The organism is Prevotellamassilia timonensis, assembly GCF_900106785.1.
Taxonomy (GTDB): Bacteria; Bacteroidota; Bacteroidia; order Bacteroidales; family Bacteroidaceae; genus Alloprevotella; species Alloprevotella timonensis.
Map to the genome: position 1 here is coordinate 187,228 of NZ_LT629844.1, position 57,671 is coordinate 244,898.

A 57,671-nucleotide genomic window follows, 5' to 3' on the forward strand; every position below is an offset into this window, starting at 1 on the left:
GGCGCACCCGACAAACCCTGTGGAGGGCTGTGCAGATGCTAACCCAAAAACTGAGTTGCCAAACGATACATGATTGCCCAAAAGTAGTACCTTTGCACTATGAATCAGAATGGCAATAAAAATATGTATGAGGGCCTCGCCTCATATTTCCTCCCCGAAGGAGTTCTTAAATATTTCGAGGTGACAGACTTTGCAACACAGCGTACTCTGGACAAGGATGTTCTTTACACAACAGAGCTTCACATCTATCTGGATGAGCGCGACAATCGCACACCAGACATGAAGGATTCCGTGAGCAATGGTTTTGGGGAAGAATCATGTTTACTTGACTATCCAGCCCGAGACAAGAAGGCGGTACTTCACATACGAAGAAGGCGTTGGACAATGCCGGATGGCACAACAAGAAGTGTTGACCTTGACAAGGAGTTTGAACTGAAGCATAAGGGCACTCGATACGCGAAGGACTTCGCGCTTTTTTTAAAGAGGGCGAATGGACTCTGAGACGATAACCGCTCGTCAGATTGGTTATACGTACATGATTAACAGCTCCACGTTTGCCAAAAGATACAAGGACGCCCTGAGTAACTTCGAGACGTGGGAGCAGAAGGATCACGCATCCAAGTGGATTCTTATTCCGCAAAACGTAGGTAAGGAGCAAGGCATAGACGAGACCTCCCTCCAGGGCGAACTGTACACTATCGTTCACAACAAGGATGCCCATGGTCGCAAGGGTGCAATCATAGCAGTAGTCAAGGGAACGAATCCTGCTGACGTACTGAAGGTTCTCATGCAACTACCTGCAGATAAGCGTGAAATGGTTGAGAATATCACGATGGATCTCTCAGATTGCATGCGTGTCATAGCCCGAGAGGCATTCCCTAAAGCCACAGTCATACGTGACTGCTTCCATGTCGTAAAACGCGGTGGAGAGGGCTGCGAAGAGATACGCCTGCGCCTGAAACGAAAAGCCGTAAAGGAGGCGAACAGACAGAAGGCAGAGTTTCGCAAATACCTCGAAAATCTGGCAGCGCAGAGAAAGGCTTACCGCGAGCGAATGAGGAAAAGGCATGGGAAGAACTGGAAGAAGAGCAAGCGCGGAAGAAAGCCTATGAGGCTGAACACTCGCTTTGAACCCAAAAGGCTTGAAAATGGCGAGACTCTTGTAGAGGCACAGACACGATGTCGCAAGCAATTGTCCATGAGCCGAGAGAAGTGGAGCGCAACGCAGAAAAAGCGTGCGAAGATACTTTTCGCACTCTACCCAAAACTTGAAGAAGCATACAATCTGATCAACTCCCTTAGAGCCATATTCAGAAACAAGAAACTCACAAAGGAGACTGCCAAACAGAATTTCAAGGGGTGGTATGAGAAAGTGGCTTCCTGCACTCTGCGTGAAATCAAGTCCGTACGCGATACCATCAGATTCTATGAGGATGAAATCCTGAACTACTTTGACGGACGTAAGACTAACGCTTCAGCTGAATCGTTGAACTCAAAGATCAAATGCTTTCGTGCACAAGTAAAAGGAGTCATAGACATACCATTCTTCATGTATCGTTTAGCAACAGTTTTGGGTTAGCATCTGCACGGCCTACTCCACAGGGTTTGTCGGGTGCGCCATGATTTCGTGTAAGAAGGTCCATACACAAATCGGCATACGTCCGGTTGCTCCATTTCGGGGTCAACATTGAGTCTAATGTCAGAACTTGCAACGTATGTCTGACCAGAGTTGAGCGTAAATGATTTGAAATAGTTGGCAGTTCTCTTTGTAAATGAATATGCGCTACCCACCATATTCCCCAAACTGTTTTTGGCAGAGATGGTAAATGTAAATGCTTGTCCGGGATCGAGTCCTGCGTGCACGTAGCGTCCGTTCTCATCTGCTTCAATTTCTGTATTACCAATTTTAACGCAAGGGTATGTGTTGGCAGGCAGGTCGTCAAGTCCTGAGAGTTCTTCGTTCTTTATGAGTTTGAACACGATTGAACGTGAGCCTATTGTGATGTCAGATGGCACATAGATGGCGTTAAGTGGTATTAAAGTGCTCGATGTCAATTTCCTTATTATACTGAGGTCAGAGACTGGTGCATATATTGTTTCGATAGAATTGTCCTTCAGCAAATAGTATTCATAGAAACTTTTGGGGTGGGTTGTAGTTATAACCAACTTTTTGATGTGGGCTTTATAAAAGGCCTCGTATTTTGCTTCTTTAATGCCTGATGTAATAACCAACTTGTTAATATTCTTACAATATTTGAAGGCATATTCTCCTATAACAAGGTCAGAGACACCGTCTTCAAACATAATGTTTTGCAGACTGTCGCAGTTGCAGAAAGCTTTTACACCGATAGTCTTGACTGATTGCGGAACAACAAAGCTTGTTACGCCGCCAGGAAAGCATATTAAAGTGTCCTTTGCCTTATTATACAAGGCAGTGCCATCTGATTCGAAATACTTGTTGTTTGCTTCAACCAAAATAGATTTTAAGGCACTACAGCCTGAAAAAATGCTAATATCATTATTCGACGGAATTTCAAATGTGTTGAGTGATGCTGGCAATGTGATAGTCTTTAAGGCTTTGCAGTCATTGAAAGCAGCTTTTTTAATCGTCGTAACGGTTGAGGGTATCTGTATGTCAGAAAGTTGCTTGCACCCATCAAACAGTTCATCATTTAATAAGGTAAGTCCTTCGGGCAATTTGATTGATTGCAAGGACTCACAATTACGAAAAGCCTTCTCGCCAATGTAGTTTACTGAGGATGGAATGTCTAATGTCTTGATGCCAGTGTATGCCAATACCTCATAAGCCAGACTTTTAATGCCTTGCGGAATATTTATCTGTTGGAGTGCAGAGCAACCATAAAAGGCTTCGTCGCCAATGCTGTCAACGGTTGACGGAATAACCAAATGCTCTAACTTGCTACAATAACGAAATGCGGAAGAACTAATATTTACAAGTCCTTCGGGTAGGGTTATTGATGTCATGCTTTCTTGCTCGCTAAAGGCATGATCTCTCAATTCACGCACTGTTGAGGGAACGTTGTAACTCGTAACAGGTATGGCAGTGTACAATACAGTTTTGTCTTTATTGAAAATGGCTTTGCCGTCTGTTGCTAAATATGTATTAGCTGGGTTGACTTTGATTGTGCTTAATTTATAGCAACCATAAAAGCAGAGAGTGCCAATAGTTTGTAAGGACTCAGGTAGTTCAATATTTGAAAGAGATTCGCAGCCAGAAAACGCACCATCTCCCAAACTGTCAAGTGCTTTGGGTAGTTGTAATGCTTTGAGGCTTTTGCAAACACCAAAAGCATGGCGGCCAATGTTTTGCAATGAGTTTGGCAATGAAACATACTTGAGGGCTGTGCAGTTGTAGAACATTTCTTCACTTACATAGCTGATGCCTTCACCAAGCTTGACTGTCTGCAGGTTATTGCAGTTCATGAATGTCCGATCGGCTATCTTTTTGATGGTGCCAGGAAGCGAAATCTCTTTGATGTCTTTATTCCCCAAGTAATCAATGCCCGTAACTTTGTAGGTGGTTGAGCCGTACTGTACCTCCTCGGGCACATAGACAATACCATTCAGGTTGTTGTCAGCAGCCAGATTATTTACAGCTACGCCTGTGTTTGTAATGCGGTAAACCACACCATTCACAGTAAAAGCTTCGGCTGATGCTTGCGTAATGACGCCAACAAACAGCAACGCGAATACTAATAGTTTGTGTAAAAACTTCATATCATGTGTGTGTTAGTGAGTATAAACAATGTTCTCTTTTCTTTGACATATTGTAATGCAAAGTTAAAAAGAAAACCTTCGTCTCGCAAGTGTGTACAATTCGCAATACCCTCAAAACAAAGGTGCTTCAATACTAAAATGTAATGTATACCCGTTATCTTGCCACTTATGCACGAAATTGAACCACTTATGCCGATTATTAATTTTTTATAAAGTTGTAAAGTGAGTCCATGCCGCAGTGTGATGGTTGCAGCTCAACTAGCTAAATGCTTCTGTATTTCGTCGATAATATAAGCTAAACCTTTACGCGGGCGATGGGGCCTAAATTTATGGGGCGAGCAATGGGGCGAGGCATATCGGCTGAGACTGGACATGGTAAGAAGAACTCATATTGAATGCCTGCTTGTCATATTATTGACGGAAGTCGTCAATAATACGAAAGATTTCGGTAATTTTGTCTTTGGTAACCATAAAGATGCCAAGTATTACAGAGCGTGCTGCTCTTTGCAGGACATTAATTCTCCCTCGGTGTTCAATACCTCATTCTAACATGCCAAATATTCACAACCACAAAGGCATCAATTCCATTGTATTTGCGGCGATGACCTTCTTGTTGATGCTCCCCGAACTGTTTATGCTTCGGGGGCAAATATGGTGGGAGGCGGTAGTTGCAACCTTGTTCAATGTCTGCTTTTATGCAGCCTTGTCGTATCTCATCTGCATCTTGTTCTCAATACCAAGCTCGGCGCAAGCGACTTTTACAGATAAAGAAATGGTATGAGTGAACAATTCAATAGAACACAAATATAATATTTATGGACATAGACATAACCGTTTACAAACAAGAGTTTTTGGACCTGTTGCGCAGTTGCAAGCGCGACGGCATTGACGATGTGATTAACGACCTTGAGGAATGGGGCTTTTTCGATGCGCCCGCATCGGCCGGACACCACCTCAATGTCAAGGGCGGACTGGTGTTGCACTCACTCAACACCTGCAAGGCAGCCCTCAAGGTGTGGGAGGGCATGAAACAGCTCGAACCCACCCTCGAGCGTGAGGTGCCGCGCGACAGCGTCATCTTGGCCAGTTTGTTGCACGATGTGTGCAAAACCGACATCTACCAGCCTACCACCAAGCGCAAGCGCAATGCCATGGGTGTGTACGAGGACGTGCCGGGTTACAATGTGAGCTACAAGAATTTTCCGATGGGACACGGCGAGAAGTCGTTGGTGCTGCTCCTTTGTAGCGGTCTTGAGCTGACCGATGCCGAAATGCTGGCCATACGTTGGCACATGGGCCCGTGGGGTGTGAACATGAACTCTTACGAGGACCAGCGCAACTACGACACCGCGCACTCCCTCTATCCTCTGGTTATGATTATACATACCGCCGACTGCCTGGCAGCCAGCATCATGGAGCGCACCGAGGAGGACCAGTGATGCTGCACTGATGTGCAAATATTGTTGTCCGGTAAAACATAAACATGCGAACGGACTCAAGCACCAAACGCTACCTCTAATGGGGGCGACGCGTCCCGCGTCGGGAAAATTCAATGTTCATACACTAACTAAAGGCTTACAGACAGCACTAATTACATGGCTGTTTGTGAGCCTTTGCCTTAATTTCCGACGCGGGACGCGTCGCCCCCATTAGAGGTAGCGTTTGGTGCTTGAGTCTGTTTCATGTTTATGTTTTACCGGACAACAATAATATGCAGATGTGCGGAAATATGCAGATGTGCAAATGAGCTGACGCCGTAGCGTTACAACTTGTAACACTACGGCGTCAGCCATTTTATTCTTCTGTTATCCGCGTCAGCGGCCATAGCGCGCACCCCTCGCTACTTATCCAGCATAAGAATGCATTCCCCCCAGTACAAAGTTTACGCCGAAGTAAGTCATCAGCACGGTCAGGAAAGCCAGGGTGCAGAACCAGTGAAAGTGGCGCGGCTTACTGAGCCAAGGCAATGAGTGGTTGTGAAAGGCAATGGCGTAAGTCATAAAAGTAATGAGCGCCCACGTTTCCTTGGGGTCCCAGCTCCAGTAAGCGCCCCACGACTGGTTGGCCCACACGGCACCAAGAAATATGCCTATGCCCAGACAGAACACGGCGGGGTAGAGCAGCAACCGCCCAAGCAGCATGAGTTGTGTGGCCTGGCGCGGCAGGCAAAGCCCCATGATGCCCGTGAGCATCGTAAAGGCCAGCAGCGCATACCCCATCATGACCACCGACACGTGCAGACTGAGCCACGGCGACGCCAGCACCGGCATGAGGTTGGTGACCTGCGGGTTGCTCTGTCCCAGGAACGATACCAACAGGGCAAAGCCCGACAGAATGAGGCCGAAAGGCAGCATCACCCCAAAACGGCGGTGGGTAAGACACGACACTACCAGTGTGGCAAGTGCCATGAACTGCATGGTTTCAAACCCATTGCTCATGGGCACATGGCCGGCCACATACCAGCGCAACCCAAAGGCAAACAGCAGCGCAAGGGTGACGGCATAAAGCAAACCGCTCCACACCGCGTGCTCATGCTTGAGCGCCGGACGGCCAGACAAATTGCGGTAAACCAGGCGGCCAAATGCCACCAGCCCCAGTGTGAGACACACCATAAACAGCACCTTGGCAAAAGGCACACGGTTGTAAAGCAGCTCCGCCTTGACGCGAGTGGACGAGAGCGGTTGCACACTGCCGTCCTTGGGCAGCGGCGTGATGAGCGTGCCCTTTTGCAGCATCATGACAAGGCCCAGTTTCTCGTCCACCTCGGCAATGGCCTTTTGCAGCGGGTCGTTGGGCGTGGCAACTTGGTCGCCGTGCCAGTAGCGTTGCAGAATGTAGCCATTGTTGTCGAACAGGTCGGTCAGCCGTGCATATTTCGTGTCGAGATGCAGAATGCGGCGCAGCTCGGCGTTTTTAACCAATATCATAGGCTCGTTTTGCCACACATCGGGGCGCAGTAGCCAGCCGCTCACCACCTGTTCGGGCGTCAAGTCATGGTACGAAGCACTGCCGTAGAGTTTCAGCACAAAGTCGCGTGCCAGCGTGTTGAAGGGTGCCACGCGGTCGTTGTACACCACCTGCTTCACGGCCAGCGAGTCGGCCTTGGCGCGGTTAAAGGCCGGCAGCGTGCGGTTGGCCAAGGCCGGCATGGTGCCAAGCATTATGCCAAGCATCAGCAGGCCGCCCTTGCGCAGCAGCGGGTGACTGAGCAGGCGTCGCACCTCCTCGCGGCGGTCGGCCACCACCATGAGCATTGACACCACAAGCAGCAGATAGCCCAGATAGGTGATGCCCGTGCCATAAGGGTCGTAGTTCACGCTGAGCCAGCTGCCCTGTCCGTCCTCGTCGTACGACGATTGGTAAAAGCGGTAGCCGCTGTGCTTCACAATGTTGTTCATCGATATGTCGGCGTGCACCGTTTCGCCCGTGTCGGGGGTAATGCTCACGGCACTGGTATAGTTGGCGGCAGCCATGGTGCCAGGGTAGTGTTGCACGCTGAAACTGTCGAGCACCAGTGTGAATGGCAGTGGATAGCTCTGGCTCATGTCCTCGCTCTGAAATGTGTGTACAGGCACACTGTTCACCAAATGCACCACTCCCTTTTTAGAGGTGACGAAAGTGGTGAATGCCCCCGTCAATATCACCACAAACGACAGGTGGAGCATCATGACCGAGAACCGGTGCCACAGTTGCCACTTGACAATGGCTGCCACCATGCCGGCTGCCAGCACCCCCCACAGGGCAATAAACCACGGGGCGCCATATATGTAGTCGGTGGCAAAACTCGTGCCTTTGCTGTCCTCAACCAGAGTGGCAGCACCCAGCACAATGAGCATTAAGGTGTAAAGTATGATGAATATGCGTTTCATAATGGTCGGTATCTTTTTATAAGTAACGCAAACATATAAATGGGGGCAACGCGTCCCGAGGCTGCTGAAAAACCGACGCGGGACGCGTCGCCCCCATTAGAGGTAGCGTCTGGTGCATAAAAGATATTTGCTACAGCTTTGCGTCTATTGCGGGGCAAGGCCATAGCAAGCATGTATCATAAATTCTCAAATTCGGTGTTAATAACGGCCTTGGTGGCCATACACTCCATTTCGATGAGCCAACCCGGACGGCACACTGGTGCGTGCACAATCACTTTGGGCACATCGGGAAAGCGCTCCTCAAACATTTGGTTCACCACGGCATAATCGGCCGTGTCGCGCAAGTACACTATCATGTGCCCCACATCTTCAAATCCGCATTCGGCCTCATTGAGCAGTGCCTCCACATTCTCCCACATACGTTCGGTTTGCTTGCGAATGTTGCCAGGGTACAGAATGTTGCCCTTGTTGTCGATACTTGCCGTGCCCGAAATGAACACCTGGCGGCGGTCGCCATAATCCATGCGTGTGCCGCGCTCAAAGCTCACCCCATACTCGTAGGTAGGGTTAAGGTGAGTGGGCGCATACAAGTACTGCATCTGTTCGGGCTTGATGCCGAGCACTGCATACGTGTCAAGCTGCACCAGCGCATCGGGGTTGGCATTGCGGCCGTTGATGCCCGTGCTCGAAATAAAATGCGTCTTGCTCGTAAGGTTCTGTGTGTAAAACTCCTCGTTGCGTGCTTTCACCACACCAGCATAGTTCACATCAACATTCTGCACAAAGAACCATGTGCGCACACAGTTCTCTGCCAGGTGGCCGCCATTGGCCAGCAGTTGCACCACATAGTCTTTGAGCAACAGGCTTGTCTGCTCCTCAGAGTCTGGTGCCTGAGCCACGGCGCTGCCTCCCCATAAGTGGGTATAAGCACCATGCTGCACACGGTACAACCCATTGCTGAAGGTGCCGCAGCCAATGCCCGTTTGCAAATAAGCCCACAGTGCCACCTTGGTGCCGTTGAGCGGTGCTTGCTCTATTACCGAGCAGGCACAAGCCGGTGCTTCGGGCACCGAGGCTATCAAGGTTTCATACTGGTTGGCGGCATCGCTCAAAAAGTAGCGTTTGATAACCGATGAGGCACCTTTTAACTCCGTTTCGAGCAAATTATAATACGTGTTGAGCACTGCGTCAAGCTGCTCCTGAAATGTTTGTTCGGGACGTGTGGCGTGTATCATGACGTGAAATTCCGTCACGCCGTTTTCAACTTCAAACTTTGAAATTTCGGCCAATGCGTTCTCCAACTTTATGGCCGACCTTTGCTGTACGTTAGTCATACTGTTTGTTATTCTTTATTCTACGTGCAAAGGTACTAAAAAAGGTGCAGCTATCCTTGTCCCGATGGCGTTTCGGGGACAAAATCACCATGTTTGGGTATGCGTGTTACAGGCTCACCGTCACGCGCAGTTGTCCGAGCCATTGCTTGTGTCCGCTGGTAGAATAATGGTGAATGGCGGGCTGCAGTGTGAAGTACTGTCCGAGCGGCATGGCAAAGGTCAGCTCGGTGTCGGTTTCGCGTGCATCGTTGTAGTAGGCACGGTTCAGCACCAGGGCCAGCGTGCCGCCACGGCGTGTAAGGTTGTTGGCCGCCAGTGTACCGTTCCAATAGCCCACGGCCACTTCGGGGTCCTTAAATTGGTGCGACACTGTGGCCGCTGCCGCCAACCCCACGCGTCCCACTTTGGCCAGGGGCTGCTCCACCGTGGCCCAAAAGCCCACCTGCGAGTGGCGGTGCTGCGTGCCCTCGCGGTAATGATTGCCAAAGTTCCAGCCCACAAGGTAGGTGGCACTGAAGTCATCGGCGTGCGCACCCTCACGGGTGTAGCTTACCGAGCCCAGGTTGATTATGCCGTCGGCATGTGGCCTGAAGCGGAATGAGCGGTCGAGCGTGTCGTAGGCGTTGCCATTATACAGGGTGGTTTGCACAAGCCATTGAGGGGTGGGGGTGTAGGTAATGTGCAAACCTAATGCGGTGAGCGGAAACACGTTGATGTGAAAATTGTCGTTCACCGTGGGCACACAACCACACGAAGCACCCGTTGACAGCCCGGCCATCGGGGTGTTGAAATAGTCCTCGTCGGCCTGTCGCAGACCGACAAACACTCCTAACTTGTTGTCAATAAAATGCTGCTGAAGTCCGAAATGCACCAACCGCAACGGACGGTTTGGCGCGTTGATGTTTGAAAAGTCCTGACACACCTCGGCAATGTAGTCGGTAGGTTGCCACGTGCTCAGAATGCCAGCTTCGAGGCGTGCCCCCCTCCACAGCCTGATGCCCAGCGAGGCATCAAGGCGGTTGGCCCATGCACCGCGTCCGGTGGTCATGTTCCATTGTCCTTCGGTAATGGCCGACAGACTGTAGTCAAAGCGTGCCGTTGGGGCATCGGTGCTGTCGGCACTGTTGGCCCCCGTATTGCTGGCATAGGTGCTGGTTGCGGCACTTATGGCAACCAGCAGTAAGGACGCCACCTTTGTGTGTGCGCCCTTGCAAAAAACATATTCCTTATTCACGGCTGCAAAGTTAGGCAAAAGTTTCGATATCGTTTTTGAGGCACAGCCTTATATTAACGCGTTGCAACTACGCGAAAGGGGAGTGTGTCTGATGAAGCCAACCGATTATTTCTCTAAAAACAGTCCATGATGTTGTGTGAAACGTGCAGAAGGTTATCTTACTACGTTCGTTCAACGTGCTTACTACGTCCGATGTAAAATGACTTGGACTTTGGTTCGTGCTCTTGTCACTCCCTAATGGTGTTTTACGGACAGCAATAATTTTGTATATCCCGCGAGACGAAGCTGCTGAAAAATGCCCCGACGCGAGACGCGTCGCCCCCATTAGTGCTTGCGTTTCTTCAAGCATCAAGAGCTACAATCAAATGCTACCACTAAACGCTACCACCCAACGCAAGCTCTAATGGGGGCGACGCGTCTCGCGTCGGGATAATGAAAGAAAAGAATACAGACTCTACTAAATAAAAGCAGTATATTTCCCCGACGCGAGACGCGTCGCCCCCATTAGTGCTTGCGCTTTTTCATAGTATCACTGGCTGCATATCAGCGCGGTGCATACAAAAAGTGCAGAGTGCAGACAAATAGCCACATAAAACGTGGCGTATTTGTCTGCACATCTGCACTTTTTGCACTGTGTCTGCACTTGTCAGCACAGGAGGCATTACTGCCCGCGGGCTTTACTCCTTGGCGCCGCTGTCAATCCAGTCCTTCAGCAGTTGCAGGCCGGTGCGGTCGGTTACCATGATGTTGGAGTGGTCGTGCTTCCAGTTACCTTCGTCGGGACTGCTCATGTTGGTGGCAAGCGCCTCGTAGAGCACACTGGCGTCGGCTTGGCCCGGCTGCACACGCATTTTGCCCTGTACCTTGGTCGAAGCCACATTGACCAGCTGCGCATAACTCTTGCCATCGTTAAGGTTGAGTGATGCCGCCCAAGCGCTGCCCGAGTGGCAGTGGGCGCACTGCTTGTCGAACAAGCTGGTCTGAATGGCCGCCAACATGCCGGCATTGATGGTCGCATCGGGTTTGATGCGAATGGTGTCGCCATTGTCGGCAGCAGTGGTGGTGTACAGCGTCACCACACGTTTGCGAATGCTGTTAATCACACACACCTCGAGTTTGGTCACCTCGTCGGGTATGCCCGGCAGTATCAGATTGACATGACCATTGGCGTCGGGCTTGATGTCCTTCGATATTTCGGCATACGTGCCATCGTCGGTAAATCCCGCCAGGGCCACGGTGTAGCCTTTGGCCCATGAGCCAGTGCCGGTAATGTCGGCATCGAGAGTGGCCACACGTCCCTTTTCGGTTATGTCGCGCACCTTTTCGGGTATGCGTCCGTCGTCGCACGCGGTGCAAAGCGTCAGGCTCGACAGGGCCATACACATTATATATATAATACGTTTCATTTGTAGCAGTGATAATTTTTTAGAAGTAGTACTGCAACTGTACGGTGGCCGAGTGAGTGGCCAGGCCCAGGTTGTCGTTGTCGCGGTCAAGCTGTGTGTCGTGTCCCTTGCGACCAGTGTACTGGTACATGGCCTGCAGCTTGAGGTTGCAACCCTTGAAGAAGTAGTTAAGTCCCACGGCCGGCATGTTGAGGAAACCGTCCTTGCCCGTGCTGTTGCGGTTCATAAAGTCGTAGCGTGCAGCCACCTGCAAGCGCGGTGCCACAAAGTAGCCGCCCTGCACATAACCGCCAAGGTAGTTGTAGTGCTCGTTGATTTTCTGACGTTTGGTAAAGCCCACATTCATCCAGTAAGCCTCACCGGCAAAGTACCAGCGGTTGTAGAGCAAGGCAAACTCCAATCCCATGCGTGCATCGTTGGTGCTTTCGTTCTCACTTTCCACATTCATTGAGCCTGACAGTCCGATGAGCATTTTGCGGTCGTTGAGTAGGTTGGGGTTACCCTGGGTTGACGGCATCACGCCCCAAGGCATGTAGGTGAGGCGTCCGGCATAGAGCAATGAGGGAATGTGCCAATCGTCGCTGATGGTTTTGTTAGCCGTGTTCACAGCCGAACCCGTGCCGTTGAACAGTCCCACCTCGTAGCCAAACTTGTTGTTGACCACACCGTGTAGTTCGACACCGAGGTCGAAGCCAGTGCTCATGCTCGGCGTAACGGCGTTAAGCACGTGGGGCATGATGGTGGCAGTGGTGAGCGATGTGGGGAGCTGCGGAAAGAGCGTCTCGCCAAGCGTAGTGAGGTAGGCGTGTGAGAAAGGTGTCTTGAATTTACCCACGCGCAGTTGCAGCGGTGTGTTGAATTTCACGTCGAACCATGCCTGCTGCAGCAGGTTGCCGCCCGACTTGGCAGCGTTGAGCGAGAGGTTGAACGATATTTTGTTGAAAGCACGGCCCGTAAAGCCCAATATGGCATTGGGAATGGCAAAGCCCGAGTTCTCAACATTGTCCTGGTTGTAAGCCTTGTCAAGTCCCTCATCGTCGTACCAGTTAAAGTTGGCACTGGTTTGTACCAACATGTAGGGCTTGAACACAAAGTCGCCCTTTTTGGTTTGTATGGTAAAGCCCTTGCTGCCAGCCAGTGACACCACGCCATTGTCGGTGTCGAGGTCGATGGGCGCATACTTCATGCGTGGCCCGTCGTGATGTTCGTTGGCAGTTTGTTCGGTGCTCACCGCCACCGAGTCGGTGCTTGCAGGGGTAGTGTTGTTAGCTGATGCTGTAAGTGTGCCGGCTGCCATGGCAGCGAGGCTGAGTATGTAATGTTTCATGAGTGAATAGCAGTGTTTGGTTTTATAATGATTCGAGGAATTTGACGAGCGCGTCGCGGTCCTTCTTTTGCATTTTCTTAAACAGATTCTTTGACGCTTCGCCCTCGCCGCCGTGCCACATGATGGCCTCGACAAAGTTGCGTGCGCGGCCGTCGTGCATAAAGTAAGTGTGGCCGTCCACCTTGCGTTGCAAGCCAATGCCCCAGAGCGGTGTGGTGCGCCACTCGTTGCCGCGGGCCAGTCCGCTGCAATAGTTGTCGTTGAGGCCCACGCCCATTATTTCAGAGCCCATGTCGTGCAGCAGGTAGTCGGAGTAGGGGTGAATGGTCAGTCCGCCGAGCCATGGTATGTGGGTGCCGTTGAGCAGCGTCGAACCCGTCTTCTTAGTGTGCAGCGTGGTCACGTGGCACAAGTGGCATTTGGCCTTGTAGAAGTTTTGCTCGCCAATGCTCACCATCTCGCGCTCGGTAATCATCTTGTCGCCGTACTGCACCATCTGTGTGGTGCTGCCCAGGCGTCGTGCCGGCACACCGAGGCACTGCATGTACAGGTCGACATTCTCCATAGCCTCAGTCGTCACATCGAGGCGGTTAGAGTAGCACAGGCCCATCATGCTGCCGTAAATTTGTTGCATTTGTCCTTCGCACACCTCCTCGGGGAAGCGGCTGTTGGTGGCACCCATGTCGCTCGAAAAGCCGAGCTCTACTGTGAGGTCGAGGTGCTGCGCCTTATTGCCCGACAGACCAACGCCCGTCACGCCCTTCTCAGTCACATAGTTGCAACGTCCGCTGATGCCGTATTCGGGATAGTTGCTCTTGGCAGCAAGTGCCTCAATCTCCACCGGGTCGAGCGCCATCATGGGGCCCATGCCCACATGGCGCAGCGGCTGGCGCACCGAAATGATGAGGTCCTCGGGCTTGACGGCATCGGCTATGGGCTGGCCATAGTTTTTCATGCCGTTGGTGTACCACTCGCTGATGCGGTATTCGGGGTAGGCCAGTTCGTATGTTTCGCCATCGGGAAAGGCAAACTGCTGCATGTGCCATTTCACCTTGAGCTTGCCCTCGGCCTTCATCTCAATTTTCTTGCCGTCCTTGTCGGTGTAGGTGCCTTGCACGCACTGGTCGTGCAGCACACGTCCGTAGTCGGGGAAGAAGGAGCCGTTTTTGCGCGTGATGTATATCAGGCCAGAGGTGAAGCCAGTGCCGCCCGACACCTGTACAAAGCCATCGGCGTCGGCTTTCGACACATCGTAGTTGGTCCAAGTTGATGGTGCGGTGCGGCCGGTGGTCATGTGGCAGCTGCGGCACGAAAATCCGGCATACAGCGGGCCGAGGCCGCCGGCGGCGTTGTCCTTGCCGCTCGGTATGGCGTTGTCGTAGAGCGTGTTGCCAGCGTTGAAGCGCGACATGTATTTGCCAGCCACCCAGTCGGCCTCAATGTCGTAGGCGGTAGACGAGTTTTTGAATATCGTTGATATGTCGGCCGACAAGGCATACCCTTCGGGCACCTTGATGTCGGCCACATCAATGCCATCGTCGTCGGTGCAGGCCGATAGCGACAGCAATCCGCTCATTATCAACGATAAACCTATGATATTTTTTGTCATGATAAACCGATTTATTTATAGTGCACAGAAGGAGTAAAGGCTTTTTACCAAACCTTTACTCCTGTGCGTAATGCGTATTGCGCGTGGTGCGCGTTGTTTATTTCACGGTGCGTGCCTTACCATCTTTGAAGATGAGGAACTCGAGAGTGTGGAAACCACGCACGTTTTGTGCAGACTCAGTTACATTGCCGTCGTCACCCTTCTGGGTGATGTCTGCCCACTTTTCAGACTTCAGGATATTCTTGATACCTTCAGCATCGAGAGGCCATGAGTCCATGTTGGGGTCGAGACCGAGTTCGTCAACCGGGCCAAAGAGGAAAGCCTCACTTGTTTCCCACGGTTGGCGAGCAGCAAGCCAAGCCTTGGCGCAAGCCTCAAATCCGTCGTTGCTGGGGTTGGCCTGGAATGCGAGCACGGTGTTGTAGAGGGCGGCATTCTTTTCAGCCAATTCGCGGTAGGTGGGCACTACGATGTTGTCGACAAAGTTGTTGATGATAGCCTGCTTTGTGGCATCGTCAAGTTTGATGGCCTCGTCCTTCAGGTTAGTGGCCTCGCCTCCCTTCTGTTCCTCGTCAGTTTCGATTTCGCCAAGAATTTTCTGCAACTTCTCGCAAGCCTCCATGGCAACAACTGTCTGGTCAGAACCGATGTGGCTGCGGAAGGGCTGCACAATGGCCTGAATGGCATCTTTAGCCTTCCAGATGCAGTCGCGCACCTTGCGGTCGAGGGCGGGGTTGGCCACCGACATGGCGTGAGCCAGTGAGTTGGGGGCTACCGAGTCGGCAGTGTACACATCGCGTGTGCCATAGTAGGCGTTGCGCACAGAGTTGATGTTGTTGGTATAGTCGTCGCGTGAGTGCCAACTGTACCACGACTCAACGGCCAACACGGCATTGTCCTCATCGCCGTCCTTCCACTTTTGGTAGGGGTCGCCAATCTTGGCCGAGCCAACCTCGTTGGCAATTTCACCCATCTTTTCAACCATCTCCTGAATGCAGTTGTCTACATCGCCATAGCCAGTGCGTGCATCGTGGTTTTTGAAGAAGGTGGCGTACGAACCGCCTTGTGCCACGTCCTGGCCATTCTCGTGCTTGGTGTACTGTGTGGCCCATTGGTTGTAGAGCGTTTCGGCATCATTCTTCAGCAGCAGTGCTGTGTGTGCCATGTAGTTGCCCCACTGTCTGGCGTTGCCTTCGTTGTACTCGAGTTTGACAGCGTCGCCTCCGAAGGGGTCGGGGTCATCGCTGCATGATGTGATGCCGCAAGCGGCTACGGCTAACAGTGAGCCGAAAAGAATTGTCTTTTTCATTGTTTGTGTAGTATATTGTATTTTGTTTGTGTTACGTATTGGGGAAATTAGTAAACGGTTTGACAAGTAAGTTTGCCGGCAGGCTTATCGCTTGGTGAACCAGCCCACGTAGGCCACGCCGATAGAGAACTCGTTCTCGCTGTTATACTTGCCCTTGCCAAACATCTTGCTGGTGCCAATCTGGCGGGTTGAGTAGTCGGCTTTTATTACGAGGTTGGGCAGTGCATACCAGTTGACACCGGCTGTCCATTTGCTCACCTCGCAGCGGTGGTCCTCAATGTACAGACCCTCGCATTGTTTCTGCGGGTTGTAGTAGTCGTAGCGTGCAAAGGGGTAGATGGCCGGCACGTTGGCACCGCGGAAAATGCCTGCCAGGTTGAGTCCCACCTCAGCACCATAGCTCACAGCCTTGTGTGCCACGGGCACCACGCGGGTGTAGGGCGACTGGTTGGACAGCTTGGTGTTGACAGAGCTCACGCGGTCGGAGTTGGTAAGGCTGCCCCACATAAAGTTGGCACGCGCTGTGACCACACTGTTTTTGTATTGTGCATCGACGGTGTAGATGCGCAGCGGGGCACGGAAACTGTATTCTACCAGTTTGTCGGAGTTGGCAGTCGTGTTGGCGCAGTAGTAAAACGATGCGCCCACGCGCAGGCCCGGCACACCATTGTAGTTGAGGCGGAGGGTGTAGGCGGGTGAGGTAAAGTTGTCTTCCTCAAATATGCCTTGCTTGCCGCCCTGCACCCAGTTGTTGCGGTCGAAACCGCAGGCGTTGAGGCCGGCCGACACAATGGCCTGGTAGTCGAAGTTGGCATAGCCTTGGCCAAATGAGCCGAAGAGCTCAAGACCATTCTCGTGCCAGGTTGAGGGTATGAGGGTTGTTTCGCCCTCAGGGCGTGTGGTGCCGAAAAAGTTGATGGGCTCGTGGTGCTCGTTGGTCAGGCCAATGGGCAGAATGAGGTGACCCGCACGCACGTGCAACCAGTCGAAGGCTTTGTAGGTGATGTGGAACTGCTCGAGGGCTACCTCGCCACCCTTTTCAACCTCGGTTTCGTATTCGCCATTCTCAGAGTTCTCAAGTTCGTAGGCTGTGCCCACACCGCCCGATTCGAACTCTATCTCGGTGCCGAGGGTCCAGCGGGGTGAGAATTTGTAGTCGAGTGCAAACACAAAACGCGGAATGGCAATGGTGTTGCGGTGGTCCTTTTTGTTGCCTGTGCTGCTGCCGCGGAAACGGTTGATGCCGTAGTCCTTGAAGGCTGCCACCATTTCGCCGTAGCCGCCAAAGCGCAGCTTTTGGTAGTCATCGTCGGCACTGACGGCCTTGAGTTTCTTGGTCTTGGTTTGTGATTGGCTCACCATCATCACGCTGTCGGCCTTGACGGGAGCAACCTCGTTGTCGGCCTGGGCGTTGGCTGCTGCCAGGGCAGCAAGGGTGAGCATGGCTAATTTAGTTTTCATTCTTTATTCTATTGTGTTATATTATGCGTTGGTGAGATTGGTTGACGAGTTGACGGGTTGACGAGAGTTAACGGGTATGTTTGCCCAGTCTGTTCAACTCCTTGCCATTCTGACATTAATATAATAAGTAGTGTATGGCACACTTACTTGTTAACCTGTTAATCGAAGCCATGGGAAGAACTGTTATGCCAGGGAATTGCGTTCTAATGGGGGCGACGCGTCTCGCGTCGGGCATTTTCCTGCAACCTCTATGAATGTGTATGTTTCAAAAAAACAGGCGCGGGCAACAGGGGCTAAAGTGTGAATAAAGAATGAATGGGTGCAAAGTGTGATCACCTGGCAGCTGGCTTTGGTGTGTAGCCTTGTATTTCCCAATCTCCAGTCGTAGTGTGCGTGATGAGTTGGTCAAGGTGTTGTGTGTGATAACGCCAAGTCATGCCAGACTGTGCGCTGTGTCCACATCGATGCGTTGCCCGCGGGCCTGTTATGGGGGTGTCAGGCGGCCTTCTGCTTGCTTGTGGCAGCTTGGCCGTTCTGCTTGTTGCCTTTATTCTTTTTGCTCTTGCCCTTTTTCTGCTTCTTGGTCTTCTCTTTCTTTTTGACCGGTTGGGCGGGCGGTGTGGCGCAGGTTACGCCGTCGACTGGTTGGCTGACCGTGCGGCCGGTGCCGGCAGCCAATGGGGCTGCGCCTGCCAACGTCAAGAGCAGTGCGCCGAGGAGCAATTTCTCTTGTAAATGTTTCATTACATTCGTTATTTAATTTTTCGAGTGCAAAGTTACGGTGTGCTGAAAGTGGGTACAATCACCCCGATATAGCAAAAATAGGTACCCTGTGGTTAAGCCTATTTGTACTATTCTAACCCATAGCAGCGTCAAAATACCCAAATATGGGTACTTCAGTACGCAGCGTTATGTGTAAATTTGCAGGCGTGTAATGAATGGGGCGTGGGCATGGCATCGATTGGTGATGCTGCCCCGCTTGTGACAACAAGCATTAACAATAAAAAAGATGGTATACAATAACTCCTATCGATATAAGGAAACCGATCACATGTGCGATGTGATTTGCGATGAGCCATCATTGCTGCAAATGATATCGCGTTTTGGCATTCCGCTTGGTGTGGGCGACCAAACTGTGCGGCAGGTGTGCGAGGCACATGGCGTTGACACGCTAACCTTCCTGTCTGTGGCCAACTTTATACGCCGTGGTGCGCGTGGTGCGGCCGACAGCATAGAGAATGTGTCGGTGGCCTGCTTGACCAGTTATCTTAAACAAGCCCACTCTTATTTCCTCGACTTTCAGTTGCCGGCCATTCGCCGCAAACTGCTCGAAGCACTCGACTGCTCGCAGCCGGGCGAGGTGTCGTACCTCATACTCAAGTTTTATGACGATTATATGAGCGAGGTGCGCAAGCACATGCAGCACGAGAACCGCAAGGTGTTTGGCTACGTTGAGCAACTGCTGCAGGGGCGTCGCATGGGCGACTACTCCATATCGCAGTTTGCGCGTGGGCACAACAGCATTGATGTGAAATTGCAGGAACTCAAGAATATCATCATCAAGTATTATGCGCCTACCGAACAGGCCGAATTGCTCAACAACGTGCTGTTCGACATCTTTACCTGCGAAACGGACTTGCGCATACACTGCCAGGTGGAGGACGACATATTTGTGCCAGCGGTTGAGATATTGGAGGAGAAGGTTGGCGTGCAGCAAAACGATGCACCTGCCGAGGAGGAGAAAAAGCGCCCAGAGGATACGCTGTCTGAGCGTGAACGCGAAATTGTGCATTGTGTGGTGTGCGGCCTGTCAAACAAACAGATTGCCGAGCAACTCTTTATTTCGCTCAACACGGTGCTGACGCATCGCAAAAACATTGCGCGCAAGCTTAATATTCACTCTGTGGCGGGACTCACCATTTATGCCATCGTTAATAAGATCGTGAATATTGACGAATTGCAGAATAAGTAGGCTGTGCGGTGGCGCAGTGTGGTAGTGCAAGGGCTGATACTGGTTGATGGCTTCAACATACTCCAGTGTCAGCCCTTGTCTTGATTTTGGCAAATGTATTTTACAAATTTAATGTGGCGGAATTTGTGGCGATGTCGGTGGAATTTCACTATATTTGCAATATGTTATGATGATTGGCTACCATCTGCGTGTATTGACGAGGGAATGTGTAAGCCAAACGCAAAACTTATTTAGTAGAATTACTAACCTTACAAAACCTTAGCCTTATGTTGAGAACTTTAATACTATCAGCTTTAATAACACTCGCACCGGCGTGTATGTCGGGGCAAAGTACTATTTCGCGTGCACGGAAAACGGTGACGAAAGCGGCACCCGTTAAGAAATCTACACCCACAAGGTATAGGCGTACAACTACAACGAGTAGCCGGCGACCTGCTGCATCAACAAACACAGATGAAGTAAGCAGCCGCGAATATATTCGTCGTACAATAAGTAAATGGGGGGCATGCCGCAACGTGGCGATAACAAGCTACGGTGGTGATATTGCACTAAATCAAGGCAACGCATATGCGTATAAAAACATACCTTCAGACCTTGCAGAGTCTATTGATGAATTGCACGACAAAGGTGAATATATAGATGATATACAGCTGACGGAAGAAGGGCGCTATCTGATATTGTACGGCAATAATGGCATGATATATAAGGGACTGCCCGATGAATTGGAAGAAAAGATGAAGGAGTATAACGAGAACAAAGAGGTTGTCACTTCAATAACCTTTAATGACGAAGGAGATTGGATAATCGTGTCGACAGAGCACATTTGTGCCTCATCAACAGACATACAAGATTTTATAAAAGAAAAGATGGATGAGTATGGGGGCTTGCTTGCAGCTCACTTGACAGATGATGGCCTTGTGTTGTGTTACGAGGGAGGGTATCGTTTCCTCGGCAATGTGCCCGAAAACTTGAAGCAGGCGTTAAGAGAAAGTAGCTATGACGTGTATCGTATCAAGTTTACGTCGCAAGGATCGTACTTCTTTGCTGATAAGAAGGGCCGCTATCAGTATAATATGTAATATATTGCTGTCCGGCAAAACGTAAATATGCTATCGGACGCAAGCAGCAAACTCAAGCACTAAACGCTACCTCTAATGGGGGCGACGCGTCCCGCGTCGGGCATTAAGGCAAAGACTCATACACTAATAATAAAGACTCACAAACAGCACTAATTACACGCCTGTCTGTGAGCCTTTTCCTTAATGCCCGACGCGGGACGCGTCGCCCCCATTAGTGCTTGCGTTTCTTCAAGCACAAAAAAGCACTGAAGAGAATGTTGTTTCTCTTCAGTGCTTTTTGCAAATTAAATGTATGTAAGCGGCTTATTGCGGCAGCGTCACAGTGTTAAACTCATTCACATCGGGGGTGGTGTGCTGCTCATGGATGATTTGTACCAGTTCTTTCACGATGTCGGGGTGTTGGGCAGCCACGTCGTGATCCTCGTGCACATCGGTGGCAAGGTTGAACAACTTGCAGTCGCCGCGCTCCACATAGAGTTTCCAGTCGCCCTTGCGCACAGCCATTTGGTTGGTTTCGTGGAACTCCCAATACAGGAAGTCGTGCTCCTTCTGCTTGGCGTCGTCGCCTAACAGGGTGGGGGCAAACGAAATGCCGTCGAAGTAGTCGTTGGCAAGGCGCTTGTTGCCAAAACGCTCGGTGTAGTTGTCCTGACCGATGAGGTCGCAGAAGGTAGGCATGATGTCGTAAAAGGCCATTATGTGGTCGTTCACCTTGCCAGCTGGCACATGGCCGGGCCAGCGCACAATGAACGGAATGCGTATGCCGCCCTCATGGCATGAGCGCTTTTTGCCTTGCAGCTTGCCGTCGCGTCCAAAGAAGTCGGGGTCGCCGCCACCCTCCTCGTGCGGGCCATTGTCTGATGAGAATATGACAATGGTGTTCTTGTCAAGCCCTTTGGCCTTGAGCTTGTCGAGAATTTCGCCTACATAGGCGTCGAGGCGTGTAATCATGGCCGCAAACTGGGCGTGCGTGTTGACGGTGGCATGGTAGCGGTCAGTGCCGGCAAAGGTCTTGTCGTTGCAGAACTTGCCGTAATAGGCTTGCAGTATCGAGTCGTTAGGCTGGTACAGCTCGGCGTGGGGCAGTGTGTAGGTAAATAAACCATAGAAAGGCTTGTCGGCCGATTGATGGTCAATCCATTCAAGTGCCTCCTGATGTATCATGTCGCCCGAGTACTGCTTGCGCTTTTCATAGTCGGGGTTGGTGCAGCCGTCGCTGTACTTCACATTCTCGTCCATGGTGATGCGCACCACGTCGGTATCGCCGCGGCGTGGACTGTAACGGTTCAGGAAGTTGGGGAAGTAGCGGTGCGCCATGTACTGGCAGATGTAGCCATAGTACTCGTCAATGCCACGTGTCTTTGGGGTAGACACCGAGCCTTCGTAGCCGCCGGCCCATTTGCCAAACATACCTGTGGTGTAGCCGTTGGCTTTCATTATTTCGGGCAGTATGACGTGTGCCGTGTCGTAAGGCTCCTGCCCTACGCGGTCTGGTTCTGAGGTCACGCCGTATTTCACTGCGGGACGTCCTTTCCAATACTCTTTGTTGCCACGCACATGGGTGTGTCCTGTGTGCTGGCCTGTCATAAGTGTGGCGCGCGATGGGGCACTCACCGGACTGCCGGCGTAGGCTTGTGTAAAGCGCATACCCTCGCTGGCCATGCGGTCGATGTTGGGAGTCGAGATGTAGGGCTGGCCATAGCAGGCCAAGTCGCCATAACCCATGTCGTCGCAAAGAATAAATATGATGTTAGGCTTGCTCGCCTGCTGTGCGTGCATACCCATGCCCAGCATGGCGGCACTGCCCAGAAGTAGTTGCTTGGTATAACTCATAGTATGTTGTAATATATGTATATAATAGGAGTGGTGTTGTTACTTAATCTTCTTCTGTCGGTTTTGAATGTAAGCCCCCTTATGTGTTTTGGGGTTGACACGGCGGCCGTCAATGCCGTAGGCCGCGCTGCTTGCCGTTGCGTCAGTGCCGTTGTTGGCCACGATATCGTTCACTTTGGTGACGGTAGGGTCGTTTGTTACAAATATCTGGAAATCGTAGGTAGCACCGTTCACATCGTCGTCGGCATCATCAAGGCCGTTGTCGTTGACGCGAATGCGCATGCGCGATTTGCCCTCGGCGGCCTCGGCAGGCACGGTAATTTCGGCAGAGCCGCTTTTGTTGTTAAGAAACTCGTGTTTAGATTCAAACACACCGTCCTTGTCCCAATCAAAGTATGCTGTTACGGTGTAGTCTGATGTCATGCCCTCAGCCTCGTATTTAAGGTTGAAGGTCTTGCCCTTTATTACCTCGGCAGAGTCGGTGCGCACCATGTTGTAATAGTTGCCGGGCTGTGCGCTGGCTGTATAGTTGAGGGCGTTGGCTACGTTGCCATTCTCGCCGGTAATGCTCAAACTCTTGAGGTAGGCCGCACCTTTGTCGCCACAGGGCAGTACGTAGATGCCCAGGCGTTTGCAGTATTCAGAGCGTTCGATGGGTGCCGGTGCCTCGTAGTCGTATGCAGACTCTTGAATGTCCCAATAGGAGTTGCCGCGGTTGTAGCGAATGTGGTATGCTACCACCTTGCCTTGGCCGCCTGCATAGTTGAGTCCGAGTGTGCCGTCCACCGTGTTGTCAATAGTCTGGTCGGTGCTGCACAGGTAATAGAATCCCTTAAATGCGCCAGCCCCATCGTTGGTGTTTGGTTTTATTTCAAACTCAACGGGGGTGTTGCCTACCTTGATTTGTTGGCTCTCACCTGGCGTTTTCGAACTTTGTACATAACGCTTCGACGTCACGTTCTGTATGTAGTAGCAGTTTGCCTTTTCGGTGGGAACGAATTGCCAATATTGTTTGTTCGTATTGGTTTTTGGGGCAGTGTTGAGTACGCTGCCATTCTCGTAGATGTACGAATTGTTGTCGTTGTTGCGGTGTATCACATACACCTTCCCCTTTTCGGGAAAAGTGTGCCCGTCATCTGCAAGGGCAGTTGTTGAGCAAGTGAAAACCATTGCGGCTGTCAGCAGCAGTGTCTTTTTCAGTTTCATAATTGTCAAAATGTTGTGTGGGTGGTATGTAAGTAGGTGCGCGTTTTCAGTGTAAAATAACTCTGCTCCACCTACTTAGTAATGCAAATATATCGCATTTAGTCTGATTGACCAAGCGTTGTGGGTGGCGTATGGCCGGTTGAGGTGTTCTAAAACATAAAATAGCCCGCAACGCAGCCGTTACCGACGGCATTATTGCGGGTTATAGTGTGTAATATACATGTTGGCAGAATTGGTAAACAAGTTGACAAGTAAACGGGTTGACGGGTAAGTTAGCATAGCCTTCTCAGGCTTTCTGCCATTCAGACTTAACACGATAAGCAGTGTATGGCATACCTGCCTGTTAATCCGTTAATCTGTTAAAACCGCGTGTTGCTAAAATGCTGCATAATATTACATCGTGTCTTAGAAAAACGTGCAAATGCTTGCATATATCAATTAAAATGCCGAATATTGCAGTCAATTTATTACAGATACAACCTTTTTAAGCACCAGCTTAAGGGTGGTTCTAATAATTCTGAAATAGGGATTTGTGCGCTATCGGAAGTGTATTTTTGAAAGTTTGTGAGGGAGTATAGCGGGCTATGTGACCGAACAAACTTTCAAAAAGACGCTTTCGAGAGCGTGCAAATCACATTTCAGAATAGCAGAACTCTAAAAACAGAATTTTTAGAACCACCCTTAATACAAAACGGCGCACCCGACAAACCCTGTGGAGGGCTGTGCAGATGCTAACCCAAAAACTGAGTTGCCAAACGATACATGATTGCCCAAAAGTAGTACCTTTGCACTATGAATCAGAATGGCAATAAAAATATGTATGAGGGCCTCGCCTCATATTTCCTCCCCGAAGGAGTTCTTAAATATTTCGAGGTGACAGACTTTGCAACACAGCGTACTCTGGACAAGGATGTTCTTTACACAACAGAGCTTCACATCTATCTGGATGAGCGCGACAATCGCACACCAGACATGAAGGATTCCGTGAGCAATGGTTTTGGGGAAGAATCATGTTTACTTGACTATCCAGCCCGAGACAAGAAGGCGGTACTTCACATACGAAGAAGGCGTTGGACAATGCCGGATGGCACAACAAGAAGTGTTGACCTTGACAAGGAGTTTGAACTGAAGCATAAGGGCACTCGATACGCGAAGGACTTCGCGCTTTTTTTAAAGAGGGCGAATGGACTCTGAGACGATAACCGCTCGTCAGATTGGTTATACGTACATGATTAACAGCTCCACGTTTGCCAAAAGATACAAGGACGCCCTGAGTAACTTCGAGACGTGGGAGCAGAAGGATCACGCATCCAAGTGGATTCTTATTCCGCAAAACGTAGGTAAGGAGCAAGGCATAGACGAGACCTCCCTCCAGGGCGAACTGTACACTATCGTTCACAACAAGGATGCCCATGGTCGCAAGGGTGCAATCATAGCAGTAGTCAAGGGAACGAATCCTGCTGACGTACTGAAGGTTCTCATGCAACTACCTGCAGATAAGCGTGAAATGGTTGAGAATATCACGATGGATCTCTCAGATTGCATGCGTGTCATAGCCCGAGAGGCATTCCCTAAAGCCACAGTCATACGTGACTGCTTCCATGTCGTAAAACGCGGTGGAGAGGGCTGCGAAGAGATACGCCTGCGCCTGAAACGAAAAGCCGTAAAGGAGGCGAACAGACAGAAGGCAGAGTTTCGCAAATACCTCGAAAATCTGGCAGCGCAGAGAAAGGCTTACCGCGAGCGAATGAGGAAAAGGCATGGGAAGAACTGGAAGAAGAGCAAGCGCGGAAGAAAGCCTATGAGGCTGAACACTCGCTTTGAACCCAAAAGGCTTGAAAATGGCGAGACTCTTGTAGAGGCACAGACACGATGTCGCAAGCAATTGTCCATGAGCCGAGAGAAGTGGAGCGCAACGCAGAAAAAGCGTGCGAAGATACTTTTCGCACTCTACCCAAAACTTGAAGAAGCATACAATCTGATCAACTCCCTTAGAGCCATATTCAGAAACAAGAAACTCACAAAGGAGACTGCCAAACAGAATTTCAAGGGGTGGTATGAGAAAGTGGCTTCCTGCACTCTGCGTGAAATCAAGTCCGTACGCGATACCATCAGATTCTATGAGGATGAAATCCTGAACTACTTTGACGGACGTAAGACTAACGCTTCAGCTGAATCGTTGAACTCAAAGATCAAATGCTTTCGTGCACAAGTAAAAGGAGTCATAGACATACCATTCTTCATGTATCGTTTAGCAACAGTTTTGGGTTAGCATCTGCACGGCCTACTCCACAGGGTTTGTCGGGTGCGCCTANNNGGCGCACCCGACAAACCCTGTGGAGGGCTGTGCAGATGCTAACCCAAAAACTGAGTTGCCAAACGATACATGATTGCCCAAAAGTAGTACCTTTGCACTATGAATCAGAATGGCAATAAAAATATGTATGAGGGCCTCGCCTCATATTTCCTCCCCGAAGGAGTTCTTAAATATTTCGAGGTGACAGACTTTGCAACACAGCGTACTCTGGACAAGGATGTTCTTTACACAACAGAGCTTCACATCTATCTGGATGAGCGCGACAATCGCACACCAGACATGAAGGATTCCGTGAGCAATGGTTTTGGGGAAGAATCATGTTTACTTGACTATCCAGCCCGAGACAAGAAGGCGGTACTTCACATACGAAGAAGGCGTTGGACAATGCCGGATGGCACAACAAGAAGTGTTGACCTTGACAAGGAGTTTGAACTGAAGCATAAGGGCACTCGATACGCGAAGGACTTCGCGCTTTTTTTAAAGAGGGCGAATGGACTCTGAGACGATAACCGCTCGTCAGATTGGTTATACGTACATGATTAACAGCTCCACGTTTGCCAAAAGATACAAGGACGCCCTGAGTAACTTCGAGACGTGGGAGCAGAAGGATCACGCATCCAAGTGGATTCTTATTCCGCAAAACGTAGGTAAGGAGCAAGGCATAGACGAGACCTCCCTCCAGGGCGAACTGTACACTATCGTTCACAACAAGGATGCCCATGGTCGCAAGGGTGCAATCATAGCAGTAGTCAAGGGAACGAATCCTGCTGACGTACTGAAGGTTCTCATGCAACTACCTGCAGATAAGCGTGAAATGGTTGAGAATATCACGATGGATCTCTCAGATTGCATGCGTGTCATAGCCCGAGAGGCATTCCCTAAAGCCACAGTCATACGTGACTGCTTCCATGTCGTAAAACGCGGTGGAGAGGGCTGCGAAGAGATACGCCTGCGCCTGAAACGAAAAGCCGTAAAGGAGGCGAACAGACAGAAGGCAGAGTTTCGCAAATACCTCGAAAATCTGGCAGCGCAGAGAAAGGCTTACCGCGAGCGAATGAGGAAAAGGCATGGGAAGAACTGGAAGAAGAGCAAGCGCGGAAGAAAGCCTATGAGGCTGAACACTCGCTTTGAACCCAAAAGGCTTGAAAATGGCGAGACTCTTGTAGAGGCACAGACACGATGTCGCAAGCAATTGTCCATGAGCCGAGAGAAGTGGAGCGCAACGCAGAAAAAGCGTGCGAAGATACTTTTCGCACTCTACCCAAAACTTGAAGAAGCATACAATCTGATCAACTCCCTTAGAGCCATATTCAGAAACAAGAAACTCACAAAGGAGACTGCCAAACAGAATTTCAAGGGGTGGTATGAGAAAGTGGCTTCCTGCACTCTGCGTGAAATCAAGTCCGTACGCGATACCATCAGATTCTATGAGGATGAAATCCTGAACTACTTTGACGGACGTAAGACTAACGCTTCAGCTGAATCGTTGAACTCAAAGATCAAATGCTTTCGTGCACAAGTAAAAGGAGTCATAGACATACCATTCTTCATGTATCGTTTAGCAACAGTTTTGGGTTAGCATCTGCACGGCCTACTCCACAGGGTTTGTCGGGTGCGCCTACAAAACCGAAAATACTAAACAGCCTATGCTACGTATAGCAATACAAGCCAAGGGACGGCTTAACGAAGACACAATGGCCCTGCTGGCCGATGCCGGCATTGATGTGGCACAAAGCAAACGCAAGTTGATAGCACGTGCCAAGGGCTTCCCCATCGAAGTACTTTATTTGCGCGACGACGACATACCCCAGGCCGTACACATGGGTGTGGCCGATGTGGGCATTGTAGGCCTTAACGAGGTAGCCGAGCGTGGCATGGCGGTTGACGAGGTGATGCGTCTCGGTTTCGGCGCTTGTCGCATATCACTGGCCGTTCCGCGTGAGGTGGACTATCCCGGTTTGCAATGGTTCGAAGACCGCACAGTGGCCACATCGTACCCCCATGTGTTGCGCCAGTTCTTTGCAGACAAGGGCATACATGCCGACATTCACGAAATAGCCGGTTCGGTAGAGATAGCCCCCGCAGTAGGCATGGCCGATGCCATATTCGACATCGTGTCGTCGGGCGGCACCCTGGTGCAGAATGGTTTGCGCGAGGTAGAGGAGGTGTTTTATAGCGAAGCCGCCCTCATAGCCCGTCAAGGACTGGACGATGACAAGCTGGCCGATATCGAAAAACTCAAGTTCCGTTTCAACTCCATAGTCAGCAGCCGCGGCTACAAATATGTGCTGATGAACATACCCACCGCGCTGGTAGACCGGGCTGTGCAGATAGTGCCCGCCATGCGTTCGCCCACCATATTGCCTTTGGCAGCCGAAGGGTGGTGCTCCATGCACGTGGTCATAGCCGAGGACGTGTTGTGGGAAAAGGTTGAACGCCTCAAGGAACTCGGTGCAGAGGGCATACTCGTGCTCAATCTCGAAAATATGATACCTTAAAAACGTTTGCCGAAAAACACTCACTCAACATGCAAATAATCATCAATCCAGATAAGTCCGTATGGGACAAAATGTGCGAGCGCAACGCCCCGAGTGACGACAAGGTAATAGAAAGTGTGCGCAGCATTGTGGCCGAGGTGCGCCACAGTGGCGATGAAGCCCTGCGCCGTTTTGCACACGACTTTGACCATGCCGACATAACCGACATCGAATTGTCGGCCGAGGAGCGCAAGCAGCTGGCGGCCAAGGTCACACCCCAAGTGCGACAGGCCATCGACGCAGCCCTTGTCAACATCAGTGTCTTTCACAAAGCGCAGATGCCCGAGCCTGTCGAGGTCGAAACCCAACCCGGTGTGCGCTGCCTGCAAAAGGCGGTACCCATTCAGCGTGTGGGACTTTACATACCTGGCGGCCGCGCCCCGCTCTTCAGCACCGTGCTCATGCTGGCCGCCCCGGCCCGCATAGCCGGTTGCAAGCACGTGGTGCTTTGCACGCCCCAGGGTGCCGACGGCCGCATCGCCCCCGAAATAATATATGCGGCCAATGCTTGCGGTGTTGACCACATCTACCGCGTGGGCGGTGCACAAGCCATTGCCGCCATGGCGTATGGCACAGAGAGCATAGCCCGTGTGGACAAGATATTTGGCCCTGGCAACCGTTTCGTTACCCATGCCAAGCAACTTGTGAGCACCGACACGGCCATCGACATGCCAGCCGGCCCCTCCGAGGTGCTTGTCATGGCCGACCACACCGCCAAGGCCAGCTATGTGGCAGCCGACATGCTGTCGCAAGCCGAGCATGGCCCCGACAGCCAGGCCATACTGGTGTGTCAGAGCGAGGACTTTGCCCATGAAGTGGCCGCCGAGGTGGAACGCCAAACCGCACTGCTGCCGCGTAAGGAACTTGTTGAGCAGTCGCTCAGCCACAGCCGCATACTGGTGTTTGCCCACCGCGGCACCATGCTCGACTTCAGCAATGCCTATGCGCCCGAACACCTTATCATATCGATGGACAACCCATGGGACATAGCGGCCGATGTGACTGCGGCTGGCAGCGTGTTTGTGGGCAATTACTCGCCCGAGTCGGCCGGCGACTATGCCTCGGGCACCAACCACACCCTGCCCACAAGCGGCTGGGCGCGCTCATACAGTGGCGTGAACATCGACAGCTTTATGCGCAAAATAACATTCCAGACGCTCACACAACAGGGCTTGCAGTCATTGGCTGGCACCATAGTCACCATGGCCGAAGCCGAAGGCCTGCATGCACACGCCCAGGCTGTCAATGTGCGAATTAACGACCGTGCGAATTAACGACCGATAGCCATGTACATACGCAATAATATAAAGGAACTCTTGCCCTATTCCACAGCGCGCGACGACTACAAAGGTGGCGACATATCAGTATGGCTTGATGCCAACGAAAGCCCTTACAACAATGGCGTCAACCGTTACCCCGACCCACACCAAAAGGCGTTGAAGGGCGAGATAGCACAACTCAAGGGTGTCACGCCCGAACAGGTGTTTGTGGGCAACGGCAGCGACGAGGCCATCGACCTCTGTTTCCGCATATTTTGCGAGCCAGGTGTCGACAATGTGGTAGCCATAGCCCCCACTTACGGCATGTATGCGGTGGCGGCAGCCATCAACAATGTGGCCGTGCGCGAGGTGCCGCTCGAGGCCGAAACCTATGCGCTCAATGTGCCGGCCATGCTGGCTGCAGCCGATGCCAACACAAGGCTCATGTGGGTGTGCTCGCCCAACAATCCTACGGGCAATGCTTTCAGCCTGCAGCAGTTAGAGGCCTTGGCCGACAACTTCGGCGGCGTGTTGGTGGTTGATGAGGCTTACATCGATTTCTCGTCGCAACCCTCCATGCTCACCGTGCTCAGCAAACACCCCAACGTGGTGGTGCTGCAAACGCTCTCAAAGGCGTGGGGCATGGCAGGACTGCGTCTTGGATTGGCCTTTGCCAGTCCCATGATAGCCGACATCTTTGCCCGCGTAAAATATCCCTACAACGTAAATGCGCCCACCCAGGCCGAAGTGGCCAAGCGCTTGCATGCCGAGCCACACGATGCTCATGTGTCCGAGGTGTGCAGCCAGCGCCAGTGGCTTGCCACCGAACTGGCCAAAATGTCTTGTGTGCTGAAGGTGTATCACAGCGATGCCAATTTCTTGCTGGTCAAAGTGACCGATGCCGATGCCATTTACGACCACCTTGTGGCTAATGGCATCATCGTGCGCAACCGCAATCGGGTGAAAGGCTGCGAAGGCTGCCTGCGCATTACCGTTGGCACACCTGCCGAGAATGTGAACGTAATAGATGCCTTAAAGCGATCCGTTGGTGAAATTCTTGGTTAACGGGTTAACAAGTTGACAGGTTAACAAGTAAATATGCTATACTTGTTATGTTAAAGCAAGAAAGGTGAGAAGCTTGACTAACTTACCCGTTAACTCGTCAACCCGTCAACTCGTCAACTAATTCCGCCAATGCCTTAAAGCAATATGTATGAAGAAAGTATTATTTATTGACCGAGATGGTACTATTATAAAAGAGCCGGCCGACGAGCAGATTGACTCGCTTGAGAAACTCGAGTTTGTGCCAGGTGCCATCAGCGGACTGCGCTCGGTGATGCAGACCGACTACTTGCCATTGTTGGTAAGCAACCAGGACGGCCTCGGCACCGAGAGTTTTCCCGAAGACACCTTCTGGCCCGCTCACAACAAAATGTTGCAAACACTCAAGGGCGAGGGCGTAACCTTTGCCCGCGAATATATAGACCGCACATTCCCCGCCGACAATGCGCCAACACGCAAGCCTGGCACGGCCATGCTCACCGCGTATATGACGGACGACTACGACCTGAAACACTCTTATGTAATAGGCGACCGTGCCACCGATGTGCAGCTGGCTGTCAACATGGGGTGCCGTGCCATATTGTTGCAAAAGCCCGAAGTGGCTGCCACCATGCTCAACACGGTGCAGCAGCACGTGCTGGCTCTTGCCACCGACGATTGGGCCGACATTGCCGAATTTCTGCGTCGCACAGAGCGCCGTGCCGAAGTAAAGCGTGCCACTGCCGAAACCGACATTCACGTGATAGTCGACCTCGATGGTGGGGGCGACACATTGGTCAACACCGGACTGCACTTTTTCGACCACATGCTCAGCCAGTTGCCACACCATGCCGGCATATCGCTCTACTGTGTGTGCAAGGGCGACCTCGAGGTGGACGAGCACCACACCATGGAAGATGTGGCCATAGCCCTTGGCGAAGCCCTGCGCACAGCTCTTGGCAGCAAGCGCGGCATCGACCGCTATGGCTTTGTACTGCCCATGGACGAATGCGATGCCATGGTCACACTCGACTTTGGCGGACGTATCGACTTTCAGTGGGACGTGCCATTTACGCGCGAGTATGTGGGCGACACACCCACCGAAATGTTCAAGCACGTGTTCCAGTCGTTGTGCGCCGCCATGCAGTGCAACTTGCACATCAAGGCGCGTGGCGAAAACAATCACCACCTTATCGAGGGGGTGTTCAAAGCCTTTGCGCGCGCCTTGCGCCAGGCCATTCACCGCAATGTGTTCAGTTACGAACTTCCAAGTAGTAAAGGTACATTATGATAGCAATCATCGATTACAAAATGGGCAATTTGCGTTCGGTGCAGAATGCCCTGTCGCGTCTGGGCGCCACATTCGAGGTAACGGCCGATGCCGCCACCATACGCCGTGCCGACCACGTGTTGCTGCCCGGGGTGGGAAATTGTGCCGAGGCCATGCACAACCTGCGTGAGAGCGGGCTCATACCCGTCATCAAGCAGTTGCGCCAGCCCGTGCTGGGCATCTGTGTGGGGCTGCAGGTGATGTGCCGCGACTCTGAGGAGGGCGCTGCCAATGGCCAGCTGACCACCTGCATGAACATATTCGACGCCCATGTGCGCCGTTTTCCCGACAGCGCCGAGTTCAAGGTGCCACACATGGGCTGGAACACCCTTGGCAATCTTGAAAAGAAACTCTTCGACGGCATACACAGTGGCGACAGCGTGTACTATGTACACTCTTATTACCCCACCTTGTGCCCCGACACCATAGCCACCACACGCCACGGCCTGATGTTCAGTGCCGCACTAAAGTACGAGCAATTCTATGCCACACAGTTCCACCCCGAAAAGAGTGGCGATGTGGGCGAGCGCATACTTAAAAACTTTATCAGCTTATGACCATACTTCCCGCAATAGACTTGATAGACGGCCGCTGTGTGCGTCTGTCGCAAGGCGATTATGCGCAGAAAAAACAATATGACGCCAGCCCCGTCGACATGGTACGCCAATATGTGGCGCATGGGTTGCACCGCGTTCATGTGGTCGACCTCGATGGTGCCAAAGCCTCCACCCCCCAAAACCTCGACACGCTGCGCCAGCTGGCGGCCGTGCCGGGGGCCGAAATAGAGTGGGGCGGTGGCATAAAAAGTGCCGAGGCGCTCACACAGGTGTTCGAGGCCGGGGCGCGCTATGCTGTGGTGGGCAGTGTGGCTGCCACCAAGCCCGAACTCTTTGAGGCATGGCTCCACCAGTTTGGGGCTGAGCGCATGGTGCTTGGTGCCGATGTTAAAAACGGACTCGTGGCTGTGAATGGTTGGCTCGACAGTGTAGACCAAACCATCGACAGCCTTATCGACCGTTTTGTGCCACACGGCTTGACACAGGTTATCTGCACCGAAATATCGCGCGACGGCATGCTGCAAGGCCCCGACACCGACCTCTATGTGCGTTTGCAGCAAAAGTATCCTGCTGTAGACATTACCGTGTCGGGCGGCATATCGGGCATGAATGACATTGAACAACTGCGCCAGCTCGGCCTGCGAAAGGTGATTGTGGGAAAGGCCATTTACGAAGGACGTATAACACTTGACCAATTATGTTGAGCAAACGAATTATACCATGCCTCGATGTGAAAGAGGGACGCACTGTAAAGGGCGTGCACTTTGAGGACTTGCAGGACGTGGGCGATGTCGTGGCCCTTGGGCAGCATTATGCCCGCACCGGCGCCGACGAGCTGGTCTACCTCGACATCAGTGCCACACGCGAGGGACGCCACACCTTTACGCAACTCGTCAGCCGCATAGCCGACGGCATAAACATACCTTTCACCGTGGGCGGCGGCATTAGCACCATCGACGATGCTGCACGCCTGCTCGATGCCGGTGCCGACAAGGTGAGCATCAACAGTGCGGCCCTGCGCACTCCCGAACTCATCGACCAAATAGCCGCACGCTACGGGTCGCAGTTTGTGGTGGTGGCCATCGATGCCCGTCACCAGCCGCTCGCACCCGACCAGGCTGAGGCCGATGCCCTTTGGACGGTGTGCACCCACGGCGGCACACAGCCCACCGACCGCGAACTCTACTCGTGGGCACACGAGGCGCAGGAGCGTGGTGCGGGCGAAATTCTCTTCACCTCGATGAACCACGACGGCACCAAGCATGGTTACCCGTGCACCACTTATGCCCGCCTCACCGCTGGCTTGCGCATTCCCGTCATAGCATCGGGTGGCGCCGGTTCGGCGCACGACATTGCCGAGGTGCTGGCCCAGGGACATGCCGATGCCGCCTTGGCCGCCAGCATATTCCACTATGGCGAAATAACCATACCCGAACTCAAACAGGCCCTCAGTCACGAGGGCATACCCGTAAGACTGTAAATATGGAACAATTAAGTTGGGACAACATAAAACTTGACAAATGCGCCGACGGCCTGCTGCCCGTAGTGGTGCAGGACGCTGTCACACTGCGTGTGCTGATGTTGGGGTACATGAACCGCGAGGCGTTTGAAAAGACGCTGCGCGAGGGGCGTGTCACCTTTTTCAGCCGCACCCGCCAGCAGTTGTGGACAAAGGGCGAAACCTCGGGCCACTACCTCATGGTTGACAACATGTACATTGATTGCGATGCCGACACCTTGCTCATCAAGGCCAATCCCATAGGCCCCACCTGCCACCGTGGCACCACGGCTTGTTTTGACACCCCTGCCGCCGAGGGCTTCATACGTTCGCTCTCGGCCCTTGTGCGTCGCCGCCATGCCGAGATGCCCGAAGGCTCCTACACCACACGTTTGTTCATCAAGGGCATAAAGGCCATTACCAAAAAGGTGGGTGAGGAGTGTACCGAAAGCATCATCGAGGCCGTTGATGGCAATCGCGAGCGCTTCATCTACGAGGCTGGCGACCTGATGTATCACTATCTTGTAATGCTCGAACAAATGGGTGTGACCCTCGACGAAGTGGAGCACGAACTGCTCTTGCGCCACAGCTGACGCCTTTGTTTGTGTGCAAGCAATGCCTGCACACTCTTTGTTTGTGAGTTACGAGATCAGCCGCTAACGCGGAGAACATAAGGACAAAAGGACATAAGAACAAAAGAACTTCAAGACATACGGGCATGGACTTGCGTCCATGTGCCCTCAAGAACATAAGGGCTACGCCGTTAAGCCCATGAGCGTCATAAACAAGAAAGCAATAACATTAAACGCTACGGCGTAGCCCTTATGTTCTTGAGGGCAAATGGACGCAAGTCCATGCCCGTATGTCTTGAAGTTCTTTTGTTCTTATGTCCTTTTGTCCTTATGTTCTCCGCGTTAGCGGCTCGCTACGGCGTCAGCCCTTATGTTTCTTTGGCCACGTGGACGTTAGTCCGTGGCCAGCCGCGCAGCGGCCTTTTGTGTATCTTATGTAAACTTATGTTGCTTATGTTTTACGCGCTAAGCGGCTAACCAATTTGTACACAAATATTTGCCCATTCCTCGTCTGCCTACATGTAAATGAGTACGAGTGTTTTTACTGCCATCTTACACTTTATGTACATAACAAGTTGATATTCAGATGTTTCAAGAGTGTAAGATGATTTCAAAGTATCTTACACTCCCCTGCACACATCTTACACTCCTCGCCCCGCTGCCTCGCAGTCGGTTTGGACGTATGCGGCGGGTTTTACGCCATAGGGACGCAGAAAAATCTGTCGGAGCAACAGACTTTTCTGTTCCCCTATACCGTAATATCTTCCTCCCGTGCTTGTGCCGTGTGGCAGCGTGTATGTTGTGTAGAATGCGTGTAGGTGAAATTTGTAGCATCTTACACTAAGTAAAGTATTGACAATCAATGAGTTGTAGCGTGTTAGTGTAAGATGTAAGATACTCGGTAAGTAAAGCTTTTGTAGTATGGTAAAAGGTCCCAAGTACCACTTTTTCGTCGTGGACCTTTTGTAAATTATTGTTTTTCGGTGAAACGCAACCATGCGAACAAATTCAAGCACCAAACGCTACCACCAAATGCAAGCACTAATGGGGGCGACGCGTCTCGCGTCGGGGAAAATGCAATGCTCATACACTAAATAAAGGCTCACAGACAGCGCTAATTACACGTTTGTCTGTGAGCCTTTGCTTTAATTCCCGTGGGACGAGGCTGCTGAAAAAACCGACGCGGGACGCGTCGCCCCCATTAGAGCTTGCGTTTAGTGGTAGCGTTATTGAAATGTTTAGTTGTAACTCCAGCAAGTGCTTATTGCTTGCTTGTAATAGTCAGCACTTTGCGGGAGTTGTCAATTTCGATTTTACCAAGGCGACCGAGCACCGACTGGCCGAGGAGGAGCGGGGCACGCTGGTTGCGCACTACCGAAGCACGCACGTTTTCGAGTTTAAGACCGCCAAAGTCTACGTGGCGCAGATTGATGATGGTACCTTCGTTGATGTTGCCGTTGGCATCTTGAAAGTATTGGCTGCCCACCACGTCGCTTTTGCTCAGATAGCCGTTCTTCATCATAAAGGTGGCTTCAACCATTGACAGTGATACCGTGGCAGCCCCGGTGTCGAATACGAACGAGAGCGGCAGGTTGTTGATTTTGCATTTGATGGTGCACACACCATACTCCTTGGTAAATGGCACCTCGGTAGTTACCGTGTTACCGGCACCGGGGTGTACCGCCACCACGGTGTCGGCCGGTGTGAGCGACTGCTCAAGCTTTTGCTTGTAGGTGCTGACAAGCGACTTGAATTGGGGCAGTTGGCGTATGTTGTCAAGGTCGTGGTCAAGACCGATGTGTGCAAAGTTGACATAGCCCTTTTCGAGTGCCGTCTTGAAATAGTTCAAGGCCTTGTCCGTGTTGTTCATGAGAGCATACAGGCAAGCCGCATCGTAGTTGTTGCCGCTGCTGTTGTCGCGGTTCAGAATGGTGTCCATCACCTCCATGGCCTTGTCTTTTTGTCCGAGTGCCAGGTAGGCATATTGGCTGCAGCTGTAGTCGGCCGGTGTGGGTTCGAGTGCGATGGCCTTTTCAAGGTCGGGGCGCGCCTTGTCGTTGTTGTTAAGTGCCTTATAGCACAATCCGCGCAGGTTGTAGGCGGGAGCAAGCTCGTTGCCACCTGCGGCCATGCACATGGTAGCATCTTCGATAGCCCCTTCAAAGTCGCGCAATATCAATTTGGTCCATGCACGTGCGTAGTAATACCCCATGTTGTCGGGCTCCATCTTAATTATTTCGTCATACTGCTGTATGGACTCTTGCGGACGGTTGAGGTTGTACAATATGTCGGCACGCATTCCGAGCACATCGGTCTCTACTGAGTCGGTGTCGCAGGCCTTATTGATGGCAATGAGCGCATTTTGATAGTCGCCCATCTTTTGGTAGCAGCGTGCAATGGCTTGGCCAAGGTTGAGCGAAGCGTCCTTGTCTTGTAAAATTTTGTAGTAGCTGATGGCCTTGGCGTACTGCTCGCTTTGCTCGTATGTGGCGGCTAAGTAGAAAGGCCAGTCTATGCTGTTTGGCGACTTGGCCATTTGTATTTTCATTTTTGCCAATAAGATAGAGAGCATGGGTTCCTTTATGTCGCTGAGCAACGATACGGCTTTGTTGTTGAACTCAATGCTCAAAGCGGTGATGATGTCGTCGGCAGATTTGTCCCATTCGCCAAGTTCCTTGTAAGCCTCAGCACGAAATGCGTAGGGATAAGCGTTGTCTGAGCCCAAACTGGCGGCGTAGGTGAACTGCTTGATGGCCTCGGTCCATTGCTTTTGCGCACTCAGGTTGCGCCCCAAACCCATGTAGCCTGTGGCATCGCCTGATGCAATTTTGATGACTTTGCGGTAGTCGGCATCGGCCTCGTCGTAGCGTTCCATCTCATAGTAAAGTTGCGCGCGTTCCTCGTAGGGGCGCTGTTCATCGGGTGAGGCCTTGATGGCCGATGCGTAATCGGACAGGGCTGCCACAGTGTCTTTGAGCAGACATTGAATTTGTGCTCTGATGGTGTAGCTCACAGTGGTAAATTCCTTGTCTTTGGCAGGCATGTACTTTATGGCCAGGTTGGCGGCATCGATGGCCTTGCCAGGTTCTTCTTGCTGGCGGTAAATGTCTGCCAGGTACATGTAGGCATAGCCATTTTTTTTGTTGACTGCAACTTCACGGTTAAAGTAGTCGATGGCCTCGCTGGGGTTATCGTTGTCGTATGCTTCGACCCCCCGGCTGTAGTTGTAGCTGTCGGGGCGTTTAATTTCTTTGTCGGCTTGTGCCGTCAGGGTGGTGGCGGCTGCAAGCAGCATGATGCTAAGTAATCTTTTCATAGTTGATGTGTGTAAAGGGTCGTTATCTGTTTATGAGTGCAAATATAGTCAAATTGCGTGTACAAAAAAGCCAAGCCTCAAACATTTTATATGCTTGAGGCTTGGCATGGCGCATGATACTTGCAATGTTGCAGTTGCAGCAGATGGTGGAAGGGGCATGTTGACAGGTTAACAGGTTAACGGGTTAACCTGTTGACGCGTTTTAGAAGTGCCACTTTACGTCCAGCCCAAATGAGCGTGGTGCGGCATATTGGGCAAAGCGGTGGCCCATGCTGTCGAAGGCAAAGGTGGCATAGCGTGTGCCGGTAAGGTTGCGTGCCCAAAGGTTAAGCTGCACATTGCCGGCCAGCGTGGCGCCGACGTGTGCGCCGAGTGTGGCATAAAACTTTTGTCCGAAGGCGTTGGCCTCGTCCCACATGATGCTGCCGGCTCCCTTGACATCGGCGCCAAGGGCAAATGTGCGTACAAATTTGTCGACCGACACGGGCAGTTCGGCATCGGCCGATGCACTGAAGGTGTGCTGAGGCACAAAAGGCACGCGGTTGCCCGTGTAGTCAACTCTTGCGCCGCTGGCTGAAGTGCCAAGGTCGTAACGGGTGAACTTGGCGTGTGTGTAGCCATAGTTAGCTGTGAGCGTGAGGCGGTCGTGGGCCAGTTGTGAGCGCAATCCCACCTCAACGCCTGTGCTGCGGCTGCGTCCGGCGTTGACCATGACGCGCCCCATGCCGCTTTGGGCAAAGCGGGCTATTTGCTGGTCGCGTGTTTTCATGCAGAACACGGCCAAGTCGAGTTGCAGCATTTTGTCAGCCAGGTTGTGGTGAATGCCTGCTTCGTAGCTCCAGGTGTACTCAGGCTTGTAGTAGAGCGTGCTGGCATCGGGGGCTTGTGGTGTGACGCGGTCGAGCGCCCCAGTCATGCCCGCAATGATCTTGTCCTTCTTGGCATCAGACATGACTTTGTCCGGAATTCGGCGTATGGCCTGCTCGCTGTATTGGCGTACGCCTAGCATCATTTGTCGGCGCAACAACTGTTGCGACAGGTCGGAGTATGACTGTATGTTGTAGCCTCCGGCGCGGTAACCTTTGGCCACACTCACGTAGATGTTGCCAAGTCCGCGCGGCAGTGCATAGTTGAGTGCGCCCTTGGGCAACACCTGCCAGCTGTGGTGGCTCAGCGAACTGTTAAGTGAGGCATCGGCCTCGAGGTCGGTGGCAAACTGCATATGGCCCATGCTCATGCCAAAGTGGTAGGGAATGGTGCCGTTGCCCTCGGTGCCCGACGTCATGTCGAGTTTGCGGTAGTCGTAGTCAAGGCGCAAGCCAAGCGTCATGCTCAGTCCGCCAACCAGCTTGACCGTGCTCTGGTGGAACAAAGCCGCATTGACCGAGGGCGTTTTGAGCCGTGCGGCAAATGGTATGTCGTTGCCTGTAAAGGCTATGCTGATGGCCGGTTGTGGGGGCAGGTTGGCGCCAATTTGCGTGTTGAGGTAGTCAACGCCCTCGCTGTAGAATGTGACGGGGCAGTCGGTGCGCAATGACTGGTACATGCCAAATGCGCCTGTAGTCCATGTCCAACGGCTGTTGCTGGCGGGACTTTTCAGTGCAATCTCCTCCGACACGGTGTTGGCGTGCTGCTTTTGACAAAGCGAGAAGATGTCTTGACGTGTAAAGTCTTGGTCCATAAACAGGCGGTCGTCGAGTCGCTGGTAGGCTGTGATACTGCTCAAAGTGAACTTGGGCAGACGGTGCTCCACGCCAATACCGGTGTTGAACACGCCGCGGCGGTAGGTGCTTGGGCGGTTTTGCTCGAGTGTGCCTATGGCGGCACCATTGGCAGCGGTGTTGTAGCCTTGGGCAAAGTCGCTTGTGTTGCCTAACAGATAGTAGGGGCAAGCCTTTTCGTTGCTGTGCTCGTATGAGGCGGTCCAGTCAATCTTTACCACATCGGTAGGGTGCCACGACCAGCGCAGACGTGCACCGCCGGCCTCGCTTGCATCTTGCTTTTTGCCAGTGGCCTGATTTTTGAAGTAGCCGTCTTCGCCCTCGTAATAGCCGCCTATGCTGAGGCCCATGCGGTTGGCCGGGTGCAGATAGGTGGTGAAGGCTGCATGGCGCTGCATGGCACGCTGCTGCCACCCCGTGCCAATGCCAGCCGACACGTCGGTGCCGTGGTGGGTGATGGGGTCGGCCGTAAACACGCGCACCAGTCCGCCCATGGTGTTGCGGCCATAGAGTGTGCCTTGCGGGCCGCGCATGATGTCGACACGTTCGATACCTTGAAATGAGAAATCGTAGCTCGACTTGTCGACGTAGGGCACGTTGTCAACATACAGCCCTACTGCGGGAGTGTTGATGCGGCTGCCAATGCCACGAATGTAGCAGGCCGAGGTGAGGCGGCTGCCGTATTGTGGCATGTAGAAGTTGGGCGCATAGGCCGAGAGGTTTTTCAGCGCACCGGCCTTGCGGTTGTTGAGCGTGCCTGCGTCGAACAGACTGACGCTGAGCGGTTGCTGGCGCAGTTGGCGGGTTTCTTTGGGTGAGGCTACTACTACGGCCTCTTCGATGTCAAAATGCTTGGTGGTGTCGGCACAAACGGGTGCTGCCGATAGCAGAAGTGGTAAAAATAGCATAGTTGGTTGTGTCGTATTGTTTTATGGGTGCAAAGTTACGTGGCATGTGTCAGGTACACAATCCTTATATATGAGGAATAATGTGCTGAAATCGGCCGTGCCTTTGTGACTGCAGGCGCTTTTGGCATAATCTTTGTTAGAAGATAGGCTGCGGTTCGGCAAAGATTGCAAGTGAACTTGACTTTATTCGCTCAGTTTGCACTATCTTTGCAGAAGATAGGCTTCACTTCGGCATAAAGTTCAAGCAAGCTTGACTTTCTGCGCTCAGTTTGCACTATCTTTGCACCAAAAACAAACAGATAAATAACGCATGGAAGAAACACAACAGTTAGTAAATACAATCATTGACGGCATTCAGGAGAAAAAAGGCCGCAGCATTGTAACAGCCAATTTGAGTAACATTATTACAGCACCTTGCAGCTACTTTGTTATATGTACTGCCGGCTCACCACAACAGGTGGACGCCATAACCGACTCGGTGGAGGAATTTACAGGCAAACACTTGCGCGAGAAGCCTGCGGCTATTGCCGGACGCGAAAATGGTGAGTGGGTGGCTATGGACTATGGCACGGTGATGGTGCATATATTCCTGCCCGAGGCACGCGAACACTATGATTTGGAAAATCTTTGGGACGATGCCGAACTGACGCAGGTGGCAGATTTGAACTGACTCTCATAACACGTTATACTTAAATTACAACAGAAAACAAAATGGCTCAAATACCAAGTACGCCATCGCCGCAACCCGGAGGCAAAAAACCGGGCAGGCGTCGGCGACCATTTGTTACGCTAACATGGTTCTACGTCCTTGCCATCATATCGTTGGGCATAATGCTGTACACTAACAGTGGCAACAGTCAGGCTGGCGGTGTAGACAAGGAAGTGGACTACACGGCCTTCCGCACGTATGTAAAACAAGGCTATGCGCGCGAGGTGGTGGTGAACAAGACCGATGGCAACGTGCGCTTTGTGGTGCGCCCCGAACACATACGCGATGTGTTCAACATGGGCAGTGACAAGACGGGCACGGCTCCTACCGTGTCGGCCAAATATCCTAATGTCGATGCCGTGGGCACCTTCCTTGACAGTAACTACAAGGGTGGGGTGCGCTATGAGGAGAGTAGCAATTTCTTTTCAAACTTGTTCAGCAGCATATTCCCCTTATTGCTGCTGGTGTTCCTCTATTTCTTTTTGATGCGCCGCATGGGTGGCGGTGGTGCCGGCATGGGCAGCATCTTCACCGTGGGCAAGAGCAAGGCACGCTTGTTTGAGAAGAATGGCAAGAACACGACGAACATCACATTTAAGGATGTGGCCGGACAAGAAGGCGCCAAGCAGGAAATTCGCGAGATTGTGGACTTCTTGAAGAACCCGAAGAAGTACACCGAACTCGGTGGCAAGATACCCAAGGGCGCATTGCTCGTTGGCCCTCCGGGCACAGGTAAAACGCTGTTGGCAAAGGCTGTGGCCGGTGAGGCAGAGGTGCCTTTCTTCTCGATGGCCGGCTCCGACTTTGTTGAGATGTTTGTGGGCGTGGGCGCCAGTCGTGTGCGCGACCTGTTTCAGCAGGCCAAGGAAAAGGCTCCTTGCATCATATTTATCGATGAGATTGATGCCATTGGTCGTGCCCGTGGCAAAAATCCTACGATGGGTGGTAATGATGAGCGCGAAAACACTCTGAACCAGTTGCTTACCGAAATGGACGGCTTTGGCACCAATACGGGTGTGATTGTGCTGGCTGCCACCAACCGTGTGGAAATACTCGACTCAGCGCTGCTGCGTGCTGGACGTTTTGACCGACAAATACATGTAGACTTGCCCGAACTCTCTGAACGTGTGGCCATATTCAAGGTGCACATGAAGCCTCTCAAACTTGACGATACGGTGGATATTGAGATGCTTGCACGTCAGACCCCAGGATTTTCGGGCGCCGACATTGCCAATGTGTGCAACGAGGCGGCCTTGATAGCTGCACGCCACAACCGCAAGGAGGTGGGCAAGCAAGATTTCCTTGATGCTGTTGACCGCATAATCGGTGGTTTGGAAAAGACGTCGAAGGTGATGACCGAGGACGAGAAACGCTCAATAGCCATACACGAGGCTGGTCATGCTTCGGTGTCGTGGTTGCTGCAATATGCCAACCCGCTGGTAAAGGTAACGATTGTGCCGCGCGGACAGGCTCTTGGTGCCGCATGGTATCTGCCTGAGGAGCGCACTATTACCACACGCGAGCAAATGCTTGACGAGGTGTGTTCGCTGCTTGGCGGGCGTGCTGCCGAGGAGCTGTTTGTAGGCCATATATCGAGCGGTGCGCTTAACGACCTTGAACGTGTGACCAAACGCATATATGGTATGGTGGCCTACTTGGGCATGAGCGACAAGCTGTCGAATGTGTGCTACTATAATGCGCAGAATGAGTACAACTTTACAAAGCCCTATTCTGAGCGCACCTCCGAACTGATTGATGCCGAGGTGCAGCGCCTGATTGCCGAACAGTATGAACGTGCCAAAAAACTGTTGGAAGAAAATGCTAACAAGCACAACCAACTGGCCGACTTGCTGGTTGAGCGCGAGGTGATATTTACCGAGGACGTTGAACACATATTCGGCCCGCGCCCGTGGAAGAGCCGCGCCGATGTGTTGATGGAAGAAGAGGCACTCAAACTGGCCGAAGAGCGTGGCAAGAAGTTGGAGGCTGACAAGCAGGCTGCTGCCGGCGAGGAGGCTCCGACTGCTGAAAAGGAATGTGACAACGAACCGGCAGCCGCTGGTTGTGTGCCGCCACCTGTGCCTGCCGGCTTGGGTAAACAGCAAGATACAGATAAAACTTCATCTGACAATAACAACAATGAATAACCTGATTGTGCGTGCACTCACAGGTGCGGTCTTTGTGGCCGTGCTTGTGGGCGGCACGCTTTTTTCGCCTATGACGTTCACGCTGCTGTTTGCAGTGGTGACGGGATTGACCACTTGGGAGTTTTCGCATAATGTGAACAGCTATGCGGGGGCCTCGGTCAACAAGTTGATAAACACGGTAGCTGCGGTGTACTTGTTCGTAGCCTTCGGCGGCTTTTGTGCCGACCTCGTGCCTTCGCGTGCGTTTATCCCTTATTTAGTGTCAATCATTTATATGCTGGTGAGCGAACTCTACTTGCAGAAGGCCGACCCGCTCAAGAATTGGGCCTATGCCTTTGCGTCGCAAATTTATGTGGCCTTGGCTTTCAGCCTGCTCAATGTGCTCGCCTTCCAGTACGACCCCATGACCAACAAAACTGCCTTTGAACCAATTTACCCGCTGAGCGTGTTCCTGTTTTTGTGGACGAGCGACACGGGGGCCTATTGCTGCGGTTCGTTGCTGCACAAATATTTCCCGGCCAAATTGTTTGAGCGCATATCGCCCAACAAGTCGTGGGTGGGCAGCATTGGCGGTGGCGTGCTGTGCTTGGTGGTGGCCGCTGTGCTGTGGCACTTCAACCCCACGTTGCTCACCTTGCCGCAATGGCTTGGTCTTGGTGCAGTAGTCTGTGTGTTTGGCACATGGGGCGACCTGGTAGAGAGTTTGTTCAAGCGCCAGCTCGGCATAAAGGACAGTGGCCACGTGCTGCCAGGGCATGGCGGCATGCTCGACCGTTTCGACTCCGCGTTGTTAGCCATTCCTGCTGCGGTGCTCTACTTGTATTCGGTACAAGCTTTTTAGGTAAGTATAACTGTGTTGTGCTATGACAGCTTTGGAAATTAGAATACAAAGACGCAAATTGCTGTGGCGCATAACGGCAGTTGTGCTCAGCTTGACCATGCTGGTGGGTGGCATAACTTATGTGGTGATGAAGCGCCCATTTGCCGACGACTACGAATTGGTAGACCAACTTGGAGGCAACCTCTTTCCGTCTGCCATATTGTCGGTAGCTACAACCAACACCCAGGTTATTCCGCCCATGAGCGGAGAGTATGTGGGCAATCCCAAATCGTGTGTGGCCATCAAACTGAAGAGCGGACACGCCAACACGGTGGTGCGCATCGAACTGGCCGAGACACCGTTCTACGCCCGCTCGGTGTCGACATTTGTTTTGCCCAAGGAGCATACCGAATACATCATCTATCCCGACATATTGTGGCGTTACAACGCTTTGCGCGACAACGAGCAGGCCGAACCTATCAGTGTGGTGGCCAATGTAGAGGTAGATGGCAAGGACCTGGGGCAGAAGGTGCGCACGTTTTCGGTGCGGAGCATCAACGAGTGCCTGTTAGGGTTTAACAAGCAGTTGCCCGACGGCCGCACGCGTTATGTGAGTACACGTTTGTTTTACGCAGCCTACGTTAATGAGGAAAACCCGCTCATTGACAAAGTGCTGCGTGAGGCGCTCAACACCCGCATCGTACGCCGCTTTTTGGGCTATCAGAGTACGCCCGAAATGGTGGACAAACAAGTGTATGCCCTGTGGTATGTACTGCAAAAGCGCAATTTCAAGTATAGCTCGGTGTCGTACTCAAGTCTGTCGAGCAATGTGGTATACGCACAGCGTGTGCGCACGTTTGAAGATGCGTTGAACTCGTCGCAAATAAACTGTGTGGACGGCAGTGTGCTATTTGCCTCATTGCTGCGTGCCATCAACATAACGCCGGTACTGGTGCAAATGCCCGGCCACATGTTTGTGGGATATTATACCGACTCTGCCAAGAAGAACCTCACATTTCTTGAAACGACTATGATTGGTGATGTAGACCTTGACGACTATTTTCCCGATGAGAAACTTGACTCTACACGCACCACAAAGTCGCAGGGTGAAATGTCGCGTCTGACGTTTGAAAAATCGAAAGAGTACGCCCTTCGCGAGTATATGCGTGTGAAGGATAAGGTGCAGGCTAACAAGCCCAACTATCTGTTTGTCGAAATTAACAAGAATGTACGCCGTAATGTGCAGAGCATTGGCAAGTAAGTGTGACGTGTGCGCCGCGCACCTTGTATGCTTAGGCGCGTTATGAACCAGGTATATACGCGCTTAGGCACTCTAATTGTAAGCCGATTCATAAAAGCGAGCAGGCCAACTGAGGAATATGTAATGCCTCAGTTGGCCTGCTCGCTTTTGTTTTATAGCTGTCCGGCAAAACGCAAACATGCGTAGGGAGTCAAGCTGCAAACGCAAGCACTAAACGCTACTACTAAACGCAAGCACTAAACGCTACTACTAAACGCAAGCACTAAACGCAAGCACTAAACGCTACCACTAATGGGGGGCGACGCGTCCCGCGTCGGGCTTTAAGGCAAAGGCTCACAGACAGCACTAATTACATAGCTGTCTGTGAGCCTTTGTTAAGTGTATAAGTATTGCATTTTTCCCGACGCGAGACGCGTTGCTCCCATTAGTGGTAGCGTTTGATGTTAGCGTTTAGTGTTTGCGTTTTGTGCTTGAATGTACTTGCTTACTCTCCCACAAAGTTGCGCACCTTTTGCAGTGGAATGCCAAAGTTGAAATTGTCCGAACCGTTAAGTTTGGCAAAGTTCACACCCACAAGGTCGCCCCACTCGTTCACAACAGGGCTGCCGCTTGAGCCTTGCATGGTAGGAATGCTGTAGAGCAGCCGGTTGCCATCAGGCATTTGGGTAATGCGTCCGCTCGTCATTTGCACTTTGATGCCCTTGCGCGTATTAGCCAACACAATGCCGGCATTAAAGCCAATCATGTATAGCGGTTGGTCAATTTTAAGATTGGTGGGCGACGCCTCCTTGTCTTTGCCAAAAAGCCTGTTCCAGAAGCCGCCATTTGTGTTGCTGCCATCAACGGCAAACACGTGGCACTTTTTAGGCGTCAGTCCGCTGCGCAGTTGTATGAGGGCCAAGTCGGTATCCTTGTCTTGCGCTATGCGCAAAGTGTTGCAAGGGTTGTTTTGCAGAAAGTCGGCCTCGGTTGTAACATACGAGTCGTTGTAGGCTATGCCCAATTGGCAGATGGGGTGAATGCTGATGCTCGACACATCAAGTTGTGCGTCAAGGTTGCTGCGCTCCTGCGCAAGCTCGCTGAATTGTTGTTGCAGCGCATTCTGTTGGCTCTCAATTTGGCTGACCCGCATTTGGTCTATTTGCGTGTAGCCCCAATAGTCGGTTGTGACGCAGTCAGACTTTTGTGCTTCGAGCGCATTATATTGCGAGGTGAGTTCACTCATGCGGGCTTCGTACAGTGCCTTGACATATTCAATCATGTTCATCAAGCACTGCTTGACTTGTGCCTCGTCAATGGTGGGCGATGCCACATGGCGGTTGGTGAGCAAGGTGCCTTCGTCGTCAATAAAAAAGGCAGTGCCCGTCAGGTATCCGCAGTTGCGGCGCACTTCGTTCACATCGTCCGTCAGCCCTTCGAGCGAGCCGTCCTCGGCAATGCCCGTAAAGTACAGATGCTCGCCATTCGGCATGGAAGCGTTGTAGTAGAATTTGTTGAGCACCATCACCACGCCCGATGCTTCGTCTTTATACAACTCTTCGGGGGTAGGTGGCTTTGGCGAGCACGCAGCTAACATACATACGGCAGTCAGCAATCCAACGACCAGAGTTTGGGCTTGGCGCATAAGTTTTGTTATTCTGTTCATGATATATGATTGATAGTTGCTTGTTAGCAGGCGAATGGTCTGTATATAGTGGCAGCTAATTTTAGCCCTCCCTATGCCAATGCCGGTGTTCGTGCTTAGAATGGTGGCGCATCGTTAGGCGCAGGCGGAAATGAATCGGGCAATGGTGGAAATCCCGCTGGTTCGGGAGGGAAAGGATTGTTGTCGACGGGTGGCTGGGTAGCAGCAAGAGCGTCGGTGCCAGGTTGGTCGTTGCTGCCCGTTGCTGCCGAATCCATTGTAGCCACTTCGTCCTCCTCGGGATTTTGAAATCTGGCATATTCGCCGCGGAACTTGAGCAGTACGCTGCCAACAGCACCATTACGGTGCTTGGCTATAATGATTTCGGCCTTGCCACGCAAGTCGCGTCCGGCCTCGTCTTGGTAAATCTTGTAGTACTCGGGTCGGTGAATGAACAACACCATATCGGCATCTTGCTCAATGGCTCCCGACTCACGCAAGTCGGACAGTTGCGGACGCTTGTCGCCCCCCTCACGGTTTTCAACACCACGGTTCAACTGCGACAGGGCAAGTATTGGTATGTTGAGTTCCTTGGCCAACCCCTTAAGCGAGCGCGATATGGTTGACACCTCCTCTTGGCGGCTGCCAAAGCCCATGCCCGAGGCATTCATCAGCTGCAAGTAGTCAATCATCAGCACTTTAACACCGTGCTCTCTTACCAAGCGTCGTGCCTTTGTTCGCAATTCAAACACCGAGAGCGATGGCGTATCGTCCACATAGAGTGGGGCACCCATCAGCTGCTTGATGCGGAAGTCGAGCTGGTTCCATTCATACGGTTTCAGTTGTCCGCTCTTTAAGGTTTCACCTTTAATCTCGCAAACGTTTACAATCAAACGGTTAACCAACTGCACGTTAGCCATTTCAAGAGAGAACAACGCCACGGGCACCTGTTGGTCTACAGCAATGTTCTTTGCCATACTCAGTGCAAAGGCCGTCTTACCCATGGCCGGACGTGCTGCAAGAATAACCAAGTCGGAGTTCTGCCAACCCGAAGTAATTTTGTCGAGTGCATGAAATCCCGACGGGATACCGCTCATACCATCGGTTCGAGCAGCAGCCTTTTGCAGCATTTCGTAGGCCTCCTTAATGACAGGGTCTATTTGCGTATAGTCCTTCTTCATGTTGGTCTGCGACAGCTCAAAGAGTTTGCCTTCGGCCTCTTGCATGAGCACATCAATGTCCTGTGTGGCGTCAAAAGCCTTGGTCTGAATGTTGCTCGTGTACGATATGAGCGCCCGTGCCGTAGCCTTTTGGGCTATGATGCGAGCATGGTATTCGATGTGGGCCGACGAGGCCACCAAACCGCTGAGTTGGGTGATGTAAAAGGGGCCACCCACCTCTTCAAGCTGGTTGGTGCTGCGCAGCGCCTCGGTTACGGTGAGAATGTCGACAGGCTTCTCCTCAAGGTTAAGCCGCTGTATGGCCTCATAAATAATGCGGTGGCGGTTGTCGTAGAAACTTTCAGGGCGCAGTATTTCACTTACTTGAAAGTAGGCGTCCTTTTCAATCATCAAGGCACCGAGCACAGCTTGTTCAAGCTCAACGGCCTGAGGTTGCAGATGCCCGAAGTCATCGGTCTGTGGTGAGGCTTTCTTTTTATATGTAGGGCGGCGGTTGCCGCTGGTCTTTTCGTTTGTTGCCATATGCTTTATTCTTTACGCGTTGGCTTAAGGGATTGTACACAATGGGTGGAAGACACGTGCGGGGCAGCTGTTGTTGTCAGCTTCGGCGTTTCAGTAGTTTCGGCATGGTTATAGCAGCCCATGTCGGGGCGTGCGGTTCTTGGTGCCCCTGTTCTGTCGTAGGGATAATACTGTTGTGAGATGCTTGGCGAGGCCTGGCCTACGGCAGGCGAGTAGGGCGAAAGTGTGAAGTAGAACAGCAAGTGGTCTACATTAAAGGCAGGTGTAAAATTCTTGTCGTGCACGATGCTGTCAGCTTCGGCTTGGTCTGTCGACCGTGTGTCCCACAGGCAACTCTCAATTCTGTCATCGGGCTTTTCGGGCTGCGGCGTGTCAAGCAGACTGTAAGCAAAGTTATAATTAAAAGCGTCGTTCTCGAAATCGGTATTTTGCCCGCCTATTATCTCATCATCTTGATAGCCGGTAACGATGCTGTTAGCCACATACAAGTTGTGCAGCGGCAGGCGGACATCGCCATCAAAGTTGGCAAAATCCAAGGCGTGGCCATAGCCTCCCGTAAACACGTAGAAGCGGCCTACCGTGCAATGCACCAATGACACGTCGCCACCGCGCACGTGCACACAGTCGCCGCCGGCATTCGTTATCTGGCTGTTGCCCACAAACACATTCGCCATGCGCAGATTGAGTGCATGGTTGGTCGTGTTGTGAATGATGCTGTTCTCCATTTTAAGTTTTGAGCGGCTTATGTCCGACGAGTCGGCACAAAGGCCATTGGTGCTGCTGTGTATGTCGGCATAGTTGATGGTGTTGCCATACGATTGCGATTTCAGCACAATGCCGTCCCACAAGCCTGGTGTGCGGTCGTAGGGCTGGTTTTTGAACATCAAGTCAAGTCTGTCGCCACGTAGTGTTACGGGCTTCTCCCTCGAACCGTCAATGTGCAGTGTACCATGCACAATAAGGGCCGCCTTGTTGTGGAACAAAAAGCGTGTGCCTGGCGCCAAAGTCAGTTCTGCACCCCTCTCCACCACCAGACTGTCCATAACGCGGTAAGGCTTGGTGGCGTCCAACGTGGTGTTCTGGCTGATGCGCATACCGCTCAACGTTATGACATTCTGCCCTTGAGCTGTAAGCACAACCTCCTGCATGAGGCCCGACTCCGTTTGAAAGCACAATTTGTCCTCAACCGCTACCGCGTCATCGGCATCAGATGAGGGAATGTTGGCCATTACGTAAACAATCATGCTGTCCTTGCGGGCAATTTCAAAGTCGTTGGCCACGCCATTGACTAACTGTGTGCCATCGGCATTGACATAGAACGGCGAACTGCCACCCTTGCCAAGCATGATTTGGGGTATACGTATGGCTTTGTCGGCTTGATTGTAAATGGTCAACGAATATGTCTTTGACGGTGTGCCGCTAATAATGGTGTCAACCGCCACAGTGTCGCGGCTGAATGTGAGCTTGTCGTTGGCCGAGGTGGTGTAATCATCATCTTTCAAGCATGATGTGACCAACAACAAGGACATGAGCAGCAATACCACTTTTTGCATAAAACAGACTCTTGATTATTTTGTGTTGGTGGAGTTGGTTGACGAGTTAACAAGTAAATCCAATTTCCACTAACGGGTGTTGATTATTCAAATTTATACCTCACATAACCGCATATAAGCTAACAGGCAGGCGGGTTAGCGGGGTGACATAGCAAAACGGGGAATGGCCATAACGCTCTTGGCCATGTGTAGTAATCTTTAGCACACGGAGCCAAGTATATGGCACATCTGCCCGCGCAACCTGTCAGCACCTGCTAACCCGCCGCCATCTGAATCCGTCGAAATGACGGGTTACGCATGCTTCAGTATGTCAAGCAAGTGGTCCCACACCATTTGTACGGTAGGAATGAGCAAGCGCTCGTCGGGCGAGTGCACACCGCGGAGCGTCGGGCCAAAGCTTACCATGTCGAGTTTGGGGTACTTTTCAGAGAACAGACCACACTCCAAGCCGGCGTGAATAGCCAATATTTTGGGTTCCTTGCCAAACAGACGCTCGTAGCTTTCCTTGGCAATGCGTACAATGTCGCTGTTGGGGTTCAATTTCCAGCCAGGATAACCCTCATTGGTCAGCACATCGGCTCCGCCCAGTTCAAAGGCAGCACGTATGATGCTTGCCATGTTCTGACAGGCACTTGCCACACTGCTGCGCTGGCTTGTTGTAACAACCACTTCGTCGCCCTCCTTGCGTATGCTTGCCAGGTTCGACGATGTCTCGACCAGCCAGTCAATGTCCTGGCTCATTGCATAGACGCCGTTGTGCACGGCGTGGAGCGACAACAGCATGCGGCGCATGGCAGCAGGCTCCATGCCCACCTTCTGGCAGGGCTGCTCGGCAATGGCAATGTGCACGTTCTTCTCCGTTGTGGCAAATTCGTCCTTCACGGCAGCCTCAAAGGCTTTCAAGTCGGCTTCGAGTGTTTGCTTTTCAGCTGCCGGAACCGCGCACACTGCGTGTCCCTCACGTGGAATGGCATTGTGCAAACCACCGCTCTGAATGTCAATCAGTCGCAAATCGAACTTCTGCATTTCGTTCACCAAGAAGCGCACAAGCAGTTTGTTGGCATTGGCCCTCTTCTTGTTGATGTCGTCACCCGAGTGGCCGCCGGTCAAACCCTTGATGGTTATTTGGAAAGTGAAATAGTCCGATGGCACCTCCGAGGTCGGGAAGTCGTATGTGGCAGTGGTTCTTACACCACCAGCACAACTCACGAACAGTTGTCCCTCGTCCTCAGAGTCGAGGTTGATAAGATAGTCGCCATGCATAAAATCGCTCTTCATGCCCACAGCACCCGTCAGGCCAGTTTCCTCATCTCGCGTAAATACGCACTCGATAGGTCCGTGCTCAATGTCGTTCGATTTCAGTATGGCCATTTCCATGGCCACGCCAATGCCATCGTCGGCACCAAGCGTTGTGCCTTTGGCTTTGAGCCATTCGCCGTCAACGTAGGTTTGTATGGCATCGTTTTCGAAGTCGAATGTCACGTCCTTATTCTTTTCGCACACCATGTCCATGTGGCTTTGCAAAATGATAGTCTTGCGGTCCTCATATCCAGGTGTAGCAGGCTTGCTAATGCAAACGTTGCCCGTCTCATCTACCTTAGTTTCCAATCCGAGGCCCTCGCCAAACGACTTTAAGAAGGCTATCATCTTATCCTCCTTTTTAGAAGGACGTGGAACTTTGTTCACCTCAGCAAAGCAGTCGAATACGATGCTTGGCTGTAATTGCAATTTTTCGCTCATTTCACTATGTGATTTTACGTAGATATAAATCTGTTGTAGAGGCTGTTGCACTTGGCTACCCTCCTCGTGGACGGGTGCAGACAATAACAAAAAGCTACTTTTGCGCCCAATTTATTTTGCCTTTCAGCGGGCTTGTGCTAACTTTGCCCCGCGCTCATGCGCGCAGTTAGCGCACAGCGCAAAGCAAAAGTAAGAAAAAGATATGAATTATTTCATCATTACATTGCTAATTGTTGCTATTTGCATGGCATTACTATCAGTGCGCCTTTTCTTTGGCAAGGGCTTTGTCAAGACACATGTCGACCAAAGCAAGGCCATGCGGCAACGAGGCATTGGGTGTGTGCAATCGCAAGATGCAGCTGCAAGAATAGAAAACAGAAAAAGAGTAAAAGAAAATGTGCAGAATGGTTATTAAAGCAAATGCCGCAATGCTGCTCGTGGCAGCAGGCTTGTCGTTGGTGGCATGCAACAAAAAAGATTCACAAGTAAAACCTAATGGCCTGCCCAAGGCTGCTGCAACCAATGCTGGTGCAGCATCGTCGGTGGCAGTGGTAGATATTGACACGCTTGCAGCAAAAAGCGAATATTGCAAGGACGGACAAAAGGAACTTGAGAACAAGCAAAAGAAATATCGCGAACAGTTGAACAGCAAGGGACAGGCTCTGCAAAACGCAATAGCCAGTTTCCAGAAGAAGATGCAGAGCGGCGCATTCACCTCGCAGCAGCAGGCCGAAAGCGCACAAGCCCAGTTGCAAAAGCAACAGCAGGCTTTGCAGGCTTTCCAAGAAAAGATAGAAAACGAAATGGCTCAAGCCACGCAGAACTATCAGAAAAAGTTGCGCGAGGACTTGAACACTTTCTTGAAATCATACAATTCAGACGGCAGATTTAAGGTTATCATCAGCAAGAGCGGCGATAATGTATTGTATTCAGACCCCTCGGTAGACATTACCGAAGATGTGATTGCCGGTCTGAACAAGAGTTATAAGAAATAACTATTACCGGGCGACGCGCTCCGCGTCGGGCAAAACGCCATGTCCATACACCAAATAAAGGCTCACAGATAGCGCTATTTACACGCCTGTCTGTGAGCCTTTGCCTTAATTCACCGCGGGACGGGGCTGCTGAAAAATACCATGTCCATACACGGCGCATACTGAAAATCTGTGAGTTGCGTCATTTGATTGGGGACGCATTAAAGAAGTCTGAAAGTGGGTGGGGGAGGCTGTAAAGTGCGACTGAAACGTTTGGTACGGGGGAGAAAAGCAAATCAATGCCAGAGAAAAGGCGATACCTATGCCGCAGTTTATGGCAAGGTGCAGTTTGAAGCAGATGTAAACAACAAGGTATGTAACATTTCGGTGGGTTCGGCATGGTAAGGCTGTAACAGCATAGCTCTATATCTATTCAGAACGCTTGGCGTAAATGGCGTAAATAGGGTAGGTATAGGGTGGTAAAATATTTATTGCTGTCCGCTGTAATAATCAAAGGGTACAAATATTCCGGTCAAAGCCCAATTTATGAGGGCTTCGGGTGGAATATTTGTACCCTTTACCGTTTGGTAAGTCTGGTGGCTACTGTCATTCAATATCTCTCATCGCATCTTGCAATCAGAAAATCAGACTAAGCGTATGGACAGATGCTGAAAATGATTATATAAACTAATTTTGAAGAGTTTGAAGGGTTGCTTAAGGTATATATCGGTTGCTAACGTGTATTTCGTACATTAACAGTGGTGTTTTATACAAGCCGCAGTGTTGGCTTTTTTAATCAAGTAAAACGTTCATATCTTTGCCGCGTCAAAAAACAGCAAGGACAAGAAAAACAGCGAAAAACGTTAAACGCCATCTTTCACGTTGGCATAAAGTAAATATTACAAGCTATGAAAACAATTTCAAAAGAATTAGAGCAAGAACTCCGTGACGACCTCTACAGTTTGCTTAATAATAAGAATGTAATGATGGTTTTACAATCAGAAGAACGTAAGAAGCAAATAGTAGAAGATTGTATTAAAGACCTTAGGATGTTGCCTGACAGCTCTCTCGATCCCGAATACTGGTTGACATACGGGTATATTGGACATATACCATTAGCGGATCTTATCTTTAATTATTTAACCGAAGATGAGTTGCAAACATGGGAATATAACTATGTTAGCAGGTATGTCGTGCCGCACAAGCAAACGTATGCCCAAGCACTTCAGGAGGTAAAGAATGGTAAGAAAAAGACACATTGGATGTGGTGGATATTTCCACAAATGAAAGGTTTGGGTAAGTCAGAACGGTCACGGTTCTATGGTATCCTTAACAGGAAACAAGCAAAATTATTTCTTGAACATCCCATCTTAGGAAAGAATCTCTGCGAAATAACACAGGCTGTTCTTGATAGTGACAAAAGCCCTTATGAAATATTTGGAGCTGATGTCATAAAATTCCGCTCATGTATGTTGTTGTTCGCCTCATTGGAAGGAGCACCTGCTGTATTCAAGCGGGTTCTCAGCCGAAATCGTTGGAAATGATATATTCTCCCCACCTCGTGTTACTAAAAAAGAGGGTGCATTGCTAATCACATAATGATTAGCAATGCACCCAATAAAAGCCTTTTTGTGCATTTTATCTTTTATGGACGATAATCTTACGTCAATTATATCTTTCATAAACGATAAAAAAGTATCTTTGCAATAGTTTTTAGTATTAGCACGAAAAGGATATGACAAAAGATTTAATAAAATTGCTTATCTCTGAATATCAAGCATACGTATCACAAGTAGAACTCATTCCTCGTAATGTGGAACTAGTGGACGGCCTTAATTATGTGTTTGTTGGATTGAGGCATGCCGGCAAATCTTACTTGATGTTCCAACGCATAGCACAATTGATAGAGCAAGGGCATAAGAGAGAGGAAATATTATATTTCAATTTTGAGGATGACCGAATAGATTCTTTAGATGCCAAAGACCTTGACTTGATAAAAACGTGCTATGAAGAGATGTATGATACTCGTCCGATATTTTTCCTGGACGAGATACAATTGGTTGATAGATGGGAAAAGTTTGCCCGTAGGTTAGCAGACCAAAAATATCAAGTATATATTACAGGCAGCAATGCCAAAATGCTGAGTAGTGAGATTGCGACTACGCTTGGCGGCAGATATATGATACATGAAGTGTATCCTTATTCCTTGCGAGAGTATTTGAATGCCAGTGGTATTGATACATATGAAAAAAACGCACTATTTACATTCGGCAAACAGATTGTAAAGTTGGCAAACACTTATTTTCAACATGGTGGTTTGCCTGAAACGGTGGGTATGAAAGAACCTCGTTCATGGATGAGCAATCTGTTTAGTAAAATATTCTTTGGCGACCTAGTTGCAAGATACAGGATACGCAACGATTATGCATTGCGGGTGATGATACGCAAAATGGCTGAGAGTGTAAAGCAACCTCTTTCATATAACAGAATTGCAAGCATCGTCAGTAGCACAGGCAAAAAATTAAGTACAGACGCAGCGATAGACTATGTAGAATATATGACTGAAACTTGGCTCATACTGCCCTACGAGAATCTATATGGAAAGTTGCAGGATAAGGAATCGAATCGCAAATACTATTTCACGGATAACGGCTTACTGCATCTGTTCCTTGTTGACGCCAATACTTCCCTGCTTGAAAATATTGTAGCGATAACTCTCAGACGCAAATATGGTGATGGAAGCTATTTTTGGAATAGCAAAAATGCAGAAGTGGATTTTGTCGTTCCTGAAGAGGAATTGGCTGTGCAGGTGTCCTATTCTATGGCAGATACAGACACGTTCAAACGAGAAACAGATGCCCTGATAAAACTTGTTTCTGTTCAATCAATCAGCAAAATGATAGTTGTTACCATGGAGGAAGAAAGTTCCGTTGAAAAAGATGGATACCATATAGAACTCGTTCCTTTATGGAAATGGTTGCTTAGGTTCTAATACATTAGGAGGATTTTTCTAAGCCAAAAATTGTCTATCCGAATAAATACATGCCATTTGTTTATGATGAAGCAAACTTTCTAACTAACTAAAGTTTCCCACCCTCTTTATTGGGGGTGGGAAACTTTAGTTGCTAATAATCAAAGAATCAGTAAAGGGTAAACGAACTTTCCTTGTTCGTTTACACTATCAACTCTCCACCTGTTTCTCTGTATTCCTTATCCCGAACTCGCGTTATAATGTGGCTACTTGTTGTTCAAATAGTTCGGGAGCGCAGAGCGCCTTGTTGCGTATTTTTGACCGGTAGTTGTAAACGGTGGCAGTGGAGTAGTCAAGGAAGTGTGCAATGCGTGATGTGTCGTGAATGCCCAAGCGAATGAGCGCGTAAATGCGTAGCTCAGTGTTGAGCTGACCATGCTTTTTCACTTGAATGTTGTGGTCTGGTTGAAGCAACGCATTGAAAGCCTCAACAAAGTTGGGGAAGAGTGTGAGAAACGCAGCATCAAAGTCGGCATAGAATTGAGCCTGCTCAGTTTTAGCATTCAGAGCCTTTTGCAGCGATTGTGCAATGTCGTCATAGCGGCGGTTCTTGATAAGACGCAGAGTAGTGCTTCGGAACTCAGAGAGTTGGTCTAAATACATGCGGCAGCGATTCAGGTAGCGCGCTATATACTCCTCTTTCATCTTGTCGGTCATGCGCAGTTGGCTGTAGGTGCGTTGCAACTCCTCGTTGGTGCGTCCCACCTCGTCGAGGGCTTCTTGCAACTTAAGGTTGGCCACTTTCATTTGCTCATTGGCCTCAGCCAGTTGCTGGTTAGACAAAGCTTGCTTGCGACGCATCACTCTCAGCTTTATCATTTGCTTGCGCAAATACACCACCGTGCCACTCAAAGCAACAAGTAAGGCAATGAGCAAGTATATGAGCAACCGGTCGCGATGGCGCTGCGCCTTCTCTTGCTGCTTATATTGCTTGTCAATAATAGGGAAAATGTTGGAAACCTCAATGGCTCGCAGTCCGGCCTTACAAAAGTTGGCGTCCTCCATAGAGCAGAGCAAATAGGTGTAGGCACGTTTCACATCGCCTGTGCGGAACAGCACTTGTGCCAATATGGGCAAAGCTTGATATTCGCAAGTGCCTTTGCGCAAGTCGGCAATGGCGGTGAGGGTGAGGTAATAGGCAGCTTGTGTTGAGTCGTTGGCCAGCAAGCAGGCATGTGCCATGGTAAAGCATATATAGGGCATGGGGTGGCTCTCGCTCATCTTATTCACATAAGGCCGCAACAACGCAATGGCCTTCTGAGGCTGGCCAAGAGCGTTATACTTGTCGGCCTGTATAATGGCTCTGTGTACTCCCTGTGTCGCTTTAATCGAGAGCAGTGAGTCGCGGTAATTCATAGTCTTTTCGGCCCAAAGATGGTGCTGTGTAGGTATTTTGGTGTAGTCGCTCATCCACCCATAGAGCGTACGTTTGGTGCGAAAGTAGTAAAGTTGCAAGTCGGCATGCTCATGGTTGATGAGGGAGTGTGGCACCTTTTCAAGTTCGCTGATAGCTTCAGTATATAAGGCCGAAACCGCATATATTTCAGCTTGAGCAATGTGTAGCGTGGCTTGCATTACAACATCACTCTTGTATTCGGGCAAACGGGTCATGGCATCAATGTACACCTGTGCAGAGTCCGTTTGATAGTGTGCGTACAGGTCAAAAATGTTCTTGT

The 57,671-nt window shown here is 51.1% G+C and carries 45 protein-coding genes (1 of these 45 running past the window's edge); 26 read left to right on the forward strand and 19 right to left on the reverse strand.

Going from position 1 to position 57,671, the window contains the following annotated elements; all coding sequences use genetic code 11:
• Nucleotides 1-123 precede the first annotated feature (123 nt).
• Together BQ5453_RS06300 and BQ5453_RS06305 are read left to right on the forward strand one after the other, a co-directional pair.
• Nucleotides 124-501 carry an ISAon1 family transposase N-terminal region protein gene (locus BQ5453_RS06300; RefSeq protein ID WP_143033257.1) on the forward strand — a complete coding sequence of 126 codons (378 nt, stop codon included), beginning with the start codon at nt 124-126 and terminating at the stop codon, nt 499-501.
• Between the two features lie 34 nt (nt 502-535).
• On the forward strand, nt 536-1,579 hold the full coding sequence (locus tag BQ5453_RS06305) for a transposase (RefSeq protein ID WP_074027632.1): 1,044 nt from the start codon (nt 536-538) through the stop codon (nt 1,577-1,579).
• Here BQ5453_RS06305 and BQ5453_RS06310 read toward each other — a convergent pair.
• Nucleotides 1,576-3,738 (reverse strand): leucine-rich repeat domain-containing protein, encoded by a 2,163-nt coding sequence (locus BQ5453_RS06310; RefSeq protein WP_083361137.1) that lies wholly within the window; start codon nt 3,736-3,738, stop codon nt 1,576-1,578. The two genes, BQ5453_RS06305 and BQ5453_RS06310, sit on opposite strands and share 4 nt — an antisense overlap.
• 550 nt (nt 3,739-4,288) lie before the next feature.
• On the opposite strand from BQ5453_RS06310, the gene BQ5453_RS14380 reads away from it, so the two are divergent.
• On the forward strand, nt 4,289-4,519 hold the full coding sequence (locus BQ5453_RS14380) for a hypothetical protein (RefSeq protein WP_071122558.1): 231 nt from the start codon (nt 4,289-4,291) through the stop codon (nt 4,517-4,519).
• Nucleotides 4,520-4,553: 34 nt separating this feature from the next.
• A complete protein-coding gene (locus BQ5453_RS06320) occupies nt 4,554-5,177 on the forward strand; it encodes an HD family phosphohydrolase (RefSeq protein WP_071122559.1) in 624 nt (207 codons plus the stop codon).
• Nucleotides 5,178-5,582: 405 nt separating this feature from the next.
• On the opposite strand, the gene BQ5453_RS06325 is transcribed toward BQ5453_RS06320, so the two are convergent.
• From BQ5453_RS06325 to BQ5453_RS06365, 9 genes are all read right to left on the reverse strand, one after another.
• Nucleotides 5,583-7,607 carry a cytochrome c biogenesis protein CcsA gene (locus BQ5453_RS06325; protein ID WP_071122560.1) on the reverse strand — a complete coding sequence of 675 codons (2,025 nt, stop codon included), beginning with the start codon at nt 7,605-7,607 and terminating at the stop codon, nt 5,583-5,585.
• A 176-nt stretch (nt 7,608-7,783) separates the two neighbouring features.
• The gene (locus tag BQ5453_RS06330; protein WP_071122561.1) at nt 7,784-8,941 is read right to left on the reverse strand and encodes a Rid family hydrolase; all 1,158 of its coding nucleotides are present in this window, start codon (nt 8,939-8,941) and stop codon (nt 7,784-7,786) included.
• Nucleotides 8,942-9,047: 106 nt separating this feature from the next.
• Nucleotides 9,048-10,193, reverse strand: coding sequence for a carbohydrate porin (locus BQ5453_RS06335; protein WP_071122562.1), 1,146 nt, complete (start codon nt 10,191-10,193; stop codon nt 9,048-9,050).
• A gap of 659 nt (nt 10,194-10,852) precedes the next feature.
• The gene (locus BQ5453_RS06340) at nt 10,853-11,581 is read right to left on the reverse strand and encodes a hypothetical protein (protein WP_071122563.1); all 729 of its coding nucleotides are present in this window, start codon (nt 11,579-11,581) and stop codon (nt 10,853-10,855) included.
• 19 nt (nt 11,582-11,600) lie between these two features.
• Nucleotides 11,601-12,767 (reverse strand): porin, encoded by a 1,167-nt coding sequence (locus tag BQ5453_RS06345; RefSeq protein ID WP_071122905.1) that lies wholly within the window; start codon nt 12,765-12,767, stop codon nt 11,601-11,603.
• Nucleotides 12,768-12,930: 163 nt separating this feature from the next.
• On the reverse strand, nt 12,931-14,517 hold the full coding sequence (locus BQ5453_RS06350; RefSeq protein WP_071122564.1) for a di-heme oxidoredictase family protein: 1,587 nt from the start codon (nt 14,515-14,517) through the stop codon (nt 12,931-12,933).
• A gap of 97 nt (nt 14,518-14,614) precedes the next feature.
• Nucleotides 14,615-15,826 carry an imelysin family protein gene (locus BQ5453_RS06355; RefSeq protein WP_071122565.1) on the reverse strand — a complete coding sequence of 404 codons (1,212 nt, stop codon included), beginning with the start codon at nt 15,824-15,826 and terminating at the stop codon, nt 14,615-14,617.
• Nucleotides 15,827-15,910: 84 nt separating this feature from the next.
• Nucleotides 15,911-17,287 (reverse strand): porin, encoded by a 1,377-nt coding sequence (locus tag BQ5453_RS06360; RefSeq protein ID WP_022101327.1) that lies wholly within the window; start codon nt 17,285-17,287, stop codon nt 15,911-15,913.
• 495 nt (nt 17,288-17,782) lie between these two features.
• A complete protein-coding gene (locus BQ5453_RS06365; protein WP_071122566.1) occupies nt 17,783-18,031 on the reverse strand; it encodes a hypothetical protein in 249 nt (82 codons plus the stop codon).
• A 265-nt stretch (nt 18,032-18,296) separates the two neighbouring features.
• On the opposite strand from BQ5453_RS06365, the gene BQ5453_RS06370 reads away from it, so the two are divergent.
• Both BQ5453_RS06370 and BQ5453_RS06375 read left to right on the forward strand, forming a co-directional pair.
• On the forward strand, nt 18,297-19,259 hold the full coding sequence (locus BQ5453_RS06370) for a helix-turn-helix transcriptional regulator (protein ID WP_071122567.1): 963 nt from the start codon (nt 18,297-18,299) through the stop codon (nt 19,257-19,259).
• A 515-nt stretch (nt 19,260-19,774) separates the two neighbouring features.
• Nucleotides 19,775-20,338, forward strand: a complete 564-nt coding sequence (locus BQ5453_RS06375) for a hypothetical protein (RefSeq protein ID WP_071122568.1) — start codon at nt 19,775-19,777, stop codon at nt 20,336-20,338.
• 303 nt (nt 20,339-20,641) lie between these two features.
• Here the strand turns inward: BQ5453_RS06375 and BQ5453_RS06380 are convergent, their stop codons facing one another.
• Complete coding sequence (locus tag BQ5453_RS06380; protein ID WP_071122569.1) at nt 20,642-22,171, reverse strand: arylsulfatase; 1,530 nt, start codon at nt 22,169-22,171, stop codon at nt 20,642-20,644.
• 39 nt (nt 22,172-22,210) lie between these two features.
• On the reverse strand, nt 22,211-23,377 hold the full coding sequence (locus BQ5453_RS06385) for a GEVED domain-containing protein (protein WP_071122570.1): 1,167 nt from the start codon (nt 23,375-23,377) through the stop codon (nt 22,211-22,213).
• 816 nt (nt 23,378-24,193) lie between these two features.
• On the opposite strand from BQ5453_RS06385, the gene BQ5453_RS06390 reads away from it, so the two are divergent.
• From BQ5453_RS06390 to hisIE, 12 genes are all read left to right on the forward strand, one after another.
• A complete protein-coding gene (locus BQ5453_RS06390; RefSeq protein WP_143033257.1) occupies nt 24,194-24,571 on the forward strand; it encodes an ISAon1 family transposase N-terminal region protein in 378 nt (125 codons plus the stop codon).
• Nucleotides 24,572-24,605: 34 nt separating this feature from the next.
• Nucleotides 24,606-25,649, forward strand: coding sequence for a transposase (locus BQ5453_RS06395; RefSeq protein ID WP_074027632.1), 1,044 nt, complete (start codon nt 24,606-24,608; stop codon nt 25,647-25,649).
• Between the two features lie 168 nt (nt 25,650-25,817).
• Nucleotides 25,818-26,195: an ISAon1 family transposase N-terminal region protein gene (locus tag BQ5453_RS06400; RefSeq protein ID WP_143033257.1), complete on the forward strand. Its 378-nt coding sequence runs from the start codon at nt 25,818-25,820 to the stop codon at nt 26,193-26,195.
• A 34-nt stretch (nt 26,196-26,229) separates the two neighbouring features.
• Nucleotides 26,230-27,273, forward strand: a complete 1,044-nt coding sequence (locus tag BQ5453_RS06405; protein WP_074027632.1) for a transposase — start codon at nt 26,230-26,232, stop codon at nt 27,271-27,273.
• Nucleotides 27,274-27,340: 67 nt separating this feature from the next.
• Complete coding sequence (hisG, locus tag BQ5453_RS06410; protein ID WP_071122571.1) at nt 27,341-28,192, forward strand: ATP phosphoribosyltransferase; 852 nt, start codon at nt 27,341-27,343, stop codon at nt 28,190-28,192.
• 29 nt (nt 28,193-28,221) lie between these two features.
• Nucleotides 28,222-29,505 carry a histidinol dehydrogenase gene (hisD, locus tag BQ5453_RS06415; protein WP_071122572.1) on the forward strand — a complete coding sequence of 428 codons (1,284 nt, stop codon included), beginning with the start codon at nt 28,222-28,224 and terminating at the stop codon, nt 29,503-29,505.
• A gap of 12 nt (nt 29,506-29,517) precedes the next feature.
• Complete coding sequence (gene hisC, locus BQ5453_RS06420; protein WP_071122573.1) at nt 29,518-30,555, forward strand: histidinol-phosphate transaminase; 1,038 nt, start codon at nt 29,518-29,520, stop codon at nt 30,553-30,555.
• Nucleotides 30,556-30,703: 148 nt separating this feature from the next.
• Entirely contained in the window at nt 30,704-31,822 is a 1,119-nt protein-coding gene (hisB, locus tag BQ5453_RS06425) for a bifunctional histidinol-phosphatase/imidazoleglycerol-phosphate dehydratase HisB (protein ID WP_071122574.1), read from the forward strand.
• Entirely contained in the window at nt 31,816-32,418 is a 603-nt protein-coding gene (hisH, locus tag BQ5453_RS06430; RefSeq protein WP_071122575.1) for an imidazole glycerol phosphate synthase subunit HisH, read from the forward strand. The genes hisB and hisH overlap by 7 nt, the downstream gene beginning before the upstream one ends.
• Nucleotides 32,415-33,122: a 1-(5-phosphoribosyl)-5-[(5-phosphoribosylamino)methylideneamino]imidazole-4-carboxamide isomerase gene (hisA, locus tag BQ5453_RS06435; RefSeq protein WP_022102810.1), complete on the forward strand. Its 708-nt coding sequence runs from the start codon at nt 32,415-32,417 to the stop codon at nt 33,120-33,122. The genes hisH and hisA overlap by 4 nt, the downstream gene beginning before the upstream one ends.
• A complete protein-coding gene (gene hisF / locus BQ5453_RS06440) occupies nt 33,116-33,898 on the forward strand; it encodes an imidazole glycerol phosphate synthase subunit HisF (RefSeq protein WP_071122576.1) in 783 nt (260 codons plus the stop codon). Before hisA ends, hisF begins: the two co-directional genes overlap by 7 nt.
• 2 nt (nt 33,899-33,900) lie before the next feature.
• Nucleotides 33,901-34,509, forward strand: a complete 609-nt coding sequence (gene hisIE / locus BQ5453_RS06445; RefSeq protein WP_071122577.1) for a bifunctional phosphoribosyl-AMP cyclohydrolase/phosphoribosyl-ATP diphosphatase HisIE — start codon at nt 33,901-33,903, stop codon at nt 34,507-34,509.
• Between the two features lie 1,240 nt (nt 34,510-35,749).
• On the opposite strand, the gene BQ5453_RS06450 is transcribed toward hisIE, so the two are convergent.
• Together BQ5453_RS06450 and BQ5453_RS06455 are read right to left on the reverse strand one after the other, a co-directional pair.
• Complete coding sequence (locus BQ5453_RS06450; protein ID WP_071122578.1) at nt 35,750-37,804, reverse strand: tetratricopeptide repeat protein; 2,055 nt, start codon at nt 37,802-37,804, stop codon at nt 35,750-35,752.
• A 202-nt stretch (nt 37,805-38,006) separates the two neighbouring features.
• Complete coding sequence (locus tag BQ5453_RS06455; RefSeq protein ID WP_071122579.1) at nt 38,007-40,433, reverse strand: TonB-dependent receptor; 2,427 nt, start codon at nt 40,431-40,433, stop codon at nt 38,007-38,009.
• A gap of 310 nt (nt 40,434-40,743) precedes the next feature.
• Between BQ5453_RS06455 and rsfS the strand changes: the two genes are divergently transcribed.
• Genes rsfS through BQ5453_RS06475 form a run of 4 tightly spaced genes read left to right on the forward strand, consistent with a single transcriptional unit; the run spans nt 40,744 to nt 45,370 of the window.
• The gene (gene rsfS / locus BQ5453_RS06460; RefSeq protein WP_071122580.1) at nt 40,744-41,103 is read left to right on the forward strand and encodes a ribosome silencing factor; all 360 of its coding nucleotides are present in this window, start codon (nt 40,744-40,746) and stop codon (nt 41,101-41,103) included.
• A gap of 41 nt (nt 41,104-41,144) precedes the next feature.
• Nucleotides 41,145-43,289, forward strand: coding sequence for an ATP-dependent zinc metalloprotease FtsH (gene ftsH / locus BQ5453_RS06465; RefSeq protein WP_083361138.1), 2,145 nt, complete (start codon nt 41,145-41,147; stop codon nt 43,287-43,289).
• Complete coding sequence (locus tag BQ5453_RS06470) at nt 43,282-44,130, forward strand: phosphatidate cytidylyltransferase (protein ID WP_022101250.1); 849 nt, start codon at nt 43,282-43,284, stop codon at nt 44,128-44,130. Before ftsH ends, BQ5453_RS06470 begins: the two co-directional genes overlap by 8 nt.
• 22 nt (nt 44,131-44,152) lie before the next feature.
• Nucleotides 44,153-45,370: a hypothetical protein gene (locus BQ5453_RS06475; protein ID WP_022101251.1), complete on the forward strand. Its 1,218-nt coding sequence runs from the start codon at nt 44,153-44,155 to the stop codon at nt 45,368-45,370.
• A gap of 484 nt (nt 45,371-45,854) precedes the next feature.
• On the opposite strand, the gene BQ5453_RS06480 is transcribed toward BQ5453_RS06475, so the two are convergent.
• From BQ5453_RS06480 to BQ5453_RS06495, 4 genes are all read right to left on the reverse strand, one after another.
• Nucleotides 45,855-47,015 (reverse strand): S1 family peptidase, encoded by a 1,161-nt coding sequence (locus BQ5453_RS06480; protein WP_083361139.1) that lies wholly within the window; start codon nt 47,013-47,015, stop codon nt 45,855-45,857.
• A gap of 95 nt (nt 47,016-47,110) precedes the next feature.
• Complete coding sequence (dnaB, locus tag BQ5453_RS06485) at nt 47,111-48,697, reverse strand: replicative DNA helicase (RefSeq protein WP_071122582.1); 1,587 nt, start codon at nt 48,695-48,697, stop codon at nt 47,111-47,113.
• A gap of 5 nt (nt 48,698-48,702) precedes the next feature.
• The gene (locus tag BQ5453_RS06490) at nt 48,703-50,250 is read right to left on the reverse strand and encodes a hypothetical protein (protein WP_071122583.1); all 1,548 of its coding nucleotides are present in this window, start codon (nt 50,248-50,250) and stop codon (nt 48,703-48,705) included.
• A 291-nt stretch (nt 50,251-50,541) separates the two neighbouring features.
• Nucleotides 50,542-51,990, reverse strand: a complete 1,449-nt coding sequence (locus tag BQ5453_RS06495) for an aminoacyl-histidine dipeptidase (protein WP_071122584.1) — start codon at nt 51,988-51,990, stop codon at nt 50,542-50,544.
• A 202-nt stretch (nt 51,991-52,192) separates the two neighbouring features.
• On the opposite strand from BQ5453_RS06495, the gene BQ5453_RS06500 reads away from it, so the two are divergent.
• From BQ5453_RS06500 to BQ5453_RS06515, 4 genes are all read left to right on the forward strand, one after another.
• Nucleotides 52,193-52,405 (forward strand): hypothetical protein, encoded by a 213-nt coding sequence (locus BQ5453_RS06500; protein ID WP_022101844.1) that lies wholly within the window; start codon nt 52,193-52,195, stop codon nt 52,403-52,405.
• A complete protein-coding gene (locus BQ5453_RS06505) occupies nt 52,395-52,985 on the forward strand; it encodes an OmpH/Skp family outer membrane protein (protein ID WP_022101843.1) in 591 nt (196 codons plus the stop codon). The genes BQ5453_RS06500 and BQ5453_RS06505 overlap by 11 nt, the downstream gene beginning before the upstream one ends.
• 887 nt (nt 52,986-53,872) lie before the next feature.
• Nucleotides 53,873-54,508 carry a DUF1810 domain-containing protein gene (locus BQ5453_RS06510; RefSeq protein ID WP_235860043.1) on the forward strand — a complete coding sequence of 212 codons (636 nt, stop codon included), beginning with the start codon at nt 53,873-53,875 and terminating at the stop codon, nt 54,506-54,508.
• Nucleotides 54,509-54,699: 191 nt separating this feature from the next.
• The gene (locus tag BQ5453_RS06515) at nt 54,700-55,956 is read left to right on the forward strand and encodes an ATP-binding protein (RefSeq protein WP_071122586.1); all 1,257 of its coding nucleotides are present in this window, start codon (nt 54,700-54,702) and stop codon (nt 55,954-55,956) included.
• 234 nt (nt 55,957-56,190) lie between these two features.
• On the opposite strand, the gene BQ5453_RS06520 is transcribed toward BQ5453_RS06515, so the two are convergent.
• On the reverse strand, nt 56,191-57,671 hold the 3' portion of the coding sequence (locus BQ5453_RS06520) for a DUF6377 domain-containing protein (protein ID WP_143033322.1). It continues 232 nt past the right edge of the window; only the last 1,481 of its 1,713 coding nucleotides appear in the window; its start codon lies beyond the right edge, outside the window — the gene reads right to left on this strand; it ends in the stop codon at nt 56,191-56,193.

Bases quoted from the DNA above. Each gene is read 5' to 3' on its own strand.
- BQ5453_RS06450 (WP_071122578.1), bottom strand. From the start codon at position 37,804: ATGAAAAGATTACTTAGCATCATGCTGCTTGCAGCCGCCACCACCCTG.
- dnaB (WP_071122582.1), bottom strand. From the start codon at position 48,697: ATGGCAACAAACGAAAAGACCAGCGGCAACCGCCGCCCTACATATAAA.
- BQ5453_RS06405 (WP_074027632.1), top strand. From the start codon at position 26,230: ATGATTAACAGCTCCACGTTTGCCAAAAGATACAAGGACGCCCTGAGT.
- BQ5453_RS06500 (WP_022101844.1), top strand. From the start codon at position 52,193: ATGAATTATTTCATCATTACATTGCTAATTGTTGCTATTTGCATGGCA.
- BQ5453_RS06380 (WP_071122569.1), bottom strand. From the start codon at position 22,171: ATGAGTTATACCAAGCAACTACTTCTGGGCAGTGCCGCCATGCTGGGC.
- ftsH (WP_083361138.1), top strand. From the start codon at position 41,145: ATGGCTCAAATACCAAGTACGCCATCGCCGCAACCCGGAGGCAAAAAA.
- BQ5453_RS06355 (WP_071122565.1), bottom strand. From the start codon at position 15,826: ATGAAAAAGACAATTCTTTTCGGCTCACTGTTAGCCGTAGCCGCTTGC.
- BQ5453_RS06475 (WP_022101251.1), top strand. From the start codon at position 44,153: ATGACAGCTTTGGAAATTAGAATACAAAGACGCAAATTGCTGTGGCGC.
- hisD (WP_071122572.1), top strand. From the start codon at position 28,222: ATGCAAATAATCATCAATCCAGATAAGTCCGTATGGGACAAAATGTGC.
- BQ5453_RS06305 (WP_074027632.1), top strand. From the start codon at position 536: ATGATTAACAGCTCCACGTTTGCCAAAAGATACAAGGACGCCCTGAGT.
- BQ5453_RS06365 (WP_071122566.1), bottom strand. From the start codon at position 18,031: ATGAAACATTTACAAGAGAAATTGCTCCTCGGCGCACTGCTCTTGACG.
- hisB (WP_071122574.1), top strand. From the start codon at position 30,704: ATGAAGAAAGTATTATTTATTGACCGAGATGGTACTATTATAAAAGAG.
- BQ5453_RS06510 (WP_235860043.1), top strand. From the start codon at position 53,873: ATGAAAACAATTTCAAAAGAATTAGAGCAAGAACTCCGTGACGACCTC.
- BQ5453_RS06300 (WP_143033257.1), top strand. From the start codon at position 124: ATGTATGAGGGCCTCGCCTCATATTTCCTCCCCGAAGGAGTTCTTAAA.
- BQ5453_RS06495 (WP_071122584.1), bottom strand. From the start codon at position 51,990: ATGAGCGAAAAATTGCAATTACAGCCAAGCATCGTATTCGACTGCTTT.
- BQ5453_RS06310 (WP_083361137.1), bottom strand. From the start codon at position 3,738: ATGAAGTTTTTACACAAACTATTAGTATTCGCGTTGCTGTTTGTTGGC.
- rsfS (WP_071122580.1), top strand. From the start codon at position 40,744: ATGGAAGAAACACAACAGTTAGTAAATACAATCATTGACGGCATTCAG.
- hisA (WP_022102810.1), top strand. From the start codon at position 32,415: ATGACCATACTTCCCGCAATAGACTTGATAGACGGCCGCTGTGTGCGT.
- BQ5453_RS06350 (WP_071122564.1), bottom strand. From the start codon at position 14,517: ATGACAAAAAATATCATAGGTTTATCGTTGATAATGAGCGGATTGCTG.
- BQ5453_RS06490 (WP_071122583.1), bottom strand. From the start codon at position 50,250: ATGCAAAAAGTGGTATTGCTGCTCATGTCCTTGTTGTTGGTCACATCA.
- BQ5453_RS06395 (WP_074027632.1), top strand. From the start codon at position 24,606: ATGATTAACAGCTCCACGTTTGCCAAAAGATACAAGGACGCCCTGAGT.
- hisG (WP_071122571.1), top strand. From the start codon at position 27,341: ATGCTACGTATAGCAATACAAGCCAAGGGACGGCTTAACGAAGACACA.
- BQ5453_RS06385 (WP_071122570.1), bottom strand. From the start codon at position 23,377: ATGAAACTGAAAAAGACACTGCTGCTGACAGCCGCAATGGTTTTCACT.
- BQ5453_RS06470 (WP_022101250.1), top strand. From the start codon at position 43,282: ATGAATAACCTGATTGTGCGTGCACTCACAGGTGCGGTCTTTGTGGCC.
- BQ5453_RS06400 (WP_143033257.1), top strand. From the start codon at position 25,818: ATGTATGAGGGCCTCGCCTCATATTTCCTCCCCGAAGGAGTTCTTAAA.
- BQ5453_RS06330 (WP_071122561.1), bottom strand. From the start codon at position 8,941: ATGACTAACGTACAGCAAAGGTCGGCCATAAAGTTGGAGAACGCATTG.
- BQ5453_RS06370 (WP_071122567.1), top strand. From the start codon at position 18,297: ATGGTATACAATAACTCCTATCGATATAAGGAAACCGATCACATGTGC.
- BQ5453_RS06390 (WP_143033257.1), top strand. From the start codon at position 24,194: ATGTATGAGGGCCTCGCCTCATATTTCCTCCCCGAAGGAGTTCTTAAA.
- BQ5453_RS14380 (WP_071122558.1), top strand. From the start codon at position 4,289: ATGCCAAATATTCACAACCACAAAGGCATCAATTCCATTGTATTTGCG.
- BQ5453_RS06325 (WP_071122560.1), bottom strand. From the start codon at position 7,607: ATGAAACGCATATTCATCATACTTTACACCTTAATGCTCATTGTGCTG.
- hisIE (WP_071122577.1), top strand. From the start codon at position 33,901: ATGGAACAATTAAGTTGGGACAACATAAAACTTGACAAATGCGCCGAC.
- BQ5453_RS06515 (WP_071122586.1), top strand. From the start codon at position 54,700: ATGACAAAAGATTTAATAAAATTGCTTATCTCTGAATATCAAGCATAC.
- BQ5453_RS06360 (WP_022101327.1), bottom strand. From the start codon at position 17,287: ATGAAAACTAAATTAGCCATGCTCACCCTTGCTGCCCTGGCAGCAGCC.
- BQ5453_RS06340 (WP_071122563.1), bottom strand. From the start codon at position 11,581: ATGAAACGTATTATATATATAATGTGTATGGCCCTGTCGAGCCTGACG.
- hisF (WP_071122576.1), top strand. From the start codon at position 33,116: ATGTTGAGCAAACGAATTATACCATGCCTCGATGTGAAAGAGGGACGC.
- BQ5453_RS06345 (WP_071122905.1), bottom strand. From the start codon at position 12,767: ATGAAGTATGCGCCCATCGACCTCGACACCGACAATGGCGTGGTGTCA.
- BQ5453_RS06320 (WP_071122559.1), top strand. From the start codon at position 4,554: ATGGACATAGACATAACCGTTTACAAACAAGAGTTTTTGGACCTGTTG.
- BQ5453_RS06455 (WP_071122579.1), bottom strand. From the start codon at position 40,433: ATGCTATTTTTACCACTTCTGCTATCGGCAGCACCCGTTTGTGCCGAC.
- BQ5453_RS06505 (WP_022101843.1), top strand. From the start codon at position 52,395: ATGGTTATTAAAGCAAATGCCGCAATGCTGCTCGTGGCAGCAGGCTTG.
- BQ5453_RS06480 (WP_083361139.1), bottom strand. From the start codon at position 47,015: ATGAACAGAATAACAAAACTTATGCGCCAAGCCCAAACTCTGGTCGTT.
- hisC (WP_071122573.1), top strand. From the start codon at position 29,518: ATGTACATACGCAATAATATAAAGGAACTCTTGCCCTATTCCACAGCG.